Raw genomic sequence first — 56245 nt, forward strand, 5'->3', positions numbered from 1 at the left:
GCCATCGGCGGCGCGATCATGGGGCTGGGCGGCGCGGTCCACGCTCATTTCATCGGCTTCATCGCGCCCAACAACTACCTGCCGAACTTTACCTTCCAAGTCTGGACCATGCTGATCGTCGGCGGCTCCGGCAACAATCGCGGCGCCATCCTCGGCGCGGTGGTGGTCTGGGCGCTGTGGAGCGTCTCGGGCGCGGCCATCTCCGCCCTGGTGCCGCCGGAGCTGCAGGCCCGCGCCAGCGCCCTGCAGATCGCCGCCATCGGCGTCGGCCTCTGCCTGGTGCTGCTCTACCGGCCGCGCGGCCTCCTGAGCGAGAAGCTCGGTGGCGTGGCGCGGCGAAAGGCCTGACCGGGTGCGCGACGCCAGGCTTCGGCGGCCGGTCGAGCCGGCGATGCCCGGCAATCCGATGCGGCCGCTCCTCCGGGTGTCGAAGAGCATGGACCAGCCGGCGGCGGTGCCGACCGCGATGGGCATCCGTTCAGAGCCTGCCCCCTATGCCCCCGACCCTCCGAACAGTTTTTCGATCTCGGTCATCGGCTTGAAGAGGCGGTTGGACTGATCGGGAAACCGAAGAAACTCGTGTCGCTCGCAGAACGATATCGCGGCATCGTCCTTGGCGTCCACCGCGACCGCGAGGGAGGCCGTCTCGCTTCGCAGGCAGCGCCGGAGGGCGTCGAGAAGGAGAAACGTCCCGAGCCCACCGCCCCGTCGGTCCGCGGCGACTGCCAGGCGGCCGAGCAGTGTGGTCGGCAGGACGGGCTGGCGCGGCGGTTTCTCGACAAACGCCGCCGGCAATTCTGCCGCTTGAATGGAGGTGTTCGAGAGGGTGCGGAAGCCGACGATGTCGAGGGACGGTGGCTCCAACAGCACATAGGGTGCCGCCACGCGTCGGCGTATATCCTGGCCAGTCTGCGATCGTAGATAACGATCCAGGGCGTCGACGCCGCAGGAGAAGGCCGCGCGATCATGCCGCTTCGTGTCAAGACGCTCTATGATGGGCTTCGCGGCGGCGCTCATCGTCTATTTGTCGCCGATCAGCGCCTTATAGGTCGCCACGCTCTCCCGCATCCGCCGACCGGGTTCCCGCGGGTTGAGGAGCGCTTCCACGAATGACGCTGAGCTGGATCATTTCGTGCTCCGCAATGGTGCGTTTGGCAGCGTCCTGAACGCTGGCCAGCACGAAATCGGTGATGCTGCGCCCTTCGAGGGCTGCGGCATGTTCGATCAGAGCCTTCTGTTCCGCCGTCACGCGAGCTTCCTGCCGCTCACCTCGCCTGCGAGCTGCCGGGATGCTCTGTCTTTGTGAGTGAGCCATGGCCATTCTTCCATCTGCCTGCGATGTACGGCCAGATGCCGGGCTGTTCAGGGAGTTGCGTCACGCTATCCCGCCGACGAAATCTTCGACGGCGAGTCCTCAGGATGCCGGCCCGGTCCGCAACGTGACGCGCGTGATGGCTTCCTCCAGCCGGGCGCGTGAAGCCGCCGCCAATCGCTCCACCCCCAGGAGGCGGGCGAAAGCGAGCGCCGGATCCTTCTCGTCGAGCAGATCCCGGTTGTCCAGGAGAATGGACGCCAGTTCCGCGAGCGGGATTTCCGGGATGGAGCGCCGGGCTGCCGGGTCCGCGGGGGCTCGGTAGGGCAGGACGTCGACCACGGCTCCGGGTGCCCACACGAAGGCGCCGCTCGATTCTTCGGTGCGGTCCACATGGCGCAGATGCATCATGATACGCTCGCGGATGCGGCCGCCGGTGCGCAGCCAGCCATGGGCCCGCGCAATCCGCTGAAACAGGATATCCTCGCGCAGAGGGGCTTCGCAGGCGAGGATGGCGCCGATCATCGCCTGCAGCGTTTGCCGATAGCCGAACTCGAAGAAGTTGTCCGGTTCGATGGCGAACGAGGATAAATCTGTCACCGTGTAGGGCGAGGAGGAGCCGGCAGTGCTTGTGCCGGCGTGCCCGGCCAGTCGCACATCCATCACCGCGCCCTGCGCCTTGCCGGTTCCGGCCTCGGGATCGATTGCCGGCCGCCCGGTGCGCTCGTCCGCCGCATTGTCGTCCTCGCGCCCCGATGAGGGGGCGTCAGGGAAAGTCTCCATCCCATCTTCGGGCTCCGCGCCGCTTTGAGATGGATCGATTTCGTGGCCCATGTCCCAGCGAACCGTCTCCCCGGCCGTCTCGGGCGCTGCCCTGCTTTCGCGGCTGCGCTCGAGAAGATCATTCAGGGCTCCATGGAGCCGTTGGATGGCGCCCGCCGGATCGAACCACCAGTCCGTCGACCAGACCCTGAGGATGTTCCACCCGAGGCCGCGCAGTACCTGCTCGCGCACCTTGTCGCGGTCGCGGGCCGTCGCGGCGCTGTGATAGGTGGCGCCATCGCATTCGATGCCGGCCAGATAGGCCCCGGCCAGATCCGGGTGCCGGATGCCGATATCGATGCGAAAGCCCGAGACGCCGACCTGGGGGATCGTGTGCCACCCGAGGCGTTCGAGGCCGGCTGCGACGGCCTCCTCGAACGGGGAATCCGCCTGACCTTGCGAGCCTTCGTCCCGAGCCGAGAGCGCGATGACGCCGCGGTCGGCGAAATCAAGAAAAGTCTTGAGGTGATGGACGCCCGTCGCCTTCGTCCGCTCGCCGTCGATCTGATCGGCGGTGAAGCCGGAGAAGACGACGAGTTCCTGCCGAGCCCGTGTCACGGCGACATTGAGCCGTCGCTCGCCGCCGTCGCGGTTGAGCGCGCCGAAATCCACGGTCCGCTTTCCCGCCGCATCCTTGCTGAAGGTGATCGAGAACAGGATGACATCGCGCTCATCGCCCTGGACGTTCTCCAGGTTCTTGACGATGGCGGGCTCGATCCGCTCTTCGGCGAAGAACCATTCCAGCTCCGGTTCAGCGCGGCGCGCATCGTCGAGAAGGTCTTGGATCAGCGTCTGCTGCTGGCTGTTGAAAGTGATGACGCCGAGCGTCGGCCGGCTGTGCTCTTCGAGCTTCAGCCAGTCGCGCAGGCGCCGGACAGCATCCTCGACCAGCGTCTTCGCCTCGATCCGGTTGGTCCGGCTCTTGCCCCGATCGTAGATGCCGTCCGGGACTCGCCGGAGACGGACGGCCCGGTCATCCACCACCGGGGATGGAAAGGTGATCAGGCGGTTCTGATAGTAATGGGCGTTCGAGAAGGCGATCAGCGATTCATGGCGGCTGCGATAGTGCCAACGCAGGTCGCGAACGGGAATCCCGGCGGCCTTCGCCTCGTCGAGGATGCTTTCCAGGTCGCGCTCGTGCTCGGCGATCTCCTCGTCCTCCTCGTTGCGTCCGAAGAAGTTCGTCGGCGGCAACTGGCGCGGATCGCCGACGATGATCGTCTGGCGGCCGCGCGCAATCGCGCCGACCGCGTCCCACGTCGTGATCTGGGACGCTTCGTCGAAGATCACGACGTCGAACAAGGCCTGGTTCGGCGGCAGGTATTGCGCAATCGACAGGGGCGACATCAGCATGCACGGCGCAAGCTTGGAGAAGCTCGACGGCATCGCCCCGATCATTTCGCGGATCGAGCGGCTGGGCCTTTGCAATTCCATCTGATGGCGCAACAGTCCGAGCTCCGAATTGCGGGCGACACTCGACGTCGACGGCAGGTCATGGGCGATGACCGAGACCACGCGCGTAGCGGCCTGGGCACGGACCATGTCGTCGATGTCCCGGAACTCCGTGATGGCATGTTCGTGCTGGAAACGACGAAAGTCACGGAGAACGGGGTCCGCATCGAGTTTCGGCGGCAGCCACCAGCGAGCATAGGCGAGTCTGAAAGCCTCCAGCGTCCCGGCCGGCTCGATGGCGCCGCGTTCGAGATCCGCGACGAGCGGTCCCAGGCCATGGGCCACGCCCTTCTGGCGGACGCGGCACCAGCTTGCCCAATCCCGAAGCAGATGGCGCGCTTCGGCAAGGGCATCCATCGTCGAGGCCATTTCCTCCAGCGAGGACACGCCGGACCATGCCGGGAGTTCGCTGCCGGCAACGGCCGCGAAGCGGGTCATGTCCTCACGGAGCGCGGAGAGGCTGTCATGATACTCGGCCGCTGCGATGTGGACCGGGCTCGCTTCGGCGTGGCCGTGCAGAGCCGAGGCGATCGCCAGAACGATCCTTCGCACGTCGTCGGCGGTCCGGCCGAGGTGCAGCAGGCTTTCGCGCAGCCGGGCGGCATGCGCGAGTTGCTGCCTGACCGCGGCGACATCGGTATCGAGCCCGCGAAAATCCGCCGTCCGGCCGGCGAGGCGGCTTGCCTCGATCGCGCTGCGGCTCTCCTGCATCAGCCGCAGGCGGGGCAGGTCGTGCTCCGGCGCCGGCGTTCCCGACTCGGCGTGGCGTTGGAGATCTTGCTTCACGCGCCGTTGCGCAAGCCAGCCCAGGGGCCAGGCAGAGGCGGCCGCCTTGCGCCACGCGTCTTCGATCGCGGCGACCGGGACGCGGGCGACGGCATCCCGCGTGAAACAGGCCGTCAGGCCAGCCTCCGCCTCTCGGTAGGCGGCAATCAAGCGTTCCAGTTCGACGAGCGCCCCGTCGAGCTGACTGAATTCGGGGTCGAAGGCGATCCGTCGATCCGTGCCTCCGGTCTCGCGAAGCGTGGCGGCAAGGGTGCCGAAACGCTCGATCTCGACCCAGGACATATCATCCTTCCCCTCCAGGCCGATGGCACCGAGAAAGGTTGCAAGAACCGCGCGATGGTGTCGGCTGCGACGGCGCAGATCGTTCGCGGCTTTCAGCAGTTCCTCCTGCCAGGCCTGGCTCCAGTCCGGCACGTCGATATGCGCGACGGCGGGGCGCCTTTCCACCACTGCGAAGGTACGCCCGAGTTCCGCTGCGAGTTCCTCGATCTCCCGTAGCCGCGCCGCGTCGTGCGCATCGATCGACGGCCATGCCAGCTCGGGTGCGTAATGCTCCCTGCCGCGCAGTGCCACTCCCAGAGCCGTGTAGGGGCTCAGCCCGTTTGTCGCCCGGCGGTGCAGCGCTGCAACATAAGCGTTGAGCAGATCACGCCGAATCTTCAGCTTCTCGTTGACTTCGATCCATTCGGAGGGTGCTCCGCGTCCGCCCTTCTCCCAGGACCGGCGCAATTGGGCGATGAAGCTGCGGCGATCCGCCTTGCTGGAATGCAATTCCAGGCAATGGTCGCCGAGTCCGTGCTCGCGCAGGCGCCGGTGGACGACATCGAGCGCGGCTGTCTTCTCCGCCACGAAGAGCACGGTCTTTCCGACGGCCAGGCAGTTGGCGATCATGTTGGCGATGGTCTGGCTCTTGCCCGTGCCCGGAGGGCCGACAATGACGAAGTCACGCCCTTCGGCCGCCGCCATGCTGGCCGCGATCTGGGAGGAGTCGGCCGGCAGAAGGGAGACGATATCTGCCGGCGCGTAGTGACGATCGAGATCGCGCTCGTCACGGAAAGCGCCGTGGCCGCCAGGAAAGGCCTGCTCGGGCGTATCGATCAGGTGCTGCACGACCCGGTTCTGGCGCAGGGCATCGGTGCGCTCGACCAGATCTTTCCACATCAGGAACTTGGCAAAGGAGAAGGTGGAGAGAGCTGCCTCGTCGATGACCTCCATGCCCTGCACCTCGCGCACGGCCTGGCGCACGGCATCGAGAACGCGCAGGACATCGATGCCGCTGCCGTCACGCGGCAGATCGCCGGCGAACTGCGGCAGGGACAGGCCGAACTCGCGTTCCAGGAACTGGAGCAGTGTTGCGTTGAAGCGAGGCTCGTCCTCATGGAAGCGCAGGTTGAATTGCGACGTCGCGCTGCGTCGGTCGAGCTTGACGGGAACAAGGAGCAGGGGAGCCCGATAACTTCTCTCATCGGCGGACTTCCTCTTCCAGCGCAGGAAGCCTGCCGCCAGGAACAGGGTGTTGGCGCCGCCCTCGGCGAAATCGTTCTTCACCTGCCGATGCAGCTCGATCAGGCGTGCTTCCAGAGCCTTCTGGTCCAGGCTGGAAGCGAGCTCGTCGCGCGCCAGCGCCTCGGCGGCGAAGCCCCGGTCGAGATCGCGGCCTTTGAGCTCGCGGTAGAGCGACGGGTCGCGCCCACCGTGCGGGTTCTGTTCCGGCAGCGAAACTAGGCGGATGGTCGCGCCGCTCGCGAGGCGGTCCTCCAGATGAGGCAGATCGGTGCAGAGGAAGGGAACTGTCTTCTTCGAATCCGGAAAATTCAGAAGCCTGTTGCGCAGCGTCAGGTCGAGCAGCTTCTTCTGCCATCGGTCGATGCGGCCGGCCGCGGTCGTCGGCTTGGCCTCCAGCGGCTCGGGCGGGAGCAGGCCGGCGTCGGGAACGGCGGGGAGAGGCAGATCGGCCGTCGGTGCGTCCGTCTCGTCGGCGCCGCTCCGCGACGGCTCGTGCGAAGCCAGGGGGGTGATGCCGTTGCCGCGCGACCGGCGCACGTCGATGGCGGCGACGAAGCCCGCGGCCTGCTCTCCTTCCAGGCGTGGCGTCAGAACCTGCTGCGCATGCTCGAACGTCAGCGGCGGCCGATGTGTCACGCCGGTGGTCTCGAAGACGATCAACTCGCGCCCGGCCAGCGCCTTTCGAACCTCCATCAGATCGGGCTCGATGGCGCTCGACTGCGTCCGCTTCGTCAGCCAGACGCCGATCGCGGCATGGTCGCGGAACAGGAGCAGGAGCGGATTGAGGCCGGCCGCTTCCAGGGCGGCGGCAAACAGCAGGGCTGTGTCGAGACAGGTTGCGAGGCGGTCTGCGGCGACGACGCCGGGAAGCCGGACCTTCTGGCCGCGTTGCTCGAAGCTTGCGGGTGGCTCCGCATAATGCAGCCCAAGACCTGCGACGGCAGAATAGATCGCGCCGGCAAGCAGGAAGGCCCGCGCCGGGCTGTCGCTCTGATAGCCATCCAGGCCGGAGGGGCGACCATGCGCCGCGAGCCGGTCGGCGGCTGCCCGCAGGAGATTTGCGACGGCCGGATCGTTGGGGAGGACGAAGGCCGGCAGGAGTTGCGCCATGTCGCCGACCCCGCCCCACTCATCGCGTGCCAGCAGTCGCACCGGCAGGTGCTGCTGCGCGATGATCTCGCCGTTCGCCGAAAGGCTGAGGCTGATCTCGCCTCGCTCCGCCTCGTTGAGGCCGCCGAGGTAGCGCGCATCGAGCTCGACCCTCCGGTCGCCGAGGGACAGCGCGTCGCCGACCGCGATCCTGTCAATGGTCCAGACTTTCGAGCGCAGAAACGGCGGGGCTGAGACAAGCTCGATCCGGCAGTTTTCGAACTGTCGGTCGGTGGAGTTCCTGATCGAGATCGATCGAATGACCGGGATGGCGTTTTGATAGGATGCGTAGGTGAGGGTCGTCGCGATATCTGCGCGGATCTCGATCGACGTTGCGTCCGGTGCAACCTGTTCTCCGACGCCCTCTCTCTCGACACCGTCCATCTCGATCCGCCCTCCCCGGAATCGTAGGATATAACCCAACGATTCAGATCAGGACATTGCGATGTAAGGATATATGCACCTTCTCGATTGGGGTATCTGGAGCGAAACGTCCTCCCCCTTGACAGACGTTTCCAAATCGATCCGCAAGTGCCGCGATACTCCTGCGTCGTGTGACGCAGCGATTGCCGCGACGGTTCACGTCCCGTCGAGTGAGATGCTCGGCGTCACATCGTGCCCTAAGCAGCGAGGGACGGCCATGCCGGCTCTCGGTGTACGGTATCCGGCAGCTCAATCACGCACTGTCGGCCGCCCGGTCGATGGCGTTCAGGATCGCCTCCGCGGTGGCGGGGGCGTTCATGCCGGGCCAGGGCCGGTCGGGGCGGGCCTGGCGCACCGCGTCGCACAGGGCGGAGAAGACGGAGATGCCCAGGCACAGCGGCGGCTCGCCGATCGCCTTCGACTTGTAGACCGATTCCGCCGCGTTCTCGCTCCACTCGGTGAAGGCCATGCGCAGGTCGCGCGGCCGGTCGCTGCAGGCGGGGATCTTGTAGGTCGAGGGGGCATGGGTGGTCAGCCGGCCCTTCGCGTCCCAGACGAGCTCCTCGGTGGTCATCCAGCCCATGCCCTGGATGAAGCCGCCCTCGAGCTGCCCGAAGTCGATCGCCGGGTTCAGCGACTTGCCGACATCGTGCAGGATGTCGACGCGCGTCACCTTGTTCTCGCCGGTGAGCGTGTCGACGATCACCTCGGCGACGGCCGCGCCATAGGCGTAGTAGCGGTGCGGCTGCCCCGTCAGGCGTTCCGGGTCGTAGGTGTTGAGCGGCGACTTGTAGTGGGCGGAGGCCGAGAGCGCGACGCGGGCCATGTACGCCAGATGGACCATCTCGCGGAAGGGCACGTCCTGGTTGCCGACGCGGATGCGGTTCGGCAGGAAGCTCACCTGGTCTTCCCCGACCTTGAAGTGCTCCGCTGCGAAGGCGACGAGGCGCCGCCTGATCTTGGCCGCGGCGATCCGGGCGGCGGCGGCGTTGAGGTCCGTCCCCGACGAGGCCGCCGTGGCGACGGTGTTCGGCACCTTGTCGGTGGAGGTGGCGGTCAGGCGGATGCAGTCGACGTCGATCTGCAGCTCCTGGGCCACGACCTGGGCCACCTTCAGGAACAGGCCCTGGCCCATCTCGATGCCGCCATGGTTGAGCGTCACCGAGCCGTCCTCGTAGACGTGCAGCAGCGCCCCGCCCTGGTTGAGGAAGTTCACGCCGAAGCCGACGCCGTATTTGATCGGCGTCAGCGCGAGGCCCTTCTTCAGGCAGGGCGAGGCCGCGTTGAACGCGGCGATCTCGGCGCGGCGGCGATGATAGTCCGACGAGGCCTCCAGCTCGGGGACGAGGCGCTGCAGCATGGTGTCCTCGACCACCGCCTCGAACGGCGTGGTGTCGAAGCCCTTGCGGTAGAAGTTCCGCTTGCGGACCTCGAGGGGATCGAGCCCGAGGTGATAGGCGACCGCGTCGATGGTGCGCTCGATCGCGAACATGCCCTGCGGGCTGCCGAAGCCGCGGAAGGCGACCGCGGTCACCGTATGCGTCTTGCAGACATGGCCGGTGAAGCGGGCATTGGGCAGGAAGTAGCAGTTGTCGGCGTGGAACAGCGCCCGGTTCATTACCGGCACGGACTGGTCGAGGGAATTGCCGCAGCGGGCGTAGAAATCGAGCTCCACGCCGAGCAGCATGCCGTCGTCGTCGAAGCCGACGTCATAGTCGACGAAGAACTCGTGGCGCTTGCCGGTGATGATCATGTCGTCGTCGCGGTCGAGGCGGCATTTGGCCGGCCGGCCGGTCTTCAGCGCCGCGACCGCCGCCAGCGCCGCGAAATGCGTCGCCATCGTTTCCTTGCCGCCGAAGCCGCCGCCCAGGCGCCGGGTCTCGACGGTGACGTGGTTGGAGGGCACCGCCAGCACCCGCGAGACGATGTGCTGGACGGCGGAAGGGTCCTGCGTCGAGCACAGGATCGTCACCGCGCCGTCCTCGGCCGGGATCGCCAGCGAGATCTGGCCCTCCAGGTAGAAATGCTCCTGCCCGCCGCTGGAGACGCGGCCCTTGAGGCGATGGGGGGCCGCGGCGATGGCCGCGGCGCTGTCGCCGCGCGCCAGCGTGCGCGGCGGCGCCAGGTAGAAGCCCTGCCGCGCCGCCTCGTCGACGTCGAGCACCGGCGGCAATTCCTCGATCGTCACCCGGGCCAGCTTGATCGCCTGGCGCGCGTCGTGAAGCGTTTCGGCGACCACGGCGTAGATCACCTGGCCGGCATATTCGACCAGCCGGTCCGACAGGACGCGGTCGTCCGCGGTGCCGCCATGGCTGAAGTCGTTGGTGCCGGGAATATCGGCGGCCGTCAGCACGCACACCACGCCGGGAGCCGCCTCGACCGCTGCGAGGTCGCAGGCGGTGACGCGGCCATGCGCCACGGGGCTGCGGCCGAGAAGCAGGTGCAGCGTCCCGGCCGGCTCGCGCAGGTCGTCGATGTACTCGGCCGTGCCGGTGACGTGCTTGCGGGCGCTGTCGTGCTGCAGCCGGTCATGGACCGCGCCGCGGATGCGGTCGAGGGAAGGGGCCTGCCGGCGATCGTCAAGCATGGGCGCGCTCCGTCCTCGTCTCGATCACCCGCGTGGCGGTCCCGCCTTCCGTCGTCTCGATATGGAACTTGCGCAGCAGGTTTCCGGCCACGCGGCTGCGATAGGAGGCGCTGGCCCGCATGTCGGTGATCGGCGCGTAGTCCTGCCGCATCGCCAGGACGGCCGCATCGACCGTCTCGCGCGACCAGGGCCGGCCGACGAGGGCGGCCTCGCACGTCGCGGCTCTCTTCGGCGTCGCCGCCATGCCGCCGAAGCAGATGCGGACGTCCTCCACCATGCCGTCGGCGAGGCGCAGGCTGAAGGCGCCGCACACGGCCGAGATGTCCTGGTCGAAGCGCTTGGAGATCTTGTAGGCGGCGAAGGCCTGGCCAGGCCGCATCTTCGGCAGGATGACGGCCTCGACGAATTCGCCCGGCCGGCGGTCCTGCTTGCCGTAGGCGATGAAGAACGCCTCGAGCGGCAGCTCGCGGCGTCCCGAGACGCCGTTGAGGACGAGGCGCGCGCCGAGCGCGATCAGGGCCGGCGCACCGTCGCCGATCGGCGAGCCGTTGGCGATGTTCCCGCCCATCGTGGCCTGATTGCGCACCTGGCGGGAGCCGAGCCGCCGGACCAGCTCGCCGAAGTCGGGATGATACGCGCCGAGCCTGGCGTGCAGGTCCTGGTAGGTCACCGCTGCGCCGATGACGAGGCGGTCGGCCTCCTCGACGATCTGCCGCAGCTCCGGCACGGCCGCCACCGAGACGATGTGCTGCAGGCGCATATGGCGCTTGGTGACCCAGAGGCCGACATCCGTCGCGCCGGCGAGGATCGTCGCCGTCGGGGTCTCCTCCAGGCAGGCGATCAGTTGCTCCAGGGAGCGCGGTGCCCGGAAGCTGCGATCCCCGGCCTGCACGGCGAGGGGACGCTCGTCCGCGGCGATGGTCCGCAGCGCCTCGGCGGCGTCGGGCCGGGCCGGCGTCAGCCCGCGCTCATGCGCCGCCTTGCAGCCGTCCATGGCCGCGGCGATGATCGGCCCGTATCCGGTGCAGCGGCACAGGTTGCCCGCCAGGGCGTCCTCGACCTCGGCGATGCTCGGCTCGGCCGTGTCCTGGGACAGCGCATGCATCGACATGACGAAGCCCGGCGTGCAGAAGCCGCATTGCGATCCGTCGCGATCGACCATCGCCTCCTGGATCGGATGCAGTCCGTCCTTGCCGGCAAGATCCTCCAGCGTCAGGAGATGCTTGCCGTCCAGCATCGGCAGGAACTGGATGCAGCTGTTGACGGCGCGATAGCGCAGGCGCCCGTCCATCATGTCGCCGATCGCGACCGTGCAGGCGCCGCAATCGCCTTCGGCGCAGCCTTCCTTCGTCGCCTTGCGTCCGGCCTCCAGGCGCAGATAGTCGAGCACGGTCGTGGTCGGATCGGCCGCCTCGACCTCCCGCACCTTCCCGCCCATCAGGAAGCGTATCGTGGACCTGCAGCGGTCCGTCCCGTCGGTATCCACCTCGCCCTCCCGCGAAGACCTTCGCACCGCCCGTCGCCGGGCAACGCCGCCGCCCGACCGTCGGCCGGCGGCGTCTCCGATCAGTCCCAGAAGCCCTTGTGGACGTCCAGGATCGCCGCTTCGAGCTCGGGGAACGGCCCGCGGACCGCCACCGGCCGGCGCCCGGAGGCGAACACGGTGCGGCTGGGCAGGTCCATGGTCAGGTTCTCGGGGTGGTCGCCGGTCAACTCGCCCAGGCGCGCCTCGGTCATGCCGAAGACGACGGCGCCCAGCCCGGCCCAGTAGGCGGTGCCGGCGCACATGCAGCAGGGCTCGACGGAGGTGTAGAGCGTGCAGCCGCGCAGATAGTCCTCCTCGAACTGGGTCGCCGCCTTGCGGGCAAGGTTCGTCTCGGCGTGGCCGGGGCCCTTGTCGGTGGTGTAGCTGTTCTCCGATTCCAGCACGATCCTGCCGTCGCCGTCGACCAGGACGCAGCCGAACGGATGGTTGCCGTGCTGGCGCGACTTGCGCGAAACCTCGATCGCCGCCTGCAGGAAGGCGAGATCCTGCTCCTTGCTGAACGTCATCATGTCACTCCCTTCTGCTGTTCTGTCCGGCTCGGCCGGCTTCGTCAGGCGGCGCGCTGCCCGCCCGCTTCGAACGGGTAGCGTTCGCGCCAGTGGCGGGCGATGTCGAGGCGCCGGCAGATCCAGACGTCGTCGAAGCCCTGGATGTAGTCGAGGAAGCGCGCCAGCGCCTGGATGCGGCCGGGCTTGCCGGCGATGCGGCAATGCAGGCCGACGGACAGCATCCGTCCCTGCGTCTCGCCCTCGGCGTAGAGGCAGTCGAAGCTGTCCTTGAGATAGGTGAAGAACTGGTCGCCGGAATTGAAGCCCTGCATGGCGCCGAACTTCATGTCGTTGACGTCGAGGGTGTAGGGCACGATCAGCTGCGGCTTGCCGCCCACCAGCTCCCAATAGGGCAGGTCGTCGGCATAGGAGTCGGCGTCATAGAGGAATCCGCCTTCCTCGGCGACGAGGCGGCGGGTGTTGAGGCTGACCCGCCCGGTGTACCAGCCCAGCGGCCGCGAGCCGGTCAGCGCCCGGATCGTCTCGATCGACAGCCGGATATGCTCGCGCTCCGTCGCCTCGTCGACGCCGTGATAGTCGATCCAGCGCCAGCCATGGCTGGCGATCTCGTGGCCGCCCGCCGCCAGCGCTTCGGCGACGCGCGGATTGCGCTGCAGGGCCATGGCGACCGCGAAGGCGGTGACCTTGAGCTCGCGGTCGTTGAACAGCTTCAGCAGGCGCCAGAAGCCGACCCGGCTGCCATATTCGTAGAGCGATTCGATCGTCAGGCTCCTGGCTTCGTGCAGGGGCTGCGTCCCCACCAGCTCGGTCAGGTAGGCCTCCGACTTGCTGTCTCCGTGCAGGACCGAGTTCTCGCCGCCCTCCTCGTAGTTGACGACGAACTGCACCGCGAGGCGCGCGCCGTTCGGCCAGCACTGCGCCGGGGGGCGATCGGCATAGCCGACAAGGTCGCGGGGGTAGGATGATTGGTCGGCAAAGGAAAGCATGTCGTTCATGCCAGTCGATCCAGGATTGAAGCCGCGTCCGGGCCGTTCGCCGTCATTTCGAGCCGCCTTGCGCCGAGGTGAGCCAGGCATGGAGCACGGCCCGCTCGGCGTCCGTCATGGCGGTGACGTTGTTGAGCGGCATGTCGCGGCTGCGCACGGCACGCTGCATGATCTTGTCGGCGCCGGCCTTCACCTGCTCGATCGTGTCGAGGCGGAAGCCTGCCGGCGCGGTGGTGAAGGTCGCGTTGGTCGGATGGTCGGAGTGGCAGGTGACGCAGCGCGCCTGCACGATCGCCATGATCTGAGGGGCGGTCGGCGCCGCCGCGCCGGCCGGGGCGCCGGCGGTGGTCGAGACGTCGGTCTTCGACAGGCCGACGGCCGCCGCCAGCAGGACGAAGGCGCCGACGAGCAGCCGCCGGTCCGAATAGCCTTTCTTGAAGATGACGTTGCGCCAGTGCCGCAGTGCCACGCCGAATCCCATGACCAGCACCAGGATCACCCAGTTCAGCGGGTGCCCCGTCGCCAGCGGGAAGTGGATCGACAGCATGGCGAACACCACCGGCAGGGTGAAATAGTTGTTGTGCTGCGACACCCGCTTGGCCCGCTCGCCATGGGCGATGTCGAGCGGCGCACCTGCCCTGATCTGCCGCACCATGGCGATATGGTTGGGGATGATGACGAAATGCACGCTGAGCGCCATGATCGAGCCCAGCATCGCGCCGACCTGGATGAAGGCGGCGCGGCCGCCGAACAGGTGGCTGAACAGACAGGCCGCGGCGACGGTCGCCGCCGCCATCCACAGGAAGACGAGCCGGTCGTCCTGCACGGTCCGGCAGAGCTTGTTGTAGAGCGGCCAGGCCAGCGCCAGCGCGCCGGCGCTGAGCATGATGCCGTGGCCCTTCGACAGGTGCGCGACCTGCGGATCGATGAGATAGGCGTCGGCCCCGTACCAGTAGAACAGCGACAGGAGCCCGAGGCCGGTCAGGAAGGTCAGCTGGGCCGGGCCGGCATGCGCCAGCAGCCGGGCGGGCGCTTCAGTCGGCCAATATTGCTCGGTGTAGTAGAAGCTGCCGCCATGCACTTCGTGCAGCGTGCCGCGGACCCGCTGCTGCAGCACCGGATCGGCCGGCGGGCGGACCGAGAGGTCGAACCAGTTGAAATAGAACGAGGTCCCGATCCAGGCGATGCCCGCCATCACGTGACCCCATCGCAGCAGGATGGCCAACCAATCGAGAAGCTCCGGCATGATCGCTCTTCATGCGCGCCGAGGCGCTATTGAACCATCCTGGATCATATTGTGTACAATGTGATCCTGCGTTGTCAACAGGAGGAGATCGGCTGTCTATGCGCCCGCGAAGATCTGCTTGAGGGTCAGGCTGGAGGGCTGCTTCTCCGACAGGTCGAGCTCGTTCTCGATGTGGCCGAAATGGTGCCGCTGCGCCGCCAGCGCGCCGGCAAGGTCGCGCTTCTCGATCAGCGCGACGATGTCCTCGTGATCCGTCTGCGGGCAGATCCGCGAATCCCGCTTCTGGTAGGTCGCCAGGATCAGGTAGGAACGCGAGATCAGCCCGGACAGGAACTCGCTGAGGATGGGATTCTGCGCGCTTTCGGCCAGCGCCATGTGGAATTCGCCGGACAGGCGCATCGAGCGCGAGTAGTCGCTGGCGGCCAGCGCCTTCTTTTCCTCGGCGATGATGCGGCGCATCTCGGCGATGTCGGCCGCGGTCGCATGGGCCACCGCGCCGTTGATGATCTCCAGTTCGATGACCCGGCGGGCATGCAGCACGTTCCGGGCGTCGCGGACCGTCGGGCGCCAGACGAAGGCGCCGCGATTGGGCTCGAGCTGGACCACGTTTTCCTTGGCCAGCAGTAGAAGAACCTTCCGGATGCGGGCTCGGCTGACATCGAAGACTTCGCACAGGGCTTCTTCCGTGAGCTTTGCCCCGGGCAGAAGCCGGCGTTCCGCAATGGCGCGGTGGATTTCCTCACTAATGACCTGCTCGCGGGACCGGGCGCGGCGAGCTTTGGGTGGCCGGCTCAAGAGATCATCTTTCCTGCGGGGCGAGCGAATCTGGATGCATAAAATAAGTATCCACGGCGCGCTTGTCCATGACGGCGGCGGCGCTCGACGCCTCAGCGGCAGCGCGATTGTCGACAAGCGACCGGCCGGGTTCTTTCGAAAATTTCATGACCCATAGTGTACAATAAAAAATCCTATTGTCCACAATCCGTATGGCTGCTACGGTCTGGGCAAAAGAGGTCTTAACGGCCGAACCGGAGGAGAACATGGCGAATTTGCGAACCTGGGTCGCCCAGGTGCTGTTGATGCTGGGCCTGTCGCTGTGGGCGACGGCGGCTGCGCGGGCGGAGGAGCCCAGCACCCTTAACGTGGCGGCGGTGCTGCCGTCGGGCGTCGAGAACGCCTGGGCCAGGGCCTGGCTGGATTCGTTCAAGAAGATCCAGGATGCGGCGCCCGGGGGCCTCAAGCTCACGCTCAAATACACCGAGAACGTCTATGCCGACACGGCCGCCAGCGTCATTCGCGGCTATGCCGAGACCGGCAAGTACGACGTCATCTGGGCCCACAGCTCCTACTCCGACGAGGTGGAGGCGCTCAAGGACGAGTTCCCGAACATCCTGTTCGTGACGGTCGGCGGCGGCAACCGGCCGCTGGGCGGCAATTCCTACCTCATCTACATGCACATCCACGAGCCGGCCTATGCCGCCGGCGTCTTCGCCGGGCTGACGAGCAAGTCCAAGGTGCTGGGCGTGGTCGGCCTGTTCCCCGCCGACGACGTCAACGACGTGGTCAACGCCTTCCGGGCCGGCGCGCGCTCGGTGGCGCCCGACAGCAAGGTCAAGGTGACCTTCATCGAGAGCTGGTACGACCCCGCCAAGGCGTCCGAGGCGGCGAATGCCCAGATCTCGGCCGGCGCCGACATCATCTTCCAGCTCGGGGAATCGTTCCAGGTCTGCGAAGAGCGCAAGATCATGTGCATCGGCCAGTACATCGACAGCGCCAAGATCGCGCCGTCGGCCGTGCCGCTCAGCGTGCTCGTGAACTGGGAGCCGCAGATCAACTACATCATCGAGCAGTGGAAGAAGCACAAGCAGACCGGCCAGCCCTATGCGGCGCCGATGGAGCCGGTCTGGTTCACCATGGCCCAGGGCGGCGGCGGCCTCAGCGGCTACGGCCAGTTCGACGCCAAGGTCCCCGACGACGTCAAGCAGGCGGTGAAGAAGGCGCATGACGACATCGTGTCCGGCGCGGTCAAGGTCGAGCTCAACACCGCTCTGCCCGTGTCCGACTGACGGGCGCCGTCGAGCCGGTCCCGGCCCCGGACCATACCGGGGCCGGCGAATATCCACCAGGTCGGGAGCGGGTCCGGATGCAGCCTCTGCTTGAAGCCCGGAATCTGACGAAGCGGTTCCATCAGGTCGTCGCCAATGACGACATCAGCTTCGACATCATGCCGGGCGAGATCCATTGCCTGCTCGGCGAGAACGGCGCCGGCAAGTCGACCCTGGCCGAATGCATCTATGGCTACTACCAGCCGGACGCGGGCGAGTTCATCCTCGACGGCCGCAAGGTCGAGATCCGGTCGCCCGCCGATGCCATCCGCAACGGCATCGGCATGGTGCACCAGCATTTCGTGCTGGTGCCGACGCTGAGCGTCCTGGAGAACATCGTCATCGGCACCGACGGCGCCGGCATGGTGCTGGACTTGGCCAAGGCGCGCGAGGCGCTGCGCCGGATTTCCGGGCAGTACGGCGTCGCCATCGACCTCGACGCCAAGGTCTGGCAGCTCTCGGTCGGCGAACAGCAATGGGTGGAGATCGTCAAGGCGCTCTACCTCGGCGCCCGGCTCCTGATCATGGACGAGCCGACGGCGGTGCTGACGCCGCAGGAATCCCAGCGCCTGTTCGGCATCTTCCGCTCCATGACCGCCAACGGCATGTCGGTGGTGCTGATCAGCCACAAGCTGAACGAGGTGATGCAGTCCGACCGCGTCACCGTGCTGCGCAAGGGCCGCAAGGTCGCCACCGCGATCACGGCCCGCTCGTCCAAGGCCGAGCTCACCAACATGATGGTCGGGCGCGAGCTCAAGGCCGTGGCGCGTGTCGACGCGCAGGCGCCGGGCGAGATCGTCGTCCGCGCCGCCGACCTCCGCGCCAAGGGCGAGCGCGGCCAGAACGCGCTGGACGGCCTCAGCTTCGACCTGCGCCGCGGCGAGATCGTCGGCATCGCCGGCGTCGCCGGCAACGGCCAGAAGGAACTGTTCGAGGTGCTGATGGGCGTCCGCAGGGCCTTCGCCGGCTCGGTGACCCTCGACGGTCGGGACGTCACCAACCATTCGCCCCGCCAGATGGGGGGCTACGGCGTCGGCTACATTCCCGACGACCGTTTCAAGGAGGGGCTCATCCCCGCCTTCAACATCGCCGACAACATCATCCTGGGTGCGCAGCGCAGCAGCCGCTTCATGAGCCGGGGCTTCCTGCGCCTGGCGAAGGCCCGGCAGTTCGCGCGCGAGGCGATCGAGCAGTTTCACATCGTCGCCCCGTCCGAAGCGACGAGGGCGGGGACCCTCTCGGGCGGCAATGCCCAGAAGGTTATCGTCGCGCGCGAGTTCTCCCAGGCGACCAAGGTCATCCTCGCCAATCAGCCCTCGCGCGGCCTCGACGTCGGGGTGATCGAATACATGATGGAGCAGCTCCTGGCCAAGCGAAAGGCCGGCTTCGGCATCCTGGTGGCCTCCGAGGAGCTCAACGAGCTCGCCAGCATCGCCGACCGCATCGTCGTGATGTTCAAGGGCCGGATCGTCGGCAGCTTCCGCTCCGGCGAGATCGATCTGGAGCGCATCGGCCTGATGATGGCCGGGCATGGCGCCGACTAGCAGCAATTGAAAGACCGATCACGCCATGCCGAAGCTTGCGTTTGAGAAGAGGCTCGAGCCGTCCCTGGCGGGCGGCGCGCTCGCGGTCGCCGCGGCGATCGTCCTGTCCCTGGCAGCGTCCTCTCTGCTGCTGTGGTCCGCCGGCGCCTCGCCGCTGCGCGCCCTGGCGGCGATCTGCGACGGCGCCTTCGGCAGCCAGGCGGCGATCGTCACGACGCTGCTGCGGGCCAGCCCGCTGATCCTCACCGGCGTGGCGGTCACGGTGGCGTTCCGCGCCAAGATCTGGAACATCGGCGCCGAGGGCCAGCTCTATGCCGGCGCCATCGCCGGCTATGGCGCCTATCTCGTCTGCGCCGGCCTGCCGGCGATCGTGCTGCTGCCGATCGTCCTGGTCGCCGGCTTCGTCGGCGGCGCCGCCCTGGGCGGCCTTGCCGGCTATCTGCGTTCGCGCTTCGCGGTGAACGAGGTGCTGTCGACGGTGATGCTCAACTACGTCATCCGCTTCGGCCTGTCCTACCTCCTGGTGAACAACTGGCGCGACACGACCTCCTTCTACCAGCAATCGTCGCGGATCGCGGCGTCGGCGGCGCTGCCCGCGCTGGTTCCCGGCACCAAGCTGCACCTGGGCTTCCTGCTGGCGCTCGCGGCGGCGGTCGCCATCCACGTCCTGCTGAGCCGCACCGCCCTCGGCTACGAGATCAAAGCGGTCGGGCAGAACCCGGTGGCGTCGCGCTTCAAGGGCATCCACGTCGGCCACACCGCGATCATCGTCATGCTGATCAGCGGCGGCCTTGCCGGCCTCGCCGGCGTCGCCGAGGTGTTCGGCACGCATTTCCGCCTGCGCCCGGACATCTCCGTCGGCTTCGGCTTCGCCGGCATCGTCGTGGCGATGCTGGCCGGGCTGCGGCCCCTGGTCGTGGTGCCGGTCGCGATCCTGTTCGCGGGGCTCTCGACCGGCGGCGTCAACATGCAGATCGCGACCGGCGTACCCTCCGCGCTCACCCTCGTGGTGCAGGCGATCGTCCTCCTCTTCTTCCTGATCACCACGGCGCTGGCGCGCTACCGGGTGAAGATCGGCGGCTGACATGAGCGACCTCTTCACGCAGACCATCATCATCAGCATCCTGGCCGCGACGGTCCGGATCGCTACGCCGCTGATCTTCGCCGCGCTGGGCGAATTGATCACCGAGCGGGCCGGCATCCTCAATCTCGGCGTCGAGGGCACGATGCTGATGGCGGCGTTCACCTCGTTCTTCGCCACCTTCGCATCGGGATCGCTCTGGGTCGGGCTCCTGGCCGGGATCGTGACGGGCGGGCTGATGGCCCTGCTCATGGTGTTCATGGCTGCGACCCTGAAGGTCGAGCAGGTGGTGACCGGACTGGCGATGAACATGGTCGGCTCCGGCCTGTCGATCCTGTTCTACAAGCTCTACTTCGAAGGGCAGGCGATGCCGACCATCGAGATCTTCGCCAATGTCCCGATTCCGCTGCTCGCCGACATCCCCTATGTCGGGCCGATCTTCTTCCAGCAGAAGCTCCTGACCTATGTCGCCTTCCTGATGGTGCCGACGGTCTGGTTCTTCCTCTACCGCACGAAGTACGGCCTGGAGATCCGCTGCCTCGGCGAGAACCCGAAGGTGATCGACACGCGCGGCCTCAGCGTCACGGCGCGCCAATATGGGGCCGTCGTCGCCGGCGGCATGATGATCGGCATCGGCGGCGCCTTCGTCACCATCGCCTCGACCGTGCGCTTCGTGCCCGACATCACCGCCGGCCGCGGCTGGCTCGCACTGGTCATCGTCATCGCCGGCAACTGGCGGCCGACGGGGATCCTGCTGGCGGCGCTGGTCTTCGCCTTCCTCGATGCGCTGCAGCTGCAGATCCAGGGTGTCGGCGTGGCGCTGCCCTACCAGATCTTCCTGGCCCTGCCCTATGTCGCCGCCATCGTCCTGATGATCGTCAAGCGCCAGCAGTCGGAGGAGCCGAGCCGGCTGGGCATTCCCTATTTCCGCGGCGAGCGCTGATCCCGGCGCCCGCCGCTCCGTCCGGCCGCGGTCAGAACGCGGCGAAGCGGGCGGCCAGGGCCGCGTTCGGCCAGGCGATCGTCTTGGCCGCCGGCAACTGGTAGCTGCCGCTCCGCGCCTTGCGCGGCCGGACCCGGACCAGCATCTCGGCGATGCCGACCGCCTCGGCGACGCCGTTGAGCACGGGAATGCCGACGCGGTCGGCCACCGCATCGGTGATCCCGGCGAAGATGGCGCCGGCCAGGATGGCAGCCTCCGTGCCGTCCTCGGCCACCGTCCGGTCGATCGCCTCGGCGAGCCGCGGCAGGATCAGCGCGGGATCGCGCATCTCCGCGTCCGACAGCGGCGCCAGCGACAGCGACCGCGAGAGCCGTCCGCCCAGGCCGTAGCCCTGGCAGAGCTCGGCATAGATCGGCGCCGCGCGGTTGCCGAAGGTGACCATGGCGAAGCGCCCGCCCACGGTGCAGGCCGCCAGCATCGCCGCCTCGCTCATGCCGACGACGGGGATGGTCAGCATCTCGCGCAGCGCCCTCAGGCCGCTGTCGAAGGAAATGGCGAGCACCACGGCGTCGCAATCGCCCGCGTGCTCCGCCGCCAGCCCCATGGCCTCGGTCGCGGCGAGCGCGTCCTCGGCCCGGCCGCTGACGATGGCGGGACCGAGGCGGCCGGTGACCTCGATGATCTCGGTGCCCGGCGCGGCGATCCGCCGGGCCTCGGCGGCGACCCGCTCGGTGACGAAGGCGCTGGTGTTCGGGTTGATCAGCAGGATCCGCATGCGGGCGCTCCACGGTTTCAAAATCGTGCACATGATTGTAGACAAAATGACGTTGCATTGTAAAATGATCGGGAAGGCCGCTCCCCGGCGGCACGCATTCCCGAGACGTTTCATGGCCTCGTCGGACCTGCATTCGGAAGCGGCCTCGCTGACCACCCACGCCCTCGATATCGCCCGCGGCGTCCCGGCAGCCAACCTCGCCGTCGCGCTGTATCGTCTCGACGGCGACCGGAGGCGCCCCGTCGCCAGGGCGGTCACCAACGCGCAGGGGCGCTGCGACGCGCCGCTGCTGACGCGCTCGACGGTCGAGGCAGGCGCCTATGTGCTGGAGTTCGACGCCGGCGCCTATCACGGCGCCGCCTCGCCCTTCGGGATCATTCCGGTGGAGTTCAACATCACCGACCTCACCGGACACTATCATGTGCCGCTGGTGCTGGCGCCGGGCGGCTACTCGACCTATCGCGGCGCGCCGCCGTCGCGGGTGCCGGACGACGCCGGCACCTGGGGCGCCATCGATGCCCGGGTCGGCTTGCCGGAGCATCCGGCCGCCCCGCCGCCCGGTGTCGGCGGCGCCGGCCTCACGCTCCATGCCATCGACCTGGCCCGGGGCATCGGGGCAGGGGGGCTCGAGGGACGGCTCTCCCGGCGTGCCGCCGACCTGTGGGAGCCCGTTGGCCGCTTCACCGTCAACGACGAGGGGCGCACGGACCGTTGGCTGGTCGAGGCCGGGCAGCTCGCCCCGGGCGACTATGAGATCAGCTTCGCCGCCGGCGACTATTACGCCCGCGCCGGCTTCGGCGTCGGCGCCAAGCCATTCTTCGACCATATCCGCGTGCGCGTCCGGGTCGGCGGCGCCGCTGCGCATCATCACATCCCGCTGCTTCTGTCCCCCTGGGGCTACAGCTGCTACCGGGGAAGCTAGAAACTAGGAGAGGCTCATGCCGGGGTACGGCCGTCCGGGCGACTTGTTCAGCCTTGACATGATCGAGAGGTTCATCGGCTTCGACACGACGAGCCGGGACAGCAACCTGCCGCTGATCCATTTCGTGCGCGACCATCTCGCCGGGCTCGGCGTCGAGTCCGTGCTGACCCATGACGCGGAAGGCCGCAAGGCGAACCTGTTTGCGACCATCGGCCCGAAGGACCGGCCAGGCATCGTCCTGTCAGGCCACACCGACATCGTGCCCGTCGACGACCAGCAATGGACCTCCGACCCCTTCCGGCTGGCCCGGCGCGACGGCAAGGTCTTCGGGCGCGGCGTTTGCGACATGAAGGGGTTCCTGGCCATCGCCACCGCCTTCGCACCGGAATTCCTCAAGCGCGAGTTGAAGACGCCGCTGCATTTCGCCATGTCCTTCGACGAGGAGGTCGGCTGCCTGGGCGTGCCGCTCCTGATCGACGACCTTGTCCGCCGCGGGCCCATGCCGCAGGCCTGCATCGTCGGCGAGCCGTCGCAGATGACGGTGATCCGCGCCCACAAGGGCAAGATCGGCGGTCATGTCCGCGTCACCGGCCTGCCGGCCCATTCGGGTGTCGCCCATCAGGGCGTCAACGCGGTCGAGGCAGCGGCCGAGGCGATCGCCTGCTTCAAGCGCATCCAGCGCCGCCTGCGCGACGAGGGCCCCTACAACACCGACTTCGATGCGCCGGCCTACACCACCATCCAGTGCTGCATGGTCAACGGCGGCACCGCCGTCAACATCGTTGCCGGCCACTGCACCTTCGACTTCGACATCCGCTTCCTGCCGGGCGAGAATCCGGAGGACTATGTCGACGAATGCAAGGCTTTCGTCGCCCGCCATGTCGAGCCGGAGATGCGTGCGGTCTCGCCCGCGACCGGCTTCGAGTGGCGGAAGGTGCCGGGGGCGGCCGCGCTCAACACGCCGGCCGACGCCGACGTGACCCGCCTGGCGCAGAGGCTCTCCGGCACCGACGGCTCGACCTGCGTCGGCTTCGGCACCGAGGCCGGCCATTTCCAGGACGCCGGCATCCCGACCATCATCTGCGGTCCGGGCTCGATCGACCAGGCGCACAAGGCCGACGAGTTCATCACGCTCGACCAGGTCGCGCGCTGCGAGGGCTTCCTCTGGCGCCTGCTCGACGAGGCGAGCGCCTGACGGCGTCCCGTCTCTCGACCGGTGGCCGGCGCAGCCCCGCCATCGGCCGGATTCCGGCAATGAGTGTACACAATTCAATTGTGACTTGTAGACAATCCTGGAAACCCTGGTCCTCCCCCATAGGCGCTAAGATAGGGCCGGACCACGTCGCTCCGGGGAAAGGCGATGCCCTTTCAGCCGTCATGGCCGGACTTGATCCGGCTATCCACGCGACCATTGTCGGCGCAGAAAAGGGCACCGGCCAAGCGGGTACCGAACCCGCCGCCGTCGCGTTCGCGTGGATGGCCGGATCAAGTCCGGCCATGACGCTGAGAGGGTGTCGCCCTTTTCAGCAGCGGCATGGTCCGGCCCTATCTTAGCGCCTATGGGATCAAGTCCGGCCATGACGCGATGGAGCAGGCGAGCCCGTGTCTCCAACGATCACTTATCTTAGCGCCTATGGGCTCTCCCCGGCACGGCTTCAGTCCGGGCGGGGGGGCGGGCAGGGGAGGTGACGGGTCTCGGCGGGAGGATCGCCGGCATCCTCCGTCCGGGCGCAGCCGTCGAGGAACAGGCGGGCGCAGAGCCTGGCGCGCCGCGCGATCGCCGCGGCGTCCGGCGGCGCCGATTGCCCCAGCATCGCGGCCCGCTGCGGTTCCATCGCCATCATGCCCCGGAGCATGCCGGTCGCCGCCTGCGGGTCTTCCAGCGCGACCAGGCCGCGTTCGCACTGCCGGCGGAGCCAGCGCTCCATCGCTTCGCCGGTGCGCCGCACGGCGTTCTCGTAGAAGGCCGCGGCGATCTCGGGAAACCGCGGGCCTTCGGCCAGGACGAGACGCGTGACGCCGATCACCTCCTTGCTGAGCACCAGATTGCCATAGGCGAGCAGGATCTGCTCAAGGGCCGTCGGCATGTCCCGTGAGCCCTCCACGGCCTGGTCGATCTCCAGCATGAAGCGGCCGATCCGCCGGGAGACGACGCTCTTGAACAACTCCTCCTTGGTCGGGATGAGCCGATAGAGGGTCTTGGTGGAAACGCCGGCCCTTTCGGCCACGGCGCTCATCCCGGTCGACGCATAGCCCTTGGCCTGGAACTCGTCGTCCGCCGCGGCGACGATCAGATCCCGCGTGGCCTCGTCGGATCGGATCTGCGGGCGGCCCGGCGGGCGGCGGGACGGATTCCTATTTTGGACCATGAATATTTTCCAAATTTCCGTTGACAAGCATTTTATAGGGCATATTTTGGAAAACAATAAGTTTCCTATTGTGAGAGCCGGGTACGTCGGCTCCGATATGAGAGGGAAGTCCGATGTCGAGCCATCCCAGCGCCTTGACGGTCGATCGCGTGGTGCCCGCGGCGGAAGCAGCGCCCGGCCTCTTCGAGAAGCCCGCCGAGCCCGCGGCACAGCCGGTTGCCAAGCCCCGGCGGCTGCGCAAGCTCCTGCTGGCCGGCGCGGGTGCCGCCGCCCTGGCGGCCGCGGCGCATTTCGGCTGGGACTACTGGACGGTCGGGCGGTTCGAGATTTCGACGGATGACGCCTATGTCCGGGCCGACAGCACCGCCATCGCGCCGAAGGTGTCCGGCTACATCGCCGCCGTGCTCGTCGCCGACAATGAGAGGGTCAAGGCCGGCCAGCTTCTCGCCCGGATCGACGACCGCGACTTCAAGGTCGCGCTCGACCAGGCCGGCGCCGACCTGGCGGCGACGCAGGCGGCCGCCGCCAACAAGGCCGCCGTGCTCGGGGCGCAGCAGTCCGTCATCGATGCGGCGCGCGCCACCATAGTCGTGGACCAGGCCAACCAGACCTTTGCCGAGCAGGACGATCAGCGCTACGCCGCTCTCGCGGCCAAGGGCTTCGGCAGCGTGCAGAACGCCCAGCAGGCCTCCTCGCGCATTTCCGCGGCGCGGGCTGCGATGGCGCGGGACCAGGCCACGCTGGCGAGCGCCATCAAACAGCTCGACGTGCTCGACGCGGAACTGGCGCAGGCGAAAGCCGCCGTGGCCCGCAGCGAGGCGCTGCGCAGGCAGGCCGAGCTGAACCTCTCCTACACCAGCATCGTCGCGCCGCTCGACGGCGTCGTCGGCAACCGCACGCTCCGGGTCGGCCAGTATGTGCAGGCGGGCACCCAGCTGATGGCGGTGGTGCCGATGGATGCGGCCTATGTCGTCGCCAACTACAAGGAGACGCAGCTGACCGATGTCCGCCCCGGCCAGCCGGTCGAGGTCGAAGTCGACACGTTCCCCGGCACGATCTTCCGCGGCCGGGTCGACAGCATCGCACCGGCGAGCGGCCAGGAGTTCGCCCTGCTGCCGCCCGACAACGCCACCGGCAACTTCACCAAGGTCGTGCAGCGCATCCCGGTCAAGATCGTCCTCGACCCGCAGAGCGCCGCCCTCGCCGAGCTCAGGCCCGGCATGTCGGTCTACCCCACCATTGACACGAAGGCCCGTCAGCACGAGGTCGCCTCGGCGGCCGCCCCCAGGACCTGACGTCGCAATCCAGCATCAATGCTTCCCCGGGAGGCGAAGCCATGTCGGACAGCAGCTTCGGCACCACGCACCGCGCGACCGCATCCCCCGCCATCTCCGCCGACAAGGCGAGCCTCACCGCCTGGATCGCGGTCCTCGCCAGCATGATCGGCGCCTTCATGGCGATCCTCAACATCCAGATCACCAATGCCTCCCTGCTCGACATCGAGGGCGGCATCGGCACGGGCGTCGACAACGGCGCCTGGATCTCGACGTCCTACCTGATCGGCGAGATCGTGGTGATCCCGCTGACCGACTATCTCAGCCGGGTGTTCTCGTTCCGCCGCTACATGATCGCGAACACGGTCCTCTTCCCGATCTTCTCGATCGCCTGTTCCTTCACGCATGACCTTGGCTCGATGATCGTCATGCGCGGCCTGCAGGGTTTTGCCGGCGGCGTGCTCATCCCCATGGCCTTCACCATGGTGCTGACGAAGCTGCCCAAGCCGCAGCAGCCCACCGGCCTGGCCCTGTTCGCGCTCTCGGTCACCTTCGCCCCGGCGATCGGCCCGACCATCGGCGGCTACCTCACCGAGACCTATGGCTGGCGGTCGATCTTCTTCATCAACGCGTTGCCGAGCGCCGTCATGATCGCGGCCCTGGCCTTCACGCTCGAGCGCCGGCCCATGCAGCTTTCCCTGCTCCGGCAGGGCGACTGGGCCGGCATCGTCACCATGGCGGTCGGCCTGTCGGCGCTGCAGACCGTGCTCGAGGAGGGCAACAAGGAGGACTGGTTCGCCTCGTCCTTCATCCTGCGCCTGGCGATCGTCGCCGCCGTGTTCCTGGTGGCCTTCATCGCGATCGAGCTGATGGTCGAGAAGCCGCTGGTCAACCTGCGCCTGCTCAAGCGCCGCAACTTCGGCATCGGCGTGCTCGTCAACGTGCTGCTCGGCTTCGCGCTCTTCGGCTCGGTCTATATCCTGCCGCAGTATCTCGGCCAGGTGCAGCACTACAATGCCGAGCAGATCGGCGCCGTCCTGGCCTGGACCGGGCTGCCGCAGCTCCTCCTGATCCCGCTCGTGCCGATCCTGATGAAGCGCTTCGACGCGCGCCATATCGGGTTCGTCGGCATCGCCATCTTCGCAGCGAGCTGCTTCATGAACGTGACGCTCTCGCCCGACACCGCCGGCGACCAGTTCTGGCTTCCCAACATCGTGCGCGCCATCGGCCAGGCCCTGGTGCTGACGCCGATCAGCGCCATCACCACCGCCGGCATCGCGCCGAGCGAAGCCGGCGCGGCCTCGGGCCTGTCGAACATGCTGCGCAATCTCGGCGGCGCCGTCGGCACCGCCACTCTCGCCACGGTCCTGACCAAGCGCGAGCAGTTCCATTCCAACATCATCGGCCAGTCGGTGACGCTCTATCGCGACGAGGTGCGCCAGAGGATCGCCGAACTGACGCAGGTCTTCATGACGCACGGCGTCGCCGACCCGGCCCTGGCCCAGCACAAGGCGATCGCGGCGATCGGCGCAGCCGTCCGGCGCCAGGCCCTGATCCTCGGCTTCAGCGACGCCTTCGCGGTGATCGGCGTGCTTCTCGCCCTCGCCGCGGTGTCGCTCCTCTTCGCCCGCAAGATCCAGCCGGGCGGCGACTCGGGCGGGGCGCATTGAGGCTGGGACCGTTCGCGCCCCGGCCATGAGGGCAACAGGCGAGAGCGGCCGGTGTTCCTCCCGGCCGCGACTCCGTGCGGCATCGGACGCTTGCGGACGGTGCCGCCGCCCGCCGGAACCGATCCGCGGCTCGCCGGTTGAAGAGGAAAGGGCCTTGCGGAGAAAGCGGGAATGGCGCCAAGGGCGATCTGGAAAGGCATCCTCAAGGTCGCGGAGCTGACCTGCGCGGTCTCGCTGCACACGGCCGCCTCGACCTCGGAGCGGATCGCCTTCCACACGCTCAACCGCCGCACCGGGCACCGCGTGCATCGGCAGTTCGTCGACGAGGAGACCGGCAGGCCGGTCGGGCGCGACGACCAGGTCAAGGGCTACGAGACCGGCGCCGGCGACGTCGTCATGCTGGAGCCCGAGGAGGTGGCGGCGGCGATTCCCGACAGCGACAAGGCCCTGGCGGTCTCGGCCTTCGTCGCCTGCAGCGAAATCGACGACGTCTATTTCGACAGGCCCTATTATCTCGCGCCGGCCGACGCCGGGGCCGGGCAGGCCTATGGCCTGATCCGCGACGGCATGCAGGCCGGGAAGGTCGCCGCCCTGGCCCGGGCGGTGCTGTTCCGCAGAATGCGCTCGCTGCTGATCCGCGCCGACGGCGTCGGCATGATCGCCACCACGCTGAACTTCGACTATGAGGTGCGCGCCGCGCGGGAGGTTTTCGCCGACGTGCCCGACATCCGGATCGAGGGCGAGATGCTCGACCTTGCCGAGCACATCATCCGGACCAAGGCGGGGCGCTTCGACCCCTCGAGCTTCGATGACCGCTACGAGGCGGCGCTGGCTGAGTTGGTGAAGGCCAAGGCCGCCGGCCGGCCGATCACGGCCCGGCCGCCGTCGAAGGGGGCCGAGGTGGTGGACCTGATGGCGGCCCTGCGCGAGAGCGCCGACCGGGCGCGCCCGGCCGGCCGCAAGCCGGCGCGGCGGGCCACGCGGCCGGCGGACCGGCGCAAGGCAGGATGACATGGCCGCGAACCTGCAGACCTATCGGCGCAAGCGCGACTTCTCGGCGACGCCGGAGCCCCGGGGGCAGCGGGCCCGGCGGCGCGGCGACAGCTTCGTCGTCCAGAAGCACGATGCCCGCCGCCTGCATTACGACTTCCGGCTCGAGATGGACGGCGTGCTCAAGAGCTGGGCGGTGACGCGCGGCCCAAGCCTCGTGCCCGGCGAGAAGCGCCTGGCCGTTCATGTCGAGGATCACCCGCTGGCCTATGGCGATTTCGAAGGCACGATCCCCAAGGGCGAGTACGGCGGCGGCACCGTGCTGGTCTGGGACCGCGGCACCTGGTCGCCGGTCGGCGACGCCCATCGGGGCTATGCCGAGGGGCACCTGGAATTCGAGCTGCACGGCGAGAAGCTCGGCGGACGCTGGCACCTCGTCAGGATGCATGAAAAGCCCGGCGAGAGGCGCGAGAACTGGCTGCTGATCAAGGGCGACGACGCGGCCGCGCGGCCCGAGGGCGCCGCCGACATCCTCGAGGAGCGGCCGGAATCGGTGAAGACCGGCCGGGACATTGCGGATGTTGCCGGCGAGGCCCCCGGCGGGTCGCCGCGCAGCGGGCGTCTGCGGCCGGGCGGGAGCCGGGCTGCTGCGTCCTCGCAGCCGTCGGTCGCCGGCTGGCCCGATCCCGCCGCCTTCCGGGACGCGAAGGCCGAACCGCTGCCCGACTTCGTGCCGCCGGCACTGGCGACGCTGGTCGCGGCCCCGCCGGCCGGCAAGGACTGGCTCCACGAGATCAAGTTCGACGGTTATCGCCTGCAGGCGCATCTGCGCGCCGGCCGGGTGAAGCTCCTCACCCGCGGCGACCTCGATTGGACGGACAGGTTCGGCGAGGCCGTGACGGCGGCGTTGCGGGCTCTGCCCGTCGACACGGCGCTGGTCGACGGCGAGCTCGTGGTCGAGACCGGTGCCGGAGCCTCGGACTTCTCCGCCCTGCAGGCGGATCTGAGCGAGGGGCGGACGGATCGGTTCCGCTTCTATGCCTTCGATCTCCTGCATCTCGACGGTCACGACCTCACGGCGCTGCCGCTCCTCGAGCGCAAGCGCTTGCTGGAGCGGCTGCTCGACGGCGAGAGCGGTATCCTGCGCTACAGCCGGCATTTCGAGGAGAGCGGCGCCCTCGTCCTGCGCCATGCCTGCCGGCTGAGCCTCGAAGGCGTGGTCTCCAAGCGGCGCGACTCCCCCTACCGGTCCGGCCGCGGCCGGATATGGCTCAAATCGAAATGCTCAGCCCGCCAGGAGTTCGTGGTCGGCGGCTACGTGCCGTCCGCGACGGCGCGCAGGGCGATCGGCTCCCTCGTTCTCGGCGTCCAGGGCAAGGCCGGGCTGGAGCATGTCGGGCGCGTCGGCACCGGCTTCACCGCGGCCGCGGCCCGGGATCTCTTCGGCCGGCTCGAGCGGATCCGGGGCCAGGACAGTCCCTTCGCCCGGCCGCTCACGACCGAGGAGGCGCGCCAGGTGCGCTATGTCAGGCCGGAACTGGTCGCGGAGGTGGAGTTTCGCGCCTGGACCGCCGACGGACATCTGCGTCACGCTGCGTTCCGGGGACTGCGGGAGGACAAGCCGGTGAGCGAAATCGTGCGCGAGGGCGGCAGGGGCGGGACGGCTGCGGCAAGGCCGCGGCGCCGCGCCGTCCGCCTCACCCATCCCGACCGGCTCTATTGGCCGGACGCCGGCGTGACCAAGGAAGGGCTCGCCGACTACTACACGCAGGTCTGGCGTTCGATCGCGCCTTTCATCGTCGGCCGGCCGCTGGCGCTGCTGCGCGCCCCCGACGGCATAGACGGGCCGAAATTCTTCCAGAAGCATGCCTGGAGGGGCATCAACCCGAAGATCGACCTGGTGAAGGACCCGATGAACGAAGCGGCCGAGCCGCTGATCAGCATCGGCGATCTCGACGGGCTGATCGGGCTGGTGCAGTCGGGCGTGCTGGAGATCCACCCCTGGGGCTCGACGGTGGCGGACTGGGAGCGGCCCGACCTCCTGGTGATGGACCTGGACCCGGGCGAGGGCGTCGCCTGGGACGCGGTGATCGCGGCGGCCCGGGAGACGCGCGAGCGGCTGGAACGCGCCGGCCTCGCCGCCTTCGTCAAGACCTCCGGCGGCAAGGGCCTGCACGTCGTCGCGCCGCTGCAGCCGCGGGCCGCCTGGCCGGCCGCGAAGGCCTTCGCCAAGGCCCTGGCCGACGCGATGGCGCGCGACGCGCCGGACCGTTACGTCTCGACCATCGCCAAGGCGAAGCGGCACGGACGCATCCTGGTCGACTATCTGCGCAACCAGCGCGGCATGACCGCGGTCGCGCCCTATTCCACCCGCGCCCGCCCCGGAGCGGCCGTGTCGATGCCGCTGACCTGGGACGAGCTCGACACCGATATCGGGCCGGCCTATTTCACCGTCGCCAACACGCCGCAGCGCCTGGCCGCGCTCGGCGCCGACCCCTGGGACGGCTTCCGGGCGGCGGCGGCGCCCCTGGACCCGCCGCGGCGCCGACGCTCTCACGGATAGGCGGATCTACCGCCGTCCGGATCGCCGGGCCTCCGAGGCGATGCTGCGGCGCAAGGCGTCCATGATGTCGACCACGTTGCCCGCGGCTTCCGGCTCGGCCTGCGGTCTGGCCGGGTGCTTCCGGCCCTTCTTCTTCGCCGCGATGATGTCGAGCAGGCGTTCCTGCACCGGATCGTCGGCCATGGCGGGATCCCAGGGGCGCGTGCGCTCGCCGATCATCGTCTTGACCAGCCGCATCAGCCTGGCGTCCGGCTTGCCGGTCGGCGCGCCCGCAAAGAGGCCGGCCTCGTCGCGAACCTCGTCGCCGTAGCGCAGCGTCCAGACCACGATGCCCTTGTCGCGCGGCGCCAGCATGACCGCCCGCTCGCGCCGGTACAGGACGAGGCGCGAGATGCCGACCGTCTTCGTCGCCGCCATCGCATCCCGGATGACGCAGAAGGCCTCCTCGCCGACCCGGTCGTCCGGCGTCAGATAATGCGGCCGGTCATACCAGATCCAGCCGATGCTGCCGGCCGGGACGAAGTGCTCGATGTCGATCGTGCGGGCGCTTTCAAGGGCGACGGCGTCGATCTCCTCGTCCTCCAGCATGACGTAGTCGTCCTCGCCGCGCTGATAGCCCTTGACCTCGTCCTCCTCGGCGACCGGCTTGCCGCTGACCGCATCCATATAGCGGCTGACGACCCGGTGGCCGGTCGCCCGGTTGAGGGTGTGGAAGCGCACCTTCTCCGCCTCGGACGTCGCCGGGCTCATCGACACCGCACAGGTCACCAGGGAGAGCTTCAGATAGCCCCTCCAGAACGGGCGCTGCGCCATCGCTTGCCTCCGTCGGACAGGACGTCAACGGCCGCCGGCGCGAATGGGTTCCCCGCCTTGCCGGCTCGGTCGATCGGGCTGGTCGGGATGGCCCGGTCCGTGGGCCTCCAAGCGGGCCTCCGGGGCATGACGAACACGGGGGAGCAAGCCGCCGCGCCGGCGGTATCCTTCTGGAACGCCGTGGGAGCGGAACGCTTCGCTCCGGCTCCGACAGATCTCGGCGCAAGCTGGGGAAGGATCGTCCTGGGGAAGGATCGTCAGCCCAGCCGATCGCGGGCCGCCGTCAGGTGGATGGTCAGGCCTTCGGGCAGCCAGTCTCGCACGATCTCGCCGCCGAGCTGGCCCCGCACCGTCGCCTTGGCCAGCAGGCTGCCGAAACCTTCGCCGTCTCTCCCGCCGGCCGCGCCCGGTCCGCCGCGCTCGGCCCAGGTCAGCGCGACGGCATCGTCGGCGACGCGGCAGGCGACGACGATGCTGCCGCCGGGCACGGACAGGGCGCCGTATTTGGCGGCGTTGGTCGCAAATTCGTGCAGCAGCAGGGCGAAGCTCGTGACGGCGCTGCCCGAGACCGGGATGTCGGGCCCCTCGATCCTCAGGCGCTCCGCCTCGGCGTCGCCCTGATAGGGCTCGGCAATCGTCCGGATCAGCGCATGCAACGTCGTGGACACCTCGTGCCGGTCGCCGGCCGAGGCGGCGTTCGGGATCGTCAGGGCATGCGCCCTGGCCAGCGACGACAGCCGCGCCCGGACCGTCGCGGCGAGGTCTTCGACCGAACCGGCCGAGCGCGCGCTCAGCCCGACCACGCCGCTCGCGAGCGCGAACAGGTTCTTGACCCGATGATCCATCTCGCGGATGAGCAGATGCTGCTGCTCCTCGGCGCGTCGGCGTTCGGTGATGTCGCGGGCGATCTTGGAGGCGCCGACGATGCGGCCGTTGCGGCTCTTCACCGGGGAGACGGTCAGGGAGATCTCGACCAGGCTGCCGTCCTTGCGCCGCCGGATGGTCTCGAAATGGTCCAGGCGCTCGCCGCGGCGGATCCGGGCGAGGATGCCGGTTTCCTCGTCCAGCCGGTCGGCAGGAATGAGCATGGTGATCGGCCGGCCGACCGCTTCCTCCGCCGTGTAGCCGAAGAGGTGCTCGGCGCCGGGATTCCAACTGGTGATCGTGCCTTCGAGGTCCTTGGTCAGGATCGCGTCGCTCGAGTTCTCGACGATGGCGGCCAGGTGCTGCGCGTCCTGGAAGGCGAGGTTGGAGTCCGTCAGGTCGACCAGCATGTTGATGGCGCCGGTCAGGGCGCCGGTCTCGTCGAGCAGCGGCGTGGCAAAGGCGAGGAAGGAGACGCGGGTCCCGTCCGGCCGCTCGGCGACGATCTCCAGGCCGCGGCTGGCGGACTTGTCCCGGAGCGCGACGGCCATCGGGCTCTCGCCGTGCGGCAGGGAGCGGTCGTCCGGCCAGTAGAGCCGCCAGGGATCGGGAAAGGCCGTGGTCCCGAGCGCCGGGGCGACGCCCCACAGCTCGGCCGCCCGCCGGTTGTAGAAGGTGATCCGGCCGGCCGCATCGGTCATGTAGACCGCCTCGGGCAGCACTTCGAGGATGTCGGCGACGGCCAGGCCGTGCGGCAGTGTCGTGGCGGGCCTCGCCGGCCTGAGCGCCGCCTCCCACTCCGAGTCCGGCTTTCCCATCGGCTTCCAGTTCATCGCGACATCCCCGCACGCGCGCCCCGGCGGCGGCGCTCCCGCAGGTGCCCTCGCCGGGGGACGCTGCGGAATATCCTCTTGCCAAGGCTCCTCTCCACCATAATGGCGCGTTCGGGGGAAATACAGGGCGGAGAGGCGCCCGGCGGAGCGACCCGAAGGCGGTGCCGAGGTCCGGCGCGAGCCGATGCTCAGGCCGCGGCCGAGGGCTGCCTGCGGGCGAGGCCGAGCTTGTCCGTCAGGGAGCGGGCATTGCCGGGCGCGCGCACCTTGTCGGTGTTGTCGAAGAAGACGAAGACGTCGCGCGGACGCGCCTCGCCCGTGCGGGGACCGGCAAAGCGTCCATCGGCCATGGGCCGGCCGTGCGACCAGGCGCGGACCCGGCGGGCCCAGCGGTCGAGCGCCTCGTCGTCATAGTTGCTGCGGTAGAGCTCCTCGGAGCCGTGGAGGCGGCAATAGACGAAGTCGGAGGTCAGATCCATCCGCCTCGGCCAGGTGGCGGTATCGGCGCAGACCAGGGCCACGTCGTGCCGGCGGAGCAACGCGACGAAGGCCGGATCGGCGAAGCTCTCATGGCGGACCTCGATGGCATGACGCAGAGGCCCGTGGTCCTCCGCGCGCAGCCAGGCCCGGAACGGGAGATGCCCGTCGTGCCGGGCGGCGCAGGCGGAGGCCGCGTCGGTGTCGTGCGGCAGCAGGGCGAGGAAATCCTCCAGCAACCGCTCGTCGAAGTGCAGGCTCGGCGGCAACTGCCAGAGGATCGGGCCGAGCTTGGGCCCGAGCCGCAGCACGCCCGAGGCCAGGAAGTTCGCCAGCGGAGCCGATGGCTCGCGCAGACGCCGGACATGGGTGATGAAGCGCGGCGCCTTGACGGCGAAGACGAAGCCGTCCGGCGTCTCCCCCGACCAGCGGGCAAAGCTTTCGGGCGTCTGCAGCCTGTAGAACGTGCCGTTCACCTCGATGGCAGGGAAGGCCCGGCTGGCAAAGGCGAGCTCTCGCCGGCGGCCGAGTCCCTCCGGATAGAAGGCGCCCCGCCAGGCCGCGTAGGTCCAGCCCGATATGCCGATCCTGACATCCGCGCGGCGCATCCTGGCGGCTCCGATGCGTGCAGTTTCCATCGACAATCGAACGCTTCGGCGCCGGCTGCGTTCCTCGGGAAAGGGACACGGGAAGGCGGCGATGAGGCAGGCACAGGGGTCCATGCCGGGGCCGCAGATGGGCATCGACAGCCTGGAGGCGCTCAATGCGGCGCTGCGGGCCATCCCGCCCGGGGTGGCTGGTTCGTCGCGGATGGTTCCGGGCGAGGGGCCGCCCGGGGGCGCCTATCGCCTTCGTCGGCGAGCAGCCGAGCGACCGGGAGGACCGGCAGGGGCGGCCGTTCGGGCGCGGAATGCTCCCGCCGGGCGGCCAGCCGCAATTGCGGCGATGCTCCGCGCGCGGTTGCCTTGATGGCATAGAGCGCCGCGATCTGGCGTATCGCCGCCTCGGCGATCGGCGATTTGGTGTTGCGCGCCGGCTTGACGAGGCGTCGGCGCAGGTGGGTCCAGCAATGGACGAGCGGCCATGGTCCTTGCGGCCGTTCCAGCGTGGCGCTTACTGAAGACCGGCCAGCGGCGCGGCATGTCGTTGATGGCCTTGGCGAGATCGTGGTCGCGCGAGAGCTTGGCCAGTCAGGCGGTCGACCAAGCGTGCAGCTCTTCTATCAGGACCACGCTGCGGTCCTGGCGAATGCCGTGGCGCACCCCGGCGTTCAGTCCGCTGATCTCGCGCTCGATGCCGAACACGGCGTCGAGACGCTGCACCGCCTCCAGCGCGATCGGATGGATTGCCCCTGTCCGCCCGGCTCGGCTCTTCCGGCGCGCATGCAGCGGATGGTAGCGCAAGGAAAGACCTTCACCGAAACACGGCTGAAACACGCGGAAAATCGGCACGCAACGCAACTGCGCTTTTCTCCGGATCCAATCATCGGCCCCGGCCGCACACGGATATCCAGACATGCGCCCATTCGTTCGATCCGGTTCGCGTCTTGTCGGGCCCCAGGATAACTTCGCCATCCCGGATGCCCGGAGCGGACCGCCGCGCCGCAGACGGATGATCGCCGCGACGGCCGCCGCCGCGCTGGTCGCCTGCGGCGTCGGTGCGGGCTCGGCACGAGCGACGGAATGGATGTTCTGCAGCGACAGCGAGTCCGCCGTCGAGGTCGGGCTTCTGCTCGGCCAAGCTGACATGATTTCCATTGCCGCCGCGACGATCACGCATGGCGATACGAGCTTCACGACCAACGAAGTGTATGGCGCCGGCAAGCCCATCCGGCTCGGCCATGTATCGGCCGGTCGCAAGAGCTTTGCCACGGACTTCGCCGCCTCGGATGGCCAGCCGGTGGGCAAGGTCGTCCTGACCTCGAAGAAGCGGGGCAGTTCGACCACCTACAAGGGCAAGCTGACGCTTTTTGGCGCCGGGAGCTGGACGGTGTCCTGCGACGACGAATGAGCGACGCTGCCACCAGGTTCGACGTGGCCGTGGAGCCGGGCCCTCGCCGGCGCAGCCGTGCGCTCGCCGTGATTGCCGGTACGGCGGTCCTCGGCTTTGCCCGCATCATCACCGCCGTCCGCGGCATCTGGGCCGGTTCGGAGCCGACCGAAACGCAGCGGGTCTATTTCGCGAACCATACCAGCCATGGCGACTTCGTGCTGGTCTGGGCGGTTCTGCCACCGCGCTTGCGTCAAGGCACCCGCCCGGTCGCCGGGGCCGATTATTGGCTGAGGTCCAAGGTCCGGCGCTTCATCGGCCGCGACGTCTTCAACGCGGTGCTGATCGAGCGCGACCGGGCTGCGCGCACGGTCGATCCGGTCGCGCAGATGGCCGAGGCCATTGATGCCGGCGCCTCGCTGATCGTCTTCCCGGAAGGGACCCGCAACATGACCGATGAGGCGCTCTTGCCGTTCAAGGGCGGGATCTACCATCTCGCCCGGGCGCGGCCCGATGTCGAGCTCGTTCCGGTCTGGATCGACAATCTCAACCGCGTCATGCCCAAGGGCGAGTTCGTGCCGCTGCCGCTGCTCTGCACGGTGACGTTCGGCGCGCCGCTGTGCCTCGGTACGGACGAGAGCAAGCAGGATTTTCTGGCTCGGGCGCAGGCGGCCCTGCTCGCGCTCTCTCCGAAGGCAGGCGCGCGATGACGATGCCGCATCCCGATCTGATCTGGGTCCTCGCCGGCTTGCTCGGCGTGCTGGCAGTCGCCTCCGCGATCGGCTACGCGCTCGCCCGGAAGACGGCCGGCACGCCGAACGCCGTCGTCGAGAACCTCAACGACCGCATCCAGGCCTGGTGGGTGATGGTCGTCCTGATGGGCATCGCACTCGTCGGCGGCCGCATCGGCGTGACGCTGCTCTTCGCCTTCTGCTCCTTCGCCGCGCTGCGCGAGTTCATCACGCTGACCGACACGCGCCGCGGCGATCACTGGGCGCTGGCGGCCGCTTTCTTCGTCGTCCTGCCGATCCAGTACTACCTGATCTGGATCGACTGGTACGGGCTCTATGCGATCTTCATCCCGGTCTACGCCTTCCTGGCGATGCCGATCGTCGCGGCGCTGCGCGGCGACACCGACAATTTCCTGGTGCGGATCGCCGAGGTGCAATGGGCGCTGATGATCTGCGTCTTCTGCATCTCGCACGTGCCGGCGCTGCTCAGCCTCGACATTCCCGGCTTTGCCGGTCGCAACGTGCTGCTGATCGCGTTCCTCGTGATTGTCGCCCAGATCAGCGACGTCCTGCAATATGTCTGGGGCAAGCTCTTCGGCCGGACGAAGATCGCGCCGCGCCTGTCTCCCTCCAAGACGGTCGAAGGTTTCCTCGGCGGTGCGCTGAGCGCGACGGCGGTCGGCGCGGGCCTGGCGTGGATGACACCCTTCACGCCGCTCCAGGCGGCGCTGATGTCCCTGGTGATCGTGCTGATGGGCTTCTTCGGCGGCCTGGTCATGTCCGCGATCAAGCGGGATCGCGGCGTCAAGGACTGGGGCCATCTCATCGCCGGCCATGGCGGCTTCCTCGACCGGCTCGATTCCGTGCTGTTCTCGGCGCCGATCTTCTTCCATCTGACGCGCTACGGGTGGTCGGCCACATGAGTGCGCCCAAGAAAAGCTCGGCGCGCCTGAGCTGCGTGCATGCGTCCGTCGCCTTCTTGGCCATGGGTGGCTGGGCCGCCTTCGCCAACCGTCAGCACGCCATGCCGGCGCCGCTCACGGCGATGCTGATCCAGGGGACCATCTCGGCCTCGATCACGCTGATCCTGAAGCGCGGGATCGAAGCGCTCGCGGGGCGGCTGCACGGCATGGCCACGCTGATCCTTCCTCCGGTGACGGCCTTCATCCTGTCGAGCATCGTCCTGACCGCCATGCACAGGCTCGGCTCGACGCCCGAGCTGGGCTGGACGATCGCCCTGCCGCTATCGGTCTCGACCAGCTACGCGGCCCTCTACAGTTTCGCGCTCTGGCGCGCTCGAAAGAGTCTCTCATGATGCAAGGCCTGACATTGATCATCGGCATCAGGTTCCTGCTCGCGGCAGGGCTCGGCGACATCGGCTACACCGCGCCTGGGTTCTCCAACGGACACCTGACTGCGTTCGAAGGGGAGACAAGCAGCCTGGATTTCGGTGTGCTGATCGATCACGGAATCGGTGGCTGACGATGATCGATACCGACAGACGGCCGCTCGCGAGCCGCGACACCGGATGGGCAAGATCAGTCGCACGCTTTCTCGCGCGGACCGGCCTGACGCCCAACCAGATTTCCATGACAAGCATGGTCATGGCCGGATGGGCCGGTCTTGCGTTCTTGGCTGCGGGGCAGTGCATTGCGAGCTGGCGACCGCTACCGTTGGTCCTCGCGGCATTGTTTTGCCAGCTCCGACTCCTCTGCAATCTCTTCGACGGTATGGTGGCGATCGAGGGCGGCAAGCGCGCGCCGGACGGCGCCTTCTGGAACGAGTTTCCGGATCGGGTCGCCGATACGCTGATTTTCGTGGGAGCAGGCCATGGCATCGGGCAACCGGCGCTCGGCTGGGCTGCGGCGGGGCTTGCCGTGTTCACGGCCTATGTGCGCGAGCTCGGCCGCGCCTGCGGCCTCCCGGCCGATTTTTCCGGCCCGATGGCGAAGCAGCATCGCATGGCGGTCGTCACCGGCGCGGCGCTCCTGTCGCTCTGGGAACCGCTTTGGGACGGCCGAGACCAGATCCTCTTCGTTGCGCTCTGGGCGATTGCTATCGGCTCCGGTCTTACGGTCATCCGCCGGGCTTCGCGTTTGGTCGCGGGACTGCGGGCACGAGCGGTCGCCGACATGAGCAACACCTGACGGCACCAGACACTGTATGATCGAGCGGAGCTCCGGTCCCTACGCCTGGCGGCGCGAATGCAAGGCCATCCCCCCTCCATGGCCGGCGCGCGAGACGACCGCCGTCGCCGGCTCGACCCGCGCCTGACGGTTCGCCTGGATTCCGGCGCCATCATGGCCGGCGCCGGCAAGCTGCTGGCCCGGCGTCAACGGCGTTCTCTCGCAGGAGCCGGGAAGACACGTGGTGGCGCGCTTCCCGGCTCCTGAGCCACCTCATGCATCCGGTCACAGGGCGGCAGGCCACAATGCAGTGGCATGGATTAGGAGCGAATTAGCTTGGCCCACCTCTGCTCTCGAGCTGATTGGTGCACGTGCGAGAACCCGCCAGGCTTCATGAAGCGCGGGTCGCCATAGGTCCTGGCCACGCTATGATCCCAGGGCAGGACGTCGACCCGCAGCAAGAATTGCCGGATCCGCTCGGCAGGGCGGTCGGGACAACCGCGCCGGGCCGGCCCGGCGCCGCATGCCCACCCCCGCTCACTCGCCCTCCGCCGCCTTGCGTTCCGCCCTCGTCCGGTCGAGGAAGGCGATCAGCGAGGCGCTGGCGCCCAGGATATGGTCGCGGGTGAGCTCGGCCGCGCGTTCGGCGTCGCGCGCGATGCAGGCCTGCAGGATGCCCTCGTGCTCGCGCCGGGCCCGGGCCATGCCGTCGGTCAGCACCAGCTGGGCCCGCAGGTAGCGGTCGACCCGGTCGAGCGCCGCCCGGATGGTCTGGAGATAATAGGGGCGGCCGGACGCCTCGTAGAGGCTGTAGTGGAACCGCCGGTTGAGCTCGCCCCAATGTGACGAGTCGGGCTCGGTGGCGAAGGCGTGGGCATAGGCCTTGGCCTGCTCCAGCGCCTCGTCCGAGATGCGCTCGATCGAGTAGCGCAGCACTTCCGGCTCCAGCAGGGCGCGGAACTCGAAGATCTCGCGCACCTCGTCGGTGGAGAGCGTGGTCACCACGGCCCCGCGATAGCGCTGTGTCGAGACCAGGCCCTGCTCCTCCAGCCGTGTCAGCGCCTCGCGCACCGGGATGCGGCTGACGTTGAACATGCGGGCGATGTGGTCCTGGCGCAGCATCTGGCCCTCCTTGACGTCGCCCTGGGCGATCGCCTCGCGCAGCGCCTCGAAGATCACGTCGGACGCCGACGCCATCTGGGCGATGTCCGTAGCCTTCACCTTCACCTGAGTCGCCTCCCGGTCGTCGCCGTCCTGCCCCGATTCGGTCCGGCCGGCCAGCTTGCGTCTTCGCCCGTCGCGGCGCCAGTCCGCACGGTTCGCTGCTGCTGTAAAAAGGATATTGCAAATTGGATCCAAAAAATAGATGCTCAGTGACGTCGCCGGGCAGCAGCGTCCGATCGGACGGCGCGGCGGGAACAAGAAACCAACAGGACCTTCAGAGGAGAGCCGTTATGGCCAAGGGATTCGGCGTTCTCGTCGCCGCGGCGTTGACGCTCGCGGCGGTCGCGCCCGCACAGGCTGACAAGCTCGACGACATCATCGCCTCCGGCACGCTGCGCTGCGCCGTCGTGCTCGATTTTCCGCCGATGGGTTCGCGCGACGCCGACAACAACCCGATCGGCTTCGACGTCGACTATTGCAACGACCTGGCCAAGGTGCTCGGCGTCAAGGCCGAGATCGTCGAGACGCCGTTCCCCGACCGCATCCCGGCATTGGTCTCCGGCCGGGTCGATGTCGGTGTCGCCTCGACCTCGGACACGCTGGAGCGGGCCAAGACCGCCGGCTTCACCATTCCCTACTTCGCCTTCAAGATGGTGATCCTCACCAAGGAAGGGCTCGGGCTCGACACCTACGACAAGCTCAAGGGCCGCAAGACCGGCTCGGTGGCCGGCACCTTCGAGGCGCTGGCCCTGGAGAACGACGTCAAGGCCTGGAACGATCCGAACGGCTCCTTCCGCGGCTATCAGACCCAGGCCGACGTGTTCCTCGCCCTGGCCCAGGGCCAGATCGACGCCACCGTCGTCACCTCCACCGTCGCCGCCGCCATCGTCAAGGAGGGCAAGTACAAGGGCCTGACCATGACCGGCTACGCCCCCTACGACATCGACTACGTCTCGCTGATCGCGCTGCGCCAGGAGCAGGGGCTGATCAACTATCTCAACCTGTTCATCAACCAGCAGGTGCGCACCGGCCGCTACAAGGCGCTCTACGACAAGTGGATCGGCCTCGGCGAGCCGCCGAACCTGACGATCCCGGGGGTCTATCGCTGAGCGCGCGGCGCCGGGACCCCGGTCCCGGCGCGCGGACCCGTCACCCCGGGATCGGGCGAGAGCGATGAACTACACCTTCCATTGGCTGCCGGCGTTCCGGGCCTTGCCGGACATGCTGTGGGGCGCACTGGTGACGCTGGAGGTCGCCGTGCTGTCCATGGCGCTCGGCGTCTTTTTCGCCGTGCTGCTGGCGGTGGCGAGCGGCTCCGCGTCGCGCGTCCTGCGCGGCGGCGCCACGGTCTGGGTCGAGGCCGCGCGCAACACGCCGGCCCTGTTCCAGATCTACATGGCCTATTTCGGCCTGGGCTCGCTCGGCATCCACCTCGATTCGTTCCCGGCGCTGCTCGCCGGCATCACCTTCAACAATGCCGGCTACCTCGCCGAGACCTTCCGCGGCGGATTGCGCGCCGTGCCCGACACCCAGGTCCGCGCCGCCCGCTCGCTCGGCATGGGGCGGATCCAGGCATTTCGCCTGATCGTGCTGCCGCAGATGTTTCGCGTCGTGTTCTATCCCATGACCAACCAGATGGTCTGGGCGATCCTGATGACCTCGCTCGGCATCGTCGTCGGGCTGAACGACGACCTCACCGGCGTGACCCAGGCCCTCAACGTCAAGTCGTTCCGCACCTTCGAGTTCTTCGCCATCGCCGCGGTGCTCTACTACCTTATCGCCAAGGCCGTCACCCTGTCGGCGCGCCTGATGGCGTGGCGGCTGTTCCGTTACTGAGGAGCCGAGCCGATGTCCGTCTCCTCGTTCCTTGCCACGTCCTTCACGCTCAACGACCTCTGGTTCATGCTGAAGGGCGCCGGCGTCACCCTCTCCATCACCTTCTGGGCCGTGCTCGGCGGCACGCTGCTGGGCCTCGGCTTCGGCCTCGTCCGGGCGGCCTCGCCCTGGTGGATCAACATGCCGCTGGGCTTCGTGCTCGATGTCTTCCGCTCGGTGCCGCTGCTGATCCAGTTCGTGCTGGCCAACTCCTTCAAGTCGATCGTCGGCCTGAACTGGTCGGCCTTCACCGTCGGCTGCGTCGTGCTGGCGGCCTACACCTGCGCCTATTGCACGGAGATCGTGCGCGGCGGCATCCTCGCCGTGCCGGCGACGACGCGGCGGGCGGCCCGCTCGCTCGGCATGACCTACCGCCAGGACCTCGCCGAGATCGTGCTGCCGATCGCCCTGCGCGTGGCGCTGCCGAGCTGGATCGGCCTGACCCTCGGCGTCATGAAGGACACCGCCCTGGTGCTGTGGATCGGCATCGTCGAGCTGCTGCGCTCCTCGCAGATCATCGTCACCCGCATCCAGGAGCCGCTCTTCGTGCTCACCGTCGCCGGGTTGATCTATTTCCTGATGAGCTTTCCCATTGCGCGCCTCGGGGCGAGGCTCGAAAAGAGGTGGCGTGACCATGATTGAGATCGTCGACGTCCACAAATCCTTCGCCGCGCTCGAGGTGATCAAGGGCGTGAGCATGACCGTCGAGAAGGGCGAGGTCGTCTCGGTGATCGGCGGCTCCGGCTCAGGCAAGTCGACGCTGCTGATGTGCATCAACGGCCTGGAGCCGATCAATTCCGGCCGCATACTGGTCGACGGCACCGATGTGCACGCCCGCGGCACCGACCTCAACAAGCTGCGGCGCAAGATCGGCATCGTCTTCCAGCAATGGAACGCCTTCCCGCACCTGACCGTGCTGGAGAACGTCATGCTGGCGCCGCGCAAGGTGCTCGGACGCAGCCGGGCCGAAGCGGAGGCGGTCGCGGTGGAGAAGCTCAGCCATGTCGGCCTGGCCGAGAAGCTGAAGGTCTATCCCTCGCGCCTCTCCGGCGGCCAGCAGCAGCGCATGGCCATCGCCCGGGCGCTGGCCATGGCGCCGGACTACATGCTGTTCGACGAGGTCACCTCGGCGCTCGACCCCCAGCTCGTCGGCGAGGTGCTCGACACCATGCGCCTGCTTTCGTCCGAGGGCATGACCATGATCGTCGTCACCCACGAGATCGCCTTCGCCCGCGAGGTCTCCGACCGTGTCGCCTTCTTCCACAAGGGCCGGATCCACGAGATCGGTCCGCCGGCGCAGGTGATCGGCAATCCCCGGCAGCCCGAGACGGCCGCCTTCCTCAAGTCCGTGCTCTGAAATCCCCAACCTTTCAAGGAGAATGACCATGTGGACCGGCATCCTGCCCGCCGTCACCGCCAAGTTCCGGGAGGACGGCTCCCTCGACCACAAGGAGATGGAGCGTTGCTTCGCCTTCCAGATCGAGGCCGGCGTCGACGGCCTGATCGTCAACGGCTCGCTCGGCGAAGGGCCGATGCTCTCCCATGACGAGCGGCTCGCCGTGCTGAAGACCGCCCAGGGCGTCGCCGGAGGCCGGCCCGTGCTGATGACGGTCGCCGAGGCCGCGACCCGCGACGCCGCGACGCTGGCCCGCCGGGCCGCGCAACAGGGCGCCGACGGGCTGATGGTGGTGCCCAGCACCATCTACCACACCAATCCGAAGGAGACGGCGACGGCGCTGCGCGCGGTGGCCGAGGCCGGCGACCTGCCGGTGATGATCTATTCCAACCGCATCGCCTACCGGGTCGACGTCACCGTCGACATCATGGAGGAGATCGCCGCCGACAAGCGCTTCGTGGCGATCAAGGAATCCTCCGACGACATCCGCCGCACGCTCGACATCTTCAACCGCCTCGGCGACCGCTACGACGTCTTCACCGGCGTCGACAATCTCGCCTACGAGGCGCTGACCAGCGGGGCCGTCGGCTGGATCGCCGGCCTGGTCGTCGCCTTCCCGCACGAGACCGTGGCGATCTACCGGCTGATCAAGGCCAAGCGCTACGACGAGGCGCTGGCGATCTACCGCTGGTTCCGCCCGCTGCTCGACCTCGACGTCTCGACCTACCTGGTGCAGAACCTCAAGCTGGTCGAGGCCCTGGTGATCGGCACCACCGAGCGCGTCCGCGCCCCCCGCCTGCCGCTGGAGGGCGAGGACCGCGCCCGGGTCGAACGCCTGGTGCGCGAGGCCCTCGCCAACCGCCCCAGCCTGCCGGCGGCGTAAGGCCCGGCGCGCCCCGAGCACGCCATTCCCTCCCGGCCGGGAGAGGATGGCACCCTGTCGATCATCCGGGTTGAAGCGCATGCAGGACGAAGTCGCCATCGTCGGAGCCGGGATCGTCGGGCTGGCCATCGCCTTCCGCCTGCAAGGGGAGGGGCGCCGCGTCCGGCTGTTCGAGCGCGGCGGCGTGGCGGAGGGGGCGAGCTACGGCAATGCCGGGGCCTTCGCCTTCTCCGACGTGCTGCCGCTGGCCTCGCCCGGCATCCTGCGCAAGGCGCCGCGATGGCTGCTCGACCCGCTCGGCCCGCTCTCGATTCCGCCGGCCTACCTGCCGCGCATCGCACCCTGGCTGCTGCGCTTCTGGCGAGCCAGCCTGCCCGACCGCTACCGCCGCAGCATCCTGGCCCAGTGCGAGCTGATGCGCCTGTCGGCCCGCGCCATGGAGGCGATGCTGGCCGGGGCCGGCCTCGGGCCGCGGGTGCGCCGCGACGGCAACCTGCAGCTCTACGAGAGCGAGGCCGAGCTCGCCGCCGCAGCGGCGGGCTGGGCCGCGCGCGAGCGCGAGAACATCCCGTTCGAGCATGTGCGGGGCGCGCGGCTGGCCGAGTTGCAGCCCGGGCTGTCGCCGCGCTTCGTCGTCGGCACCTTCACGCCGCACTGGCAGACCGTCGACGACCCCCACCGCTTCGCCATGGCGCTCTATGACCGCGTCACAGCTCAGGGTGCCGAAGTGACGCGCGGCGAGGTCGCGGCCGTGTCGCCGGGCGAGGCCGGGGTGCAATTGCGGCTTGCCGACGGCCGCACGCACGGTGCCGCCGCCGCCGTGGTCGCAGCCGGGGCCTGGTCGCGTCCGCTCGCCGCCGTCCTCGGCGACCGCATCCCGCTTGAGACCGAGCGCGGCTACAACACCACGCTGCCGCCCGGCGCCTTCGACCTGCACCGCCAGTTGACCTTCGGCGGCCATGGCTTCGTCGTCACCCCGCTGGTCACCGGCATCCGCGTCGGCGGCGCGGTCGAGCTCGGCGGCCTCACGCTGCCGCCGAACTTCGCCCGCTCCGAGGCGATGCTGAGGAAGGCCGCCGCCTTCCTGCCCGGATTGAAGACCGAAGGCGGCCGGCCATGGATGGGCTTCCGCCCCTCGCTGCCGGACACCCTGCCGGTGATCGGCGCGGCGAAAGCCTCGCCCCGCATCGTCTACGCCTTCGGGCACGGCCATTCCGGCCTCACCCAATGCGCGGCGACGGCCGAGCTCGTCGCCGATCTCCTCGCCGGCCGTCCGCCGGCGATCTCCACCGCCCCGTTCCGTCCCGATCGATTCTGACCACCCCTGCGAAGGCATCAGCCATGGCGCGACACAGCTTCTTCTGCATAGACGGCCATACCTGCGGCAACCCCGTGCGCCTCGTCGCCGGCGGCGGGCCGCGCCTCGAGGGCGCCGACATGATCGAGAAGCGGGCGCATTTCCTGGCCGAGTACGACTGGATTCGCACCGGCCTGATGTTCGAGCCGCGCGGCCACGACATGATGTCGGGCTCGATCCTCTATCCGCCGACCCGGCCGGACTGCGACATCGCCATCCTGTTCATCGAGACATCGGGCTGCCTGCCCATGTGCGGGCACGGCACCATCGGCACGGTGACGATGGCCATCGAGCACGGGCTGGTGACGCCGAGGACCCCGGGCGTGCTCAGGCTCGACACCCCGGCCGGCCTCGTCGTCGCCGAGTACCGGCAGGAGGGACAATATGTCGAGGAGGTGCGCATCACCAACGTGCCGGCCTTCGTGCATTCGCGCGGCCTGGTCGCCGACTGCCCGGGGCTGGGCGAGGTGACGGTCGACGTCGCCTATGGCGGCAACTTCTACGCCATCGTCGAGCCGCAGGCCGCCTTCCGCGACATGGCGGATTTTTCCGCCGGCGACCTCGTGCGCATGAGCCCGGGGCTGCGCCGCGCCCTCAACGAGAGATACGCGTTCGTGCATCCGGAAAAGCAGGAGATCCGCGGCCTCAGCCACATCCTGTGGACCGGCGCGCCGCGTCATCCCGAAGCCCATGCCCGCAACGCAGTGTTCTACGGCGACAAGGCGATCGACCGTTCGCCCTGCGGCACCGGCACCTCGGCGCGCATCGCCCACTGGGCCGCGGCCGGCAAGCTCAAGCCGGGCGACGCCTTCGTGCACGAGAGCATCATCGGCTCGCTGTTCAAGGGGCGGGTCGAGGCGGCGGCGAGCGTGGGCGGGCGCGAGGCGGTCATCCCCTCGGTCGGCGGCTGGGCCCGCATGACCGGCTACAACACCATCTTCATCGACGACCGCGATCCCTTCGCCCGCGGCTTCGTGGTGGCCTGAGGAGACGCCCATGAAGATCACCGGCATCACGGCCTGGCAGGTCGACCTGCCGCTGCGGGAAGGCCGCTACGCCTGGTCGAACGGCAACTTCGTCGAGGTGTTCGACTCCACCGTCGTCGCGGTCGAGACCGACGCCGGCATCACCGGCTATGCCGAATGCTGCCCGCTCGGCTCGGCCTATCTGCCGGCCTACGCCCGGGGCGTGCGCGCCGGGCTCGCCGAGATCGGGCCGAAGCTGATCGGGCAGGACCCGACCGACCTCGGCGTGCTCAACCGCCACATGGACGCGGTGCTGCGCGGCCATCCCTATGTCAAGGCGCCGGTCGACATCGCCTGCTGGGACATCCTCGGCAAGGCTGCGGGGCTGCCGGTCTACAAGCTGCTCGGCGGCGCGGCGCAGGAGAAGGTGGCGCTCTACCGCGCCATCTCCCAGGAGGCGCCGGAGGAGATGGCCCGCAAGATCGCCGGCTACAAGGCGCAGGGCTATACCAAGTTCCAGCTCAAGGTCGGCGGCGACGCGGACATGGATATCCTGCGCATCCGCCAGACCCGCGCCATCCTCGGCGAGCGCGACGTGCTCGTCGCCGATGCCAACACCGGCTGGACCCGGGCCGAGGCGGCGCGCATCGCCGCAGCGGTGGCCGACCTCGACGTCTTCATCGAGCAGCCCTGCCCGACCTATGAGGAGTGCCTCTCGGTGCGCCGGCGCACCGCCCGGCCCTTCGTGCTCGACGAGGTGATCGGCGGCGTCGACATGCTGCTGGCGGCGCTGGCGGACGATGCCATGGACATCGTCAACCTCAAGATCTCCAAGGTCGGCGGCCTGACCAAGGCGCGGCTGATGCGCGACATCTGCGTCGCCACCGGCACGCCGATGACGATCGAGGACACCTGGGGCGGCGACATCGTCACCGCCGCCATCGCTCATCTCGCCCGCTCCACGCCCGAGGAGTTCTGCTTCTCCGCCACCGACTTCAACAGCTACGGCACGGTCGACATCGCCGAAGGCGCGCCGCGGCGCGTCGACGGCTTCATGACCGCGCCGGATGCGCCGGGCCTCGGCGTCACGCCGATCTTCGCCGCGCTCGGCGCCCCCGTCGTCACCATCCGCTGAGGCCCGCCCATGCGTTCAACGAAGGTCATCCATGTCGTCGGCTGCCATGCCGAGGGCGAGGTCGGCGACGTCATCGTCGGCGGCGTCGCGCCGCCGCCGGGCGACACGGTGTGGGCGCAGTCGCGCTTCATCGCCGCCGACAACACCCTGCGCAACTTCGTGCTGCAGGAGCCGCGCGGCGGCGTCTTCCGCCATGTCAACCTCCTGGTGCCGCCGAGGAACCCCGAGGCGGTGGCGGCCTGGATCGTCATGGAGCCGGAGGACACCCCGCCCATGTCCGGCTCCAACTCGATCTGTGTCTCCACTGTGCTGCTCGACACCGGCATCGTGCCGATGCAGGAACCCGAGACGCGCATGGTCCTGGAGGCGCCGGGCGGACTGATCGAGGCCACCGCCACCTGCCGGAACGGCAAGGCCGAGCGCATCCGCATCCGCAACCACCCGTCCTTCGCCGACAAGCTCGACGCGCCCCTGGAGCTGGAAGGCCACGGCACGCTGACCGTCGACACAGCCTATGGCGGCGACAGCTTCTGCATCGTCGACGCCCATGCGCTCGGTTTTGCCGTCAGGCCGGACGAGGCCAGGGATTTTGCCGAGCTCGGCATGCGGATCGTGCGGGCGGCGAACCAGCAACTCGGATTCCGCCATCCCGAGAACCTCGACTGGGCGCACATCTCCTTCTGCCAGTTCGCCGCGCCGCTGACCGACGACGACGGTGTGCCGTCCGGCGCCAACGCGGTGGCGATCCGGCCCGGCAAGATCGACCGCTCGCCCTGCGGCACCGGCTGCTCGGCCCGCATGGCGGTGCTGCACGCCAAGGGCGTGCTCAAGGTCGGCGACCGCTTCGTCGGCCGTTCGATCATCGGCTCTCGCTTCGACTGCCGCATCGAGGCGGAGACCACGGTCGGAGGCCGGCCGGCCATCGTGCCCTCGATCGAAGGGCGCGCCTGGGTGACGGGCACGGCGCAGCTGATGGTCGACCCGACCGACCCCTGGCCGACCGGCTACAGGCTCTCGGACACCTGGCCGCTCTGGCAGGGATGAGGCTGCTTGCGCCGCCTCACCCCTTGCCGCCGACCGGGGCGAACTCGCTCGTCCGGGTCTCGTTGAGGATCACCATGGTCGAGGTCTCGGCCACGGCGGGAATGCCCTGCAGCGCGTCGATGATGAACGTCTTCAGCGCCTCGATATCCCTGACCCAGACGCGCAGCAGATAGTCGATGGCCCCGGTCACCAAGAGGCATTCGGTGATCTCGGGCCTGTCCCGGATGGCGTCGAGGAACTGGCTGTGCCCGTCCGGTCCCTGCCGGGCGAGGCGGACCGAGACCATGACGCTGAGGTTGAGGCCGAGCGCCGCCGGGCTGATGCGTGCCGCATAACCCTCGATCACGCCCGTCTCCTCCAGCCGCCGGATCCGCCGGCTGCACGGCGTCGGCGACAGGCCCACCGCCTCCGCCACGTCGAGCGTCGACATCCGCCCGTTGGCCTGCAGGGCGGCGAGGATGCGCCGGTCGACGGAATCGAGTCGCGTCATGAGGGATTTTCACTCAAGCTCGATATTTTCTTGGAGATATACGCTCAAATCCGGAGTGCAGCTCAAAAAATTGCAGGGATTCGCTCGCCGATGCGATGCTATGTCTCTTGAACCCAGTCGGAGCGACGTCCGTCGAGGCTCCGGAGCCAAGAGGAGGGGCTCGCCGATGAACGAGGCTTCGTCCATTCCGACCGCCGCGGCCGAGGCGGTGCGCCCGGCCTTCGCCCGCTGGCTCGGCACCGGCAACGACGTCACCCGCACCTTCCTGGCGGCGGGGCGCATTCCCGGCCTGATCAACATGGCGGGCGGGCTGCCGGCGCCGGAGCTCTATCCGGCCGCCGAGATCGCCGCCATCGCGGCGCGGGTCATCGCCGCCCACCCCCAGGACACGCTCGGCTATGGCCCGATCGAGGGCCTGCCCGAGCTGCGTGACGCGCTGGCGGCCCGGTTTTCCTCGCCCGGGCTGCGCCTCGGCCGCGAGAACGTGCTCGTCACCTCCAGCGGCATGCAGGGGCTCGACCTGATCGGCAAGGTGCTGCTGGAGACCGGCGGCCTGATCGCCGGCCAGTTCCCGACCTATCTCGGCGCGCTCGATGCATGGCGCCCGCACGCGCCGGCCTTCCGCAACATGCTGCTCGACGAGGCGGGTTTCGATCCCGGGGCGGCGCTGCGCGGCGCGCAGTTCGGCTACACCGTGCCCAACTTCTCCAACCCGACCGGCCGGCTGGTGGGCCTGCCGATGCGCCGGGCGCTCGTGGACGCGGCGCACGCCACCGGCACCTGGCTGGTCGAGGACGATCCCTATGGCACGCTGCACTACGATGCCGAGCCGCTGTCGCGGATGATCGAGCTCTCGGGCGGGCGGGCGCCCGGCCGGATCTACGACGGTCCGCTCGTCTATATGGGGACGGTGTCGAAGGAGATCGCGCCCGGCCTGCGCATCGGCTGGGTGGTCGCGGCGCCGGCGATGATCGAGGCCCTGACCATGGCCAAGCAGGGTTCGGACATGTGCACCAGCGGCGTGACCCAGCGCATCGCCCTCGGCGCCATCGAGGACGGCCTGATCGAGTGCCTGCAGCCGCGGGTGGTCCGCCTCTACCGCGAACGGCGCGACGCGCTCTGCGCCGCCATGGCCGAGCATCTGGCCGAATGGTTCGACTGGGACGTGCCGGTGGGCGGCATGTTCGTCTGGGCCACGGCCCGCGATCCCGGCCTCGACACCGACCGGCTGCTGGCGCGCGCCCTGGAGGCGGGCGTGTGCGTGACGCCGAGCAGCGTGTTCGATGCGGCCGGCCGCAACCGCCGTTCGATCCGCGTCAACTTCACTCTCAACCCGCCCGACCGGCTGGCCGAAGGCGTCGCCCGCCTGGCGAAGGCGGTGCGGACCCTGTCGTCGCAGAAGGGCTGATCCGATGACCGTCACCATCCACGCAGCCCCTCCCGCCCTCGACCCTGCCGCGATCGAGCGCTGGCGTGCCGTGCCTGTCGCGGTGGCGGTCGACCTCGGCCGCGACGTCGGCCAGATCGACCCGGCCATCCGTCCGCTCAATCCGCCGGGCCGCCAGCCCCGCCTGTTCGGTCGCGCCGTGACGGCGCTGTGCGAGCCGCCGGATTTCGGCGCCGTCGTGCACGCGCTCGAACAGACCGGTCCCGGCGACGTCCTTGTCATCGCCGCGGGAGGACACGCCGAAACGGCGATGATCGGCGAGATCCTCGGCGGCTTCCTGCGCGGGCGCGGCTGTGCCGGCCTGATCTGCGACGGCGCCGTGCGCGACGTCGCCACCCTGGCCGGCTGGGCGGATTTCTCCGTCTTCGCCCGGGCGATCACGCCGCGCGGGCCGTCCTCCGCCGATCGCGGCGCCGTCAACCGGCCCGTGGTGGTCGGCGGCCGCCTCGTCACTCCGGGCGATCTGGTGATCGGCGACGATGACGGCCTGGTGGCGCTGGCCCCTGCGACCCTGCTGGCGCGTATCGCCGACGCGGAGGCCAAGCTGGCCCGCGAGGCGGAATGGCAGGCGAATCTGGCGGCCGGTCGTCCGGTGATCGAGACATTCGGCGTCGCGCCGGCGCGGCGACACGAGGCCGGCTGAGCCGGCAACCGTCCGGTCGCGCGACATGTCGGAACTTTCCGACGCCTGGGTCCGCCCGTTCGAACGCCACTGGCAGGAACGGGTGACCGGCCTGGGCACCGCTCCCGACGAAGGCGACCCGACGTGACCAGACCGGCGACCATCGTCCTGGACGAATTCATCGACCGGCCGGTAGAGTGGGTATGGGCCGCGATGACCCGGCCCGAGCTGATGGCGAAATGGTGGGTGGCCGGCGACGTCCGGCCGGAGGTGGGGCACCGCTTCACGCTCGACATGGGCAAATGGGGCACCGGCCCTGCGAGGTGCTCGCCGTCGAGCCGGAGCGGCTGATCCGCTACAGCTTCTCCCGGAGCATGACGATCGCCTGGCGGCTGCAGCCGGAAGGCGCTGGCACGCGCCTGACGCTCGAGCATTCGGGCTTCGATCTCGACACCCCGCTCGGCCGGACGGCGTATGATGGCATGGGCGCCGGCTGGCCCGGCATCCTCAGGCGCATCGGCGAGGTGCTGGCCCAGGAGCCGGCCTGACCGCGACCGGCGTCAGGCCGGCGGGGCCACCCGTTCGAACAGGTGTTCGTAGCGCAGCACCAGCCCGGCCTCGTCCACCGTCAGATCCGCCTCGAAGCCGTGGGACCGGCCGAGGTCGACATAGCGCAGCCGCCCGGGTCCCTGCCGGTCGTAGCGCTGGCGCGATCGCGTCACGGTCAGCGACAGGCCGTCGATGAAGGCGATGTCGAGCGCCAGGCTCTGGCCGGCGGCCTGCGGCGTCCGGCGGATCGGGAAGGTGTTGCAGAAGGGCGTGACCGAGAGGTCCGGCTCCTCGGCGCCGTCGAGGCTCGCGCGGCGCGCCCCGTCCACCCGCCAGCCCGTGCCCTCCCGCTCCAGGCGCAGGCCGCCATAGCCTCGTGCATTCCAGCGCTCGACGGTGACGAACTGCGCGCGCCAGTCCGGGGCGAGCTGCCAGCGGTGGTCGAGGCGGAAGCCGCCGGCGTCGAGACAGATCACCGAGGCGGTCGCCGTGATCCCCTCCGGCGTGATGGTCAGCTCCAGGCGTTCGAGTCCGTCGACGTCGGTCCGGCGCCAGAAGAGAACGGATGTGCTCACGCCCGGGCTCCTCCGCTCTGGCCAGCCGCTTCGAGCCTATGTGCCGATTGGGGCGAATATTCGGGCCGCCGGCAAGGGGGCGCAAGCCGATAGATGCGGATTCGGCGTGGTGCCGCCCGCCATGGGACACGGATCGTCGGAATCCGTGCCGCCAGGAGGCCGCCCCGTCCGATCCGGCGGACCGGCGAGGGGTGGAGGGGGCTCCGCCCCCGGCCGGCCGCGTGGGAGCGGCAAGGATTGATGCGGGCCGGCGGATCGGTTATCTCACGGCTCATGATCGATCCTGTGCCGACCGTCGCTTCGACCATGATGATGCTGCTCTCCAAGCGGGAAGCGGCGCCATTCGGCATGTGATCTGATCGGGCCACACGTCAGAGCCGCTTCCACCCGGGGCGGCTTTTTCATGCCCGGAAACCGCCTCGTCCCTCCAGAGGAGTTTCCCGTATGCTCACCGAGCAGACCCGCCGCGCGTCGGGCGCGAACCATTACGTCACGACGGCGATTCCCTACGTGAACGCTGCGCCGCACATAGGCTTTGCCCTGGAGGTGGTGCAGGCCGATGTGCTTGCCCGCCACTATCGCCGGCAGGGCCACGGCGTCCGGCTTCAGGCCGGGACGGACGAGAACAGCGTCAAGAATGTGCAGGCCGCCGAGGCGGCGGGCATCCCGGTCGCCGAGCTGGTGGAGCAGAACGCCGCACGCTTCGTGGCGCTGAAGGACAAGCTCGATCTTTCCTATGACGACTTCATCCGGACCGGCGCCGACGAGCGGCACAGGCACGGTGTCGAACGGCTCTGGCGAGCCTGCTTCGAGCGAGGCGACATCTACAAGCGTGCATATCGCGGCCTGTACTGCGCCGGCTGCGAGCAGTTCTGCAAGCCCGACGATCTCGACGACGGACGGTGCCCCGAGCACGGCACGAGGCCGGATCCGATCGAGGAAGAAAACTGGTTCTTCCGGCTCTCGCGGTACGAAGACCGGCTGCGTGAGCTCTATGCGCATGGCGGGATCGAGATCGTCCCGGACACGCGGCGCAACGAGATCCTGGCCTGGATCGACGGCGGCCTGGAGGATTTCAGCATCTCCCGCAGCGCCGCCCGGGCGCGGGGATGGGGCATACCCGTGCCGGGCGACCCGGATCAGGTGATCTACGTTTGGTTCGACGCGCTCGCGAACTACCTCACGGCCCTCGGCTATGGCGGCGAGGGCGACGATCTCGATCGATGGTGGCTGCAGGCCGTTTCGCGGGAACACGTCATCGGCAAGGGGATCACGCGCTTCCATGCGGTCTACTGGCCGGCCATGCTGCTGTCCGCCGGCCTGCCCGTGCCGACTCGCATTCTTGTCCACGGCTATGTCACGGCCGAGGGACGCAAGATCGGCAAGTCCACAGGCAACGCCGTCGACCCCGTGCCGCTGGCGACGGAGTTCGGGGCCGACGCGTTGCGCTACTTCCTGCTGCGCCATATCCGCTCGACGGCCGATGGCGACTTCACGCTTGCGCGGCTCCGGCAAGCCTACGAATCCGAGCTTGCCGGGCAATTCGGCAACCTTGCACACCGCGTGCTGAGCATGATCGAACTCTACTGCGGCGGGACCACGCCTTTTCCTGCCGACGAGAACGTCGACGTCGATAGATTGCTGCGTTCGGCCAGCCAGCTCGCTGATGGCGTCGCCGCGCATCTGCAGGCTTTCGCCTTCGATCGCGCGCTCGACGAGATCTGGGCGTTCGTGGCGGATGCCAACCGATATGTCGCTGAGGAGGCCCCGTGGAACCTGGCCAAGGCAGCCGGCTCGGCCGAGGCGGCTGTGGCCTCGGCATGTGCCGCCAGGCTGCAGGGCGTGTTGTTCAGCCTGGCGGCCGCTCTGCATGCAATCGCGACCTGCATCGCGCCGCTGCTGCCCGGAGCAAGCCGGGAGCTCTTGCGCAGGCTCGGCAAAGCCGACGGACGCGCCGATCAGGGACCGGCAGGAGGCAGGATCGATGTCGGCATGCCGCTGTTTCCGAAGGTGTGACACCACGCCTTCCGCAGCGCGTGCCGCCGGGCCGGAGGCGCTCAGGTCGGCAGCGGCAGGGCAGTCAGGGGCAGCATGCGCGAGTCCTCCACCGCCGCCGTGCGATGGCCGAGGCCGGCGAGATAGGCGGCATCGGCGGCGAAGGCGAGGAACGCCCCCGCCGAGCTTTGGCGCACCAGCATCGCCCGGTCCCAGCGCTCGCCCTCGGGGCCGATCAGCACCGGACCGCCTTCGCCGAGGAACAGCACGGCGCCGCCGCTGGCGGTCAGGTGCGGCAGGCTGAGCGCCACATAGCGGTCATAGGCTTCGGCGCCGCTGATCGGCCGTGCTGGCGCCAGGTCGGGATGGGCGGAATAGTCGGCCACGGCGCGCAGCCGCAGCAGGTTGAGCATCACCACCGGCCCGGCGAGGCCGCGCATGGCGAAGGCGCGGCCGGCTTCCTGCGTCGGCTCGAGATAGGCCGTCATGGCACCTCCTCCCTCGCCGTGTCCCAGGCGAGCCGGTCCGCATGGGCGCGGATATCCGATGGCCATGTGGCGGCGTGTTCCGCGAACCGGCCGCGGTCGTCGGCGAACAGCGCGCGCGCAGCCTCCTCGAAGCCCGGAAGGTCCCCGGCCATCGCCGACATGAATCGATAGGCAGCGTCCCGGGCGGCGCGGCGCCGGCTTTGGTCGCCATCGGTGCGCCGCGCCTCGTCGATCAGACGGCGCAGCGCGTGCGAGGCGCCGCCGCGCTGGCCGGCGAGCCACTCCCAGTGGCGCGGCAGCAGCGTCACCTCGCGCGCCACCACCCCCAGCTTCGGCCGGCCCCGTCCCCGCGCCGCCTCCTGGTCCGCGCCTGCCATGCGCGCGTCGAGCCGGGCGACGATCTCGGCCGTGGTGCCGCGCAGGTCGAGATCGACCACCGCGCCGGTAGCATCGTCGAACGTCAGGATCGGCGCGGCGGGATCCCTGGCCAGGGCGGCCTTCACCGCGAGGGCCACGTCGACCAGCGCGCCGCTGGCGATCAGGCGAGGGCCGTCAAAGGCGGCGCAGGGCTTGGACAAGGCTTCGGACATCGGATGGCTCCAGCAATATGACCATATTTACCCGGATGAAAAACTGTGTCAATATATCCGGGTAATAATGAATGACGCCGTCGACCCGGCTGGACCCGCGTCGAGCGCAGGAGGATCGATCACATGAACAGCGAGGACAGGAAGGCGGCCGTCGCCGCCTGCAAGGAACGCAAGGTCGCCGCGGGTGTCTATGTCGTGCGCTGCCACGCGACGGGGCAGCGCTGGGTCGGCAGCACCGCCAATCTCGGCGCCATCCGGAACCGGCTCTGGTTCACGCTCCGGCAGGGTGGCGCCATCCACAAGAGCCTGCAGGCGGCTTGGCGCCGGCACGGCGCCGACAGCTTCGCGCTCGAGGAGGTCGAGCGGCTCGACGGCGAGACGCTGGCCTATGTCCGCGACCGCGTCCTGAAAGAGCGGCTGGCCCATTGGCGCGTCGCCCTGGCGGCCGAGGCGCTCTGACGTCGAATTTGTCAGGCCGTTGCAATGCCGTTAGGACAGGGGGCGATGTGCCGGAGGCCTGCGAGCCGCCGGTGCACGCAGGGAGAAAGCCTATGACCAGGAAACGGATCGTCTTCACCGGCGGCACCGGCAAGGCCGGCCGGCACGCCGTGCCGCATCTCGTCGCCAGGGGCTACGACATCCTCAACGTCGACCTGAAGCCGCTGGATCTGCCCGGCGTCAACACGCTGGTCGCCGACATGACCGACAGCGGCCAGGTCTTCAACGCCCTGACCACGCATTTCGGATTCGACGGTTTCGAGCAGGGCACGGTGCCGCGGGCTCCGGACGCGGTCGTGCATTTCGCCGCCATTCCGCGGGTGCTGATCAACCCGGACAACGAGACCTTTCGCCAGAACACGGTCAGCACCTACAACGTCATCGAGGCGGCGGCCAAGCTGGGCGTGCGCAAGATCGTCATCGCCTCCAGCGAGACCACCTACGGCGTCTGCTTCGCCGAGGGCGACAAGGACTTCCGCAGCTTTCCGCTGGAGGAGGACTATGACATCGACCCCATGGACAGCTATGGCCTGTCCAAGCTGGTCAACGAGAAGACCGCCCGCGCCTTCGCCACGCGCTACGGCATCGACATCTACGCGCTGCGGATCGGCAACGTCATCGAGCCGCACGAATATGATCGCTTCCCCGCCTTCATCGCCGATCCGCCGTCGCGCAAGCGCAATGCCTGGAGCTACATCGACGCCCGCGACCTCGGCGAGATCGTGCATCTGTGCCTGGAGAAGGACGGCCTCGGCTTCCAGGTCTTCAACGCCGTCAAC

The 56245-nt window shown here is 68.8% G+C and carries 52 protein-coding genes and 2 pseudogenes (2 of these 54 running past the window's edge); 32 read left to right on the forward strand and 22 right to left on the reverse strand.

Annotated elements, in window-relative coordinates:
• Positions 1-348, forward strand: the 3' portion of a protein-coding gene (locus AC27L4_RS01295; protein ID WP_487140141.1) for a branched-chain amino acid ABC transporter permease. It extends 603 nt beyond the left edge of the window; only the last 348 of its 951 coding nucleotides appear in the window; the start codon falls outside the window, past its left edge; it ends in the stop codon at positions 346-348.
• Positions 349-492: 144 nt separating this feature from the next.
• Here AC27L4_RS01295 and AC27L4_RS01300 read toward each other — a convergent pair whose 3' ends face one another.
• From AC27L4_RS01300 to AC27L4_RS01340, 9 genes are all read right to left on the reverse strand, one after another.
• Positions 493-1017 (reverse strand): GNAT family N-acetyltransferase, encoded by a 525-nt coding sequence (locus AC27L4_RS01300; protein ID WP_487140142.1) that lies wholly within the window; start codon positions 1015-1017, stop codon positions 493-495.
• A 25-nt stretch (positions 1018-1042) separates the two neighbouring features.
• Entirely contained in the window at positions 1043-1249 is a 207-nt protein-coding gene (locus tag AC27L4_RS01305) for a type II toxin-antitoxin system TacA family antitoxin (protein WP_487140143.1), read from the reverse strand.
• 165 nt (positions 1250-1414) lie between these two features.
• Entirely contained in the window at positions 1415-7411 is a 5997-nt protein-coding gene (gene proA / locus AC27L4_RS01310) for an anti-phage protein ProA (RefSeq protein WP_487140144.1), read from the reverse strand.
• Positions 7412-7703: 292 nt separating this feature from the next.
• Complete coding sequence (gene xdhB / locus AC27L4_RS01315; protein WP_487140145.1) at positions 7704-10037, reverse strand: xanthine dehydrogenase molybdopterin binding subunit; 2334 nt, start codon at positions 10035-10037, stop codon at positions 7704-7706.
• A complete protein-coding gene (gene xdhA / locus AC27L4_RS01320) occupies positions 10030-11475 on the reverse strand; it encodes a xanthine dehydrogenase small subunit (RefSeq protein WP_487140146.1) in 1446 nt (481 codons plus the stop codon). Before xdhA ends, xdhB begins: the two co-directional genes overlap by 8 nt.
• Before the next feature lie 128 nt (positions 11476-11603).
• Positions 11604-12089, reverse strand: a complete 486-nt coding sequence (locus tag AC27L4_RS01325) for a nucleoside deaminase (RefSeq protein WP_487140147.1) — start codon at positions 12087-12089, stop codon at positions 11604-11606.
• Positions 12090-12133: 44 nt separating this feature from the next.
• The gene (gene puuE / locus AC27L4_RS01330; protein WP_487140148.1) at positions 12134-13087 is read right to left on the reverse strand and encodes an allantoinase PuuE; all 954 of its coding nucleotides are present in this window, start codon (positions 13085-13087) and stop codon (positions 12134-12136) included.
• A gap of 43 nt (positions 13088-13130) precedes the next feature.
• Positions 13131-14324: a urate hydroxylase PuuD gene (locus AC27L4_RS01335; RefSeq protein WP_487140149.1), complete on the reverse strand. Its 1194-nt coding sequence runs from the start codon at positions 14322-14324 to the stop codon at positions 13131-13133.
• 96 nt (positions 14325-14420) lie between these two features.
• On the reverse strand, positions 14421-15236 hold the full coding sequence (locus AC27L4_RS01340; RefSeq protein WP_487140150.1) for a GntR family transcriptional regulator: 816 nt from the start codon (positions 15234-15236) through the stop codon (positions 14421-14423).
• 128 nt (positions 15237-15364) lie between these two features.
• On the opposite strand from AC27L4_RS01340, the gene AC27L4_RS01345 reads away from it, so the two are divergent.
• The 4 genes from AC27L4_RS01345 (at position 15365) to AC27L4_RS01360 (ending at position 19997) form a co-directional block, all read left to right on the forward strand.
• Positions 15365-16390 (forward strand): BMP family protein, encoded by a 1026-nt coding sequence (locus tag AC27L4_RS01345; RefSeq protein ID WP_487140151.1) that lies wholly within the window; start codon positions 15365-15367, stop codon positions 16388-16390.
• A gap of 77 nt (positions 16391-16467) precedes the next feature.
• Positions 16468-17973, forward strand: coding sequence for an ABC transporter ATP-binding protein (locus tag AC27L4_RS01350; protein WP_487140152.1), 1506 nt, complete (start codon positions 16468-16470; stop codon positions 17971-17973).
• Positions 17974-17998: 25 nt separating this feature from the next.
• Positions 17999-19057 carry an ABC transporter permease gene (locus AC27L4_RS01355; protein WP_487140153.1) on the forward strand — a complete coding sequence of 353 codons (1059 nt, stop codon included), beginning with the start codon at positions 17999-18001 and terminating at the stop codon, positions 19055-19057.
• 1 nt (position 19058) lies between these two features.
• On the forward strand, positions 19059-19997 hold the full coding sequence (locus tag AC27L4_RS01360; RefSeq protein WP_487140154.1) for an ABC transporter permease: 939 nt from the start codon (positions 19059-19061) through the stop codon (positions 19995-19997).
• Positions 19998-20028: 31 nt separating this feature from the next.
• Here the strand turns inward: AC27L4_RS01360 and AC27L4_RS01365 are convergent, their stop codons facing one another.
• Entirely contained in the window at positions 20029-20772 is a 744-nt protein-coding gene (locus tag AC27L4_RS01365) for an aspartate/glutamate racemase family protein (RefSeq protein WP_487140155.1), read from the reverse strand.
• Between the two features lie 112 nt (positions 20773-20884).
• Here AC27L4_RS01365 and uraH point away from each other — a divergent pair, with 112 nt between their 5' ends.
• Positions 20885-21694, forward strand: a complete 810-nt coding sequence (uraH, locus tag AC27L4_RS01370) for a hydroxyisourate hydrolase (RefSeq protein WP_487140156.1) — start codon at positions 20885-20887, stop codon at positions 21692-21694.
• A gap of 58 nt (positions 21695-21752) precedes the next feature.
• Entirely contained in the window at positions 21753-22889 is a 1137-nt protein-coding gene (gene argE / locus AC27L4_RS01375; RefSeq protein WP_487140157.1) for an acetylornithine deacetylase, read from the forward strand.
• A 460-nt stretch (positions 22890-23349) separates the two neighbouring features.
• Here argE and AC27L4_RS01380 read toward each other — a convergent pair whose 3' ends face one another.
• Entirely contained in the window at positions 23350-24063 is a 714-nt protein-coding gene (locus AC27L4_RS01380; protein WP_487140158.1) for a TetR/AcrR family transcriptional regulator, read from the reverse strand.
• A gap of 113 nt (positions 24064-24176) precedes the next feature.
• On the opposite strand from AC27L4_RS01380, the gene AC27L4_RS01385 reads away from it, so the two are divergent.
• From AC27L4_RS01385 to ligD, 4 genes are all read left to right on the forward strand, one after another.
• Positions 24177-25358 carry an HlyD family secretion protein gene (locus AC27L4_RS01385; RefSeq protein WP_487140159.1) on the forward strand — a complete coding sequence of 394 codons (1182 nt, stop codon included), beginning with the start codon at positions 24177-24179 and terminating at the stop codon, positions 25356-25358.
• A 41-nt stretch (positions 25359-25399) separates the two neighbouring features.
• Complete coding sequence (locus tag AC27L4_RS01390) at positions 25400-27007, forward strand: DHA2 family efflux MFS transporter permease subunit (RefSeq protein WP_487140160.1); 1608 nt, start codon at positions 25400-25402, stop codon at positions 27005-27007.
• Between the two features lie 171 nt (positions 27008-27178).
• Entirely contained in the window at positions 27179-28018 is an 840-nt protein-coding gene (gene ku / locus AC27L4_RS01395; RefSeq protein ID WP_487140161.1) for a non-homologous end joining protein Ku, read from the forward strand.
• Between the two features lies 1 nt (position 28019).
• Positions 28020-30560, forward strand: coding sequence for a DNA ligase D (gene ligD / locus AC27L4_RS01400; RefSeq protein ID WP_487140162.1), 2541 nt, complete (start codon positions 28020-28022; stop codon positions 30558-30560).
• Between the two features lie 6 nt (positions 30561-30566).
• Here the strand turns inward: ligD and ku (AC27L4_RS01405) are convergent, their stop codons facing one another.
• From ku (AC27L4_RS01405) to AC27L4_RS01425, 5 genes are all read right to left on the reverse strand, one after another.
• A complete protein-coding gene (gene ku / locus AC27L4_RS01405; RefSeq protein WP_487140163.1) occupies positions 30567-31373 on the reverse strand; it encodes a non-homologous end joining protein Ku in 807 nt (268 codons plus the stop codon).
• A 257-nt stretch (positions 31374-31630) separates the two neighbouring features.
• On the reverse strand, positions 31631-33070 hold the full coding sequence (locus AC27L4_RS01410) for a PAS domain S-box protein (RefSeq protein ID WP_487140164.1): 1440 nt from the start codon (positions 33068-33070) through the stop codon (positions 31631-31633).
• A 188-nt stretch (positions 33071-33258) separates the two neighbouring features.
• A complete protein-coding gene (locus AC27L4_RS01415; protein WP_487140165.1) occupies positions 33259-34155 on the reverse strand; it encodes a DUF72 domain-containing protein in 897 nt (298 codons plus the stop codon).
• Positions 34156-34307: 152 nt separating this feature from the next.
• The gene (locus AC27L4_RS01420) at positions 34308-34712 is read right to left on the reverse strand and encodes an IS66 family transposase (RefSeq protein WP_487140939.1); all 405 of its coding nucleotides are present in this window, start codon (positions 34710-34712) and stop codon (positions 34308-34310) included.
• A 25-nt stretch (positions 34713-34737) separates the two neighbouring features.
• On the reverse strand, positions 34738-35064 hold the full coding sequence (locus AC27L4_RS01425) for an IS66 family transposase (RefSeq protein WP_487140166.1): 327 nt from the start codon (positions 35062-35064) through the stop codon (positions 34738-34740).
• On the opposite strand from AC27L4_RS01425, the gene AC27L4_RS01430 reads away from it, so the two are divergent.
• The 6 genes from AC27L4_RS01430 to AC27L4_RS01455 are packed head-to-tail and all read left to right on the forward strand — an operon-like array spanning position 35063 to position 38414.
• The gene (locus tag AC27L4_RS01430; RefSeq protein ID WP_487140167.1) at positions 35063-35557 is read left to right on the forward strand and encodes a hypothetical protein; all 495 of its coding nucleotides are present in this window, start codon (positions 35063-35065) and stop codon (positions 35555-35557) included. The genes AC27L4_RS01425 and AC27L4_RS01430 overlap by 2 nt on opposite strands.
• Positions 35554-36246, forward strand: a complete 693-nt coding sequence (locus tag AC27L4_RS01435) for a lysophospholipid acyltransferase family protein (RefSeq protein ID WP_487140168.1) — start codon at positions 35554-35556, stop codon at positions 36244-36246. Before AC27L4_RS01430 ends, AC27L4_RS01435 begins: the two co-directional genes overlap by 4 nt.
• Entirely contained in the window at positions 36243-37190 is a 948-nt protein-coding gene (locus AC27L4_RS01440; protein ID WP_487140169.1) for a phosphatidate cytidylyltransferase, read from the forward strand. Before AC27L4_RS01435 ends, AC27L4_RS01440 begins: the two co-directional genes overlap by 4 nt.
• On the forward strand, positions 37187-37582 hold the full coding sequence (locus AC27L4_RS01445; RefSeq protein ID WP_487140170.1) for a hypothetical protein: 396 nt from the start codon (positions 37187-37189) through the stop codon (positions 37580-37582). The genes AC27L4_RS01440 and AC27L4_RS01445 overlap by 4 nt, the downstream gene beginning before the upstream one ends.
• Positions 37579-37749 carry a hypothetical protein gene (locus AC27L4_RS01450; protein ID WP_487140171.1) on the forward strand — a complete coding sequence of 57 codons (171 nt, stop codon included), beginning with the start codon at positions 37579-37581 and terminating at the stop codon, positions 37747-37749. Before AC27L4_RS01445 ends, AC27L4_RS01450 begins: the two co-directional genes overlap by 4 nt.
• A 2-nt stretch (positions 37750-37751) precedes the next feature.
• A complete protein-coding gene (locus AC27L4_RS01455) occupies positions 37752-38414 on the forward strand; it encodes a CDP-alcohol phosphatidyltransferase family protein (RefSeq protein ID WP_487140172.1) in 663 nt (220 codons plus the stop codon).
• Between the two features lie 377 nt (positions 38415-38791).
• Here AC27L4_RS01455 and AC27L4_RS01460 read toward each other — a convergent pair.
• Together AC27L4_RS01460 and AC27L4_RS01465 are read right to left on the reverse strand one after the other, a co-directional pair.
• Positions 38792-38908 (reverse strand): annotated as a pseudogene (locus AC27L4_RS01460) (VapC toxin family PIN domain ribonuclease); the annotation flags it as partial.
• Between the two features lie 22 nt (positions 38909-38930).
• Positions 38931-39620, reverse strand: a complete 690-nt coding sequence (locus AC27L4_RS01465) for a GntR family transcriptional regulator (RefSeq protein WP_487140173.1) — start codon at positions 39618-39620, stop codon at positions 38931-38933.
• 227 nt (positions 39621-39847) lie between these two features.
• Between AC27L4_RS01465 and AC27L4_RS01470 the strand changes: the two genes are divergently transcribed.
• From AC27L4_RS01470 to AC27L4_RS01510, 9 genes are all read left to right on the forward strand, one after another.
• Positions 39848-40666 (forward strand): ABC transporter substrate-binding protein, encoded by an 819-nt coding sequence (locus AC27L4_RS01470; protein ID WP_487140174.1) that lies wholly within the window; start codon positions 39848-39850, stop codon positions 40664-40666.
• Between the two features lie 64 nt (positions 40667-40730).
• Positions 40731-41393, forward strand: a complete 663-nt coding sequence (locus AC27L4_RS01475; RefSeq protein ID WP_487140175.1) for an amino acid ABC transporter permease — start codon at positions 40731-40733, stop codon at positions 41391-41393.
• Between the two features lie 12 nt (positions 41394-41405).
• Positions 41406-42074 carry an amino acid ABC transporter permease gene (locus AC27L4_RS01480; RefSeq protein ID WP_487140176.1) on the forward strand — a complete coding sequence of 223 codons (669 nt, stop codon included), beginning with the start codon at positions 41406-41408 and terminating at the stop codon, positions 42072-42074.
• The gene (locus tag AC27L4_RS01485) at positions 42067-42789 is read left to right on the forward strand and encodes an amino acid ABC transporter ATP-binding protein (RefSeq protein WP_487140940.1); all 723 of its coding nucleotides are present in this window, start codon (positions 42067-42069) and stop codon (positions 42787-42789) included. Before AC27L4_RS01480 ends, AC27L4_RS01485 begins: the two co-directional genes overlap by 8 nt.
• A 28-nt stretch (positions 42790-42817) precedes the next feature.
• On the forward strand, positions 42818-43711 hold the full coding sequence (locus tag AC27L4_RS01490; RefSeq protein WP_487140177.1) for a dihydrodipicolinate synthase family protein: 894 nt from the start codon (positions 42818-42820) through the stop codon (positions 43709-43711).
• Between the two features lie 79 nt (positions 43712-43790).
• A complete protein-coding gene (locus tag AC27L4_RS01495; protein ID WP_487140178.1) occupies positions 43791-45029 on the forward strand; it encodes an NAD(P)/FAD-dependent oxidoreductase in 1239 nt (412 codons plus the stop codon).
• A gap of 23 nt (positions 45030-45052) precedes the next feature.
• Positions 45053-46054, forward strand: a complete 1002-nt coding sequence (locus AC27L4_RS01500; RefSeq protein WP_487140179.1) for a 4-hydroxyproline epimerase — start codon at positions 45053-45055, stop codon at positions 46052-46054.
• A 10-nt stretch (positions 46055-46064) separates the two neighbouring features.
• Positions 46065-47168 carry a cis-3-hydroxy-L-proline dehydratase gene (locus AC27L4_RS01505; protein WP_487140180.1) on the forward strand — a complete coding sequence of 368 codons (1104 nt, stop codon included), beginning with the start codon at positions 46065-46067 and terminating at the stop codon, positions 47166-47168.
• A gap of 9 nt (positions 47169-47177) precedes the next feature.
• A complete protein-coding gene (locus AC27L4_RS01510) occupies positions 47178-48212 on the forward strand; it encodes a trans-3-hydroxy-L-proline dehydratase (protein ID WP_487140181.1) in 1035 nt (344 codons plus the stop codon).
• Positions 48213-48228: 16 nt separating this feature from the next.
• Here AC27L4_RS01510 and AC27L4_RS01515 read toward each other — a convergent pair whose 3' ends face one another.
• Positions 48229-48702, reverse strand: a complete 474-nt coding sequence (locus tag AC27L4_RS01515; protein ID WP_487140182.1) for an Lrp/AsnC family transcriptional regulator — start codon at positions 48700-48702, stop codon at positions 48229-48231.
• Positions 48703-48868: 166 nt separating this feature from the next.
• Here AC27L4_RS01515 and AC27L4_RS01520 point away from each other — a divergent pair, with 166 nt between their 5' ends.
• The 3 genes and pseudogenes from AC27L4_RS01520 to AC27L4_RS01530 all read left to right on the forward strand — a co-directional run bounded on the left by AC27L4_RS01520 (position 48869) and on the right by AC27L4_RS01530 (position 51319).
• Positions 48869-50110, forward strand: a complete 1242-nt coding sequence (locus AC27L4_RS01520) for an aminotransferase-like domain-containing protein (protein WP_487140183.1) — start codon at positions 48869-48871, stop codon at positions 50108-50110.
• 4 nt (positions 50111-50114) lie between these two features.
• A complete protein-coding gene (locus AC27L4_RS01525; RefSeq protein ID WP_487140184.1) occupies positions 50115-50792 on the forward strand; it encodes an RraA family protein in 678 nt (225 codons plus the stop codon).
• 210 nt (positions 50793-51002) lie between these two features.
• Positions 51003-51319 (forward strand): annotated as a pseudogene (locus tag AC27L4_RS01530) (SRPBCC family protein).
• 12 nt (positions 51320-51331) lie between these two features.
• On the opposite strand, the gene AC27L4_RS01535 reads toward AC27L4_RS01530, so the two are convergent.
• Entirely contained in the window at positions 51332-51895 is a 564-nt protein-coding gene (locus AC27L4_RS01535) for a putative glycolipid-binding domain-containing protein (protein ID WP_487140185.1), read from the reverse strand.
• Positions 51896-52339: 444 nt separating this feature from the next.
• Between AC27L4_RS01535 and metG the strand changes: the two genes are divergently transcribed.
• Positions 52340-53911, forward strand: a complete 1572-nt coding sequence (gene metG, locus AC27L4_RS01540) for a methionine--tRNA ligase (RefSeq protein WP_487140186.1) — start codon at positions 52340-52342, stop codon at positions 53909-53911.
• 41 nt (positions 53912-53952) lie between these two features.
• Here metG and AC27L4_RS01545 read toward each other — a convergent pair whose 3' ends face one another.
• Positions 53953-54378: a DUF1330 domain-containing protein gene (locus AC27L4_RS01545; RefSeq protein WP_487140187.1), complete on the reverse strand. Its 426-nt coding sequence runs from the start codon at positions 54376-54378 to the stop codon at positions 53953-53955.
• The gene (locus AC27L4_RS01550; protein ID WP_487140188.1) at positions 54375-54968 is read right to left on the reverse strand and encodes a DUF2239 family protein; all 594 of its coding nucleotides are present in this window, start codon (positions 54966-54968) and stop codon (positions 54375-54377) included. Before AC27L4_RS01550 ends, AC27L4_RS01545 begins: the two co-directional genes overlap by 4 nt.
• A gap of 123 nt (positions 54969-55091) precedes the next feature.
• Between AC27L4_RS01550 and AC27L4_RS01555 the strand changes: the two genes are divergently transcribed.
• Both AC27L4_RS01555 and AC27L4_RS01560 read left to right on the forward strand, forming a co-directional pair.
• A complete protein-coding gene (locus tag AC27L4_RS01555) occupies positions 55092-55427 on the forward strand; it encodes a GIY-YIG nuclease family protein (RefSeq protein WP_487140189.1) in 336 nt (111 codons plus the stop codon).
• A 92-nt stretch (positions 55428-55519) separates the two neighbouring features.
• A protein-coding gene (locus AC27L4_RS01560; RefSeq protein WP_487140190.1) for an NAD-dependent epimerase/dehydratase family protein crosses the window boundary here: on the forward strand, positions 55520-56245 show its 5' portion. 171 nt of this gene lie beyond the right edge of the window; only the first 726 of its 897 coding nucleotides appear in the window; its start codon is at positions 55520-55522; the stop codon falls past the right edge of the window.

The sequence above is a fragment of the Labrys sp. Lb11 genome (assembly GCF_057554225.1).

Bases quoted from the DNA above. Each gene is read 5' to 3' on its own strand.
- AC27L4_RS01300 (WP_487140142.1), bottom strand. From the start codon at position 1,017: ATGAGCGCCGCCGCGAAGCCCATCATAGAGCGTCTTGACACGAAGCGG.
- proA (WP_487140144.1), bottom strand. From the start codon at position 7,411: ATGGACGGTGTCGAGAGAGAGGGCGTCGGAGAACAGGTTGCACCGGAC.
- xdhB (WP_487140145.1), bottom strand. From the start codon at position 10,037: ATGCTTGACGATCGCCGGCAGGCCCCTTCCCTCGACCGCATCCGCGGC.
- xdhA (WP_487140146.1), bottom strand. From the start codon at position 11,475: ATGGGCGGGAAGGTGCGGGAGGTCGAGGCGGCCGATCCGACCACGACC.
- AC27L4_RS01325 (WP_487140147.1), bottom strand. From the start codon at position 12,089: ATGACGTTCAGCAAGGAGCAGGATCTCGCCTTCCTGCAGGCGGCGATC.
- puuE (WP_487140148.1), bottom strand. From the start codon at position 13,087: ATGAACGACATGCTTTCCTTTGCCGACCAATCATCCTACCCCCGCGAC.
- AC27L4_RS01335 (WP_487140149.1), bottom strand. From the start codon at position 14,324: ATGCCGGAGCTTCTCGATTGGTTGGCCATCCTGCTGCGATGGGGTCAC.
- AC27L4_RS01345 (WP_487140151.1), top strand. From the start codon at position 15,365: ATGGCGAATTTGCGAACCTGGGTCGCCCAGGTGCTGTTGATGCTGGGC.
- AC27L4_RS01350 (WP_487140152.1), top strand. From the start codon at position 16,468: ATGCAGCCTCTGCTTGAAGCCCGGAATCTGACGAAGCGGTTCCATCAG.
- AC27L4_RS01355 (WP_487140153.1), top strand. From the start codon at position 17,999: ATGCCGAAGCTTGCGTTTGAGAAGAGGCTCGAGCCGTCCCTGGCGGGC.
- AC27L4_RS01360 (WP_487140154.1), top strand. From the start codon at position 19,059: ATGAGCGACCTCTTCACGCAGACCATCATCATCAGCATCCTGGCCGCG.
- AC27L4_RS01365 (WP_487140155.1), bottom strand. From the start codon at position 20,772: ATGCGGATCCTGCTGATCAACCCGAACACCAGCGCCTTCGTCACCGAG.
- uraH (WP_487140156.1), top strand. From the start codon at position 20,885: ATGGCCTCGTCGGACCTGCATTCGGAAGCGGCCTCGCTGACCACCCAC.
- argE (WP_487140157.1), top strand. From the start codon at position 21,753: ATGATCGAGAGGTTCATCGGCTTCGACACGACGAGCCGGGACAGCAAC.
- AC27L4_RS01380 (WP_487140158.1), bottom strand. From the start codon at position 24,063: ATGGTCCAAAATAGGAATCCGTCCCGCCGCCCGCCGGGCCGCCCGCAG.
- AC27L4_RS01385 (WP_487140159.1), top strand. From the start codon at position 24,177: ATGTCGAGCCATCCCAGCGCCTTGACGGTCGATCGCGTGGTGCCCGCG.
- AC27L4_RS01390 (WP_487140160.1), top strand. From the start codon at position 25,400: ATGTCGGACAGCAGCTTCGGCACCACGCACCGCGCGACCGCATCCCCC.
- ku (WP_487140161.1), top strand. From the start codon at position 27,179: ATGGCGCCAAGGGCGATCTGGAAAGGCATCCTCAAGGTCGCGGAGCTG.
- ligD (WP_487140162.1), top strand. From the start codon at position 28,020: ATGGCCGCGAACCTGCAGACCTATCGGCGCAAGCGCGACTTCTCGGCG.
- ku (WP_487140163.1), bottom strand. From the start codon at position 31,373: ATGGCGCAGCGCCCGTTCTGGAGGGGCTATCTGAAGCTCTCCCTGGTG.
- AC27L4_RS01410 (WP_487140164.1), bottom strand. From the start codon at position 33,070: ATGAACTGGAAGCCGATGGGAAAGCCGGACTCGGAGTGGGAGGCGGCG.
- AC27L4_RS01415 (WP_487140165.1), bottom strand. From the start codon at position 34,155: ATGCGCCGCGCGGATGTCAGGATCGGCATATCGGGCTGGACCTACGCG.
- AC27L4_RS01430 (WP_487140167.1), top strand. From the start codon at position 35,063: ATGCGCCCATTCGTTCGATCCGGTTCGCGTCTTGTCGGGCCCCAGGAT.
- AC27L4_RS01425 (WP_487140166.1), bottom strand. From the start codon at position 35,064: ATGTCTGGATATCCGTGTGCGGCCGGGGCCGATGATTGGATCCGGAGA.
- AC27L4_RS01435 (WP_487140168.1), top strand. From the start codon at position 35,554: ATGAGCGACGCTGCCACCAGGTTCGACGTGGCCGTGGAGCCGGGCCCT.
- AC27L4_RS01440 (WP_487140169.1), top strand. From the start codon at position 36,243: ATGACGATGCCGCATCCCGATCTGATCTGGGTCCTCGCCGGCTTGCTC.
- AC27L4_RS01445 (WP_487140170.1), top strand. From the start codon at position 37,187: ATGAGTGCGCCCAAGAAAAGCTCGGCGCGCCTGAGCTGCGTGCATGCG.
- AC27L4_RS01450 (WP_487140171.1), top strand. From the start codon at position 37,579: ATGATGCAAGGCCTGACATTGATCATCGGCATCAGGTTCCTGCTCGCG.
- AC27L4_RS01455 (WP_487140172.1), top strand. From the start codon at position 37,752: ATGATCGATACCGACAGACGGCCGCTCGCGAGCCGCGACACCGGATGG.
- AC27L4_RS01470 (WP_487140174.1), top strand. From the start codon at position 39,848: ATGGCCAAGGGATTCGGCGTTCTCGTCGCCGCGGCGTTGACGCTCGCG.
- AC27L4_RS01475 (WP_487140175.1), top strand. From the start codon at position 40,731: ATGAACTACACCTTCCATTGGCTGCCGGCGTTCCGGGCCTTGCCGGAC.
- AC27L4_RS01480 (WP_487140176.1), top strand. From the start codon at position 41,406: ATGTCCGTCTCCTCGTTCCTTGCCACGTCCTTCACGCTCAACGACCTC.
- AC27L4_RS01485 (WP_487140940.1), top strand. From the start codon at position 42,067: ATGATTGAGATCGTCGACGTCCACAAATCCTTCGCCGCGCTCGAGGTG.
- AC27L4_RS01490 (WP_487140177.1), top strand. From the start codon at position 42,818: ATGTGGACCGGCATCCTGCCCGCCGTCACCGCCAAGTTCCGGGAGGAC.
- AC27L4_RS01495 (WP_487140178.1), top strand. From the start codon at position 43,791: ATGCAGGACGAAGTCGCCATCGTCGGAGCCGGGATCGTCGGGCTGGCC.
- AC27L4_RS01500 (WP_487140179.1), top strand. From the start codon at position 45,053: ATGGCGCGACACAGCTTCTTCTGCATAGACGGCCATACCTGCGGCAAC.
- AC27L4_RS01505 (WP_487140180.1), top strand. From the start codon at position 46,065: ATGAAGATCACCGGCATCACGGCCTGGCAGGTCGACCTGCCGCTGCGG.
- AC27L4_RS01510 (WP_487140181.1), top strand. From the start codon at position 47,178: ATGCGTTCAACGAAGGTCATCCATGTCGTCGGCTGCCATGCCGAGGGC.
- AC27L4_RS01515 (WP_487140182.1), bottom strand. From the start codon at position 48,702: ATGACGCGACTCGATTCCGTCGACCGGCGCATCCTCGCCGCCCTGCAG.
- AC27L4_RS01520 (WP_487140183.1), top strand. From the start codon at position 48,869: ATGAACGAGGCTTCGTCCATTCCGACCGCCGCGGCCGAGGCGGTGCGC.
- AC27L4_RS01525 (WP_487140184.1), top strand. From the start codon at position 50,115: ATGACCGTCACCATCCACGCAGCCCCTCCCGCCCTCGACCCTGCCGCG.
- metG (WP_487140186.1), top strand. From the start codon at position 52,340: ATGCTCACCGAGCAGACCCGCCGCGCGTCGGGCGCGAACCATTACGTC.
- AC27L4_RS01545 (WP_487140187.1), bottom strand. From the start codon at position 54,378: ATGACGGCCTATCTCGAGCCGACGCAGGAAGCCGGCCGCGCCTTCGCC.
- AC27L4_RS01550 (WP_487140188.1), bottom strand. From the start codon at position 54,968: ATGTCCGAAGCCTTGTCCAAGCCCTGCGCCGCCTTTGACGGCCCTCGC.
- AC27L4_RS01555 (WP_487140189.1), top strand. From the start codon at position 55,092: ATGAACAGCGAGGACAGGAAGGCGGCCGTCGCCGCCTGCAAGGAACGC.